Origin of the sequence: Pseudofulvibacter geojedonensis (assembly GCF_042675745.1) — a bacterium.
Lineage (GTDB): Bacteria > Bacteroidota > Bacteroidia > Flavobacteriales > Flavobacteriaceae > Pseudofulvibacter > Pseudofulvibacter geojedonensis.
Genome location: NZ_JBHTJM010000010.1, coordinates 346,029 through 390,335, shown reverse-complemented (window position 1 = coordinate 390,335; position 44,307 = coordinate 346,029). Strand labels below are relative to the sequence as shown.

The following is a 44,307-nucleotide window of genomic DNA, read 5'->3' as shown; positions in this document are numbered from 1 at the left end:
ATCGTCGGTATCTGTACATCCATTAGATGTATCGGTAATCGTTAGCGTATAAGTAGTTGTTGTTCCTACCGTTGATGTTGGATTCGAGATCGTAGCATCATCTAATCCTGTTGCTGGCGACCATGAATAGGTAAACCCTGCAGCGGAAGCAGCTCCTATCTGCACACTGGTATTGGTACAAGTAATGGTTCCATCTGTTCCTGCATTGGCTGTTGGAACAGTGTTGTTTACTGTTACTGTTACATCATCAGTAGCGGTACAACCAGTTGCTGTTTCAGTAATTGTTAATGTATAAGTAGTTGTTGCTCCTACCGTTGATGTCGGATTCGAGATCGTAGCATCATCTAACCCTGTTGCTGGTGACCATGAATACGTAAATCCTGCAACAGAAGCAGCTCCTATCTGTACACTTGTTGTTGTACAAGTAATGGTTCCATCTGTTCCTGCATTGGCTGTTGGTAAACCACTATCTACTGTTACTGTTACATCATCAGTATCTGTACAACCAGTTGCTGTTTCAGTAATTGTTAGCGTATAAGTAGTTGTTGTTCCTACCGTTGATGTTGGATTCGAAATCGTAGCATCATCTAATCCTGTTGCTGGTGACCATGAATACGTAAACCCTGCAGCAGCTGCAGCTCCTATCTGTACACTAGTAGTTACACAAGTAATGGTTCCATCTGCTCCTGCATTGGCTGTTGGTAAATCATTATCTACTGTTACCGTTACATCGTCAGTATCTGTACATCCATTAGAAGTATCAGTAATCGTTACCGTATAAGTAGTTGTTGTTCCTACGGTTGATGTTGGATTCGAAATCGTAGCATCATCTAATCCTGTTGCTGGTGACCATGAATAGGTAAATCCTGCAGCAGAAGCAACTCCTATCTGCACACTGGTATTGGTACAAGTAATGGTTCCATCTGTTCCTGCATTGGCTGTTGGAACAGTGTTGTTTACTGTTACTGTTACATCATCAGTAGCGGTACAACCAGTTGCTGTTTCAGTAATTGTTAATGTATAAGTAGTTGTTGCTCCTACCGTTGATGTCGGATTCGAGATCGTAGCATCATCTAACCCTGTTGCTGGTGACCATGAATAAGTGAATCCTGCAACAGAAGCAGCTCCTATTTGTACACTGGTATTGGTACAAGTAATCGTTCCATCTGCTCCTGCATTGGCTGTTGGTAAACCAGCAATTACTGTTACTGTTACATCATCGGTATCTATACAACCTGTTGCTGTTTCAGTAATTGTTAATGTATAAGTAGTTGTTGTTCCTACCGTTGATGTTGGATTCGAGATCGTAGCATCATCTAAACCTGTTGCTGGCGACCATGAATAAGTGAACCCTGCAACAGAAGCAGCTCCTATCTGTACACTAGTAGTTACACAAGTAATGGTTCCATCTGCTCCTGCATTGGCTGTTGGTAAATCATTATCTACTGTTACCGTTACATCGTCCGTATCTGTACATCCATTAGATGTATCAGTAATTGTTAATGTATAAGTAGTTGTTGTTCCTACGGTTGATGTTGGATTCGAGATCGTAGCATCATCTAATCCTGTTGCTGGTGACCATGAATAGGTAAATCCTGCAACAGAAGCAGTTCCTATCTGTACACTGGTATTGGTACAAGTAATGGTTCCATCTGTTCCTGCATTGGCTGTTGGAACAGTGTTGTTTACTGTTACCGTTACATCATCGGTAGCGGTACAACCAGTTGCTGTTTCAGTAATAGTTAATGTATAAGTAGTTGTTGTTCCTACGGTTGATGTTGGATTCGAAATCGTAGCATCATCTAACCCTGTTGCTGGTGACCATGAATAAGTAAACCCTGCAACAGAAGCAGCTCCTATTTGTACACTGGTGTTGGTACAAGTAATGGTTCCATCTGCTCCTGCATTGGCTGTTGGTGAACTTACAACAACAGTTTCAGAATCTGTTAATGGCACAGTACAAGTAGTAGTAGCTATAGTATACTCAACACCGTCAACCCAAACAGACCCTCCTGTCCTATTTATTGTAATTGTATTTGTTGCAACACCTGTAGTAAAAGTAATTTGCTGAGAAACATCATTTGGTCCTGCATTAAAAGCCTGTGTATTTGTTCCATCTGTTATGTTTACTGCTCCTGCTCCAGTGTTTCTAGCAATACTAATAGTTACAGTTGTTCCTGCAGGAACAACATCTCCTAATGTAATTACTAAACTAGAATTTGCTCCTCCAGCTACTAAAGCAGAGTTTGTGTTATCTAAAGTAGTTCCAACAGCGACCATAGTTCCTACTGCATTAGCTGAATCAGTAGCACCTGTAGCAGACACACCATTTCCTACTGTCGGTGCTGCGGAAGTAACAACCGATATTAAATTTATAGTTTGATCTGTAGTAATACCAGATATAGTAGGTATTGTTGCATTACCAGAACCATCTAAAGTAATGGTTTGATCTGTCCCTCCGTTTATATTATAAGTAACTTCTGCATTAGGCGTACCTGAAATTGTAAAATTTGCGTCTCCTCCAGAACAAACAGGTGATGCTACTACGGAAGCATCTGCTGTAGCGCCTGCATTAACATCGATACAAACTTGATGATCATAAGAACATCCAAAACCATCTACCACTGTATAAGTATAACATCTTGTTCCTGTTGCTGTTGGCTGAACTGTAATAGTACTTCCTGATGTAGCAATTATATTTCCATTTCCATCATTAGCAGCCCATGAAGAAGAAGCTATCGTTTGCGTAAATGTTAAATTAGGATCTACAGGCGGTATCGATGAATCAAAATTAACATTCCATGAAAAAATATGCCCGTCATCAGATAATAAACTATCCTCTATAGTTAAGCACCAGTCTCCATTTAAAGGAGAACCAATAAATGCTGCAAAAGAATTATCTGAATCGTATGAACCTGGTTGCAATGAATTATTTCCAGTTCCATTAACCATTGTTGGTCCATTTTCCCAGTCTACACCAGTTGTACCTGTTTCAACAAAATAGTAATCCCATCCTGTACCTGGCCCTGTTCCATCGTTTTGATCTGGATCTCCAAGGTTTGTCGCTCCTCCAAATCCATCAGTATGTAATATAGCAGAACTACCATTTGGAGCAGTTAAGGTTAATTGCAAATCCCCCATATAACTATGCTCCATATTAAGAAATACACTTAATATATCTGAGGCATTACTTATTGTCTCAGAAGGTCCATAACAATCTACGGTAATACAAGTAGAATATGTTGCAGTATTACTATCTGGTAAAAAAGTAGTTTCTACCAATGGAGGGGCACATGTACCAGAAACAGTTTGTGGCGTTACCACTCCAGTTATATCGGTAGTTTCTCCTAAACAAATAGAACTAGAATTTGCGGCAGTACCTGTAAAATCTGGTGTTGGAGATACTTGAACTACTTGATTTAATTTATTTGTACTCTGACATAAACCGTTAGTAATTTCTAAATTAACTAGAAAAACTCCCACAGTATTGAAAGTATGTGACACATTTGTTCCTGAAGCAACAGCTCCACCATCTCCAAAATTCCAATCGTAAGAAGCTCCTGCACTACTTCCAGAAAAAGTACCACTACCTACAAAATCAACTGTATCTCCTTGACATATTTGAATAGCTCCTGATCCATTAGCTACTGGGTTTGTAGAATCTAAATTAGCAACAATAGTATCTGTACAAGGCGTTTGACACGATATAGCTGCTTCCCATCCAGCATATTCAAAAGAACCATCAGATTGAAATGATATTGTTAAACACCCAGATGAATGACTAGAAGAAATAACTCCAGGATTTCCTGTGAAAGTACCATATAATGGATCTCCCGTATCATCTCCGTTATAAACAGTTAAAAAATCAAAAGTACTACCCTCAATATTAAAAGTACCAGCATTAAAATCTAATACTATTTGATCTCCTGGTGTGTCAGGACAAAAAGTAACCGTATAATTTTCACTACTTGAATAATTACCTCCTGTTCCTCCTGAATCTACAAAAACTCCAGAACAATCATTTATAGTATTACCATTCTCAGTTGCAATATTGTACGTTTGTGAAAAACCTACAAAAGCAAACAATATTAAAAAATAAAATATATTCTTTTTCATAATTACTTATTTCTGCTAGGTTTAATTATTATTACATAATTACTATTATCCACTTTATACATTACAGTATTACTAGGAAAAATATCTAATTGATATTTTAAAGGATTGAATGTTGACGGATTAAAACTAGCGTCTCTAGCTAATCCACTATTATATTTATTAACTAAACCAACAGAAGATAGTTTAGTTAACCCTTTACTTTCATAAGCTTGTTTGTAAGTATCTATTTTAAACCTGTTATTAAATAAATCTTTAATAACACTAAGCCTTTTAGAATTAGAATTAAAAACAAATTCATCAGCTTTATTTTTGTACACTTCTCGAATGCAATTTTCAATAAACGCATCTGAATAAGTATTGCTTTGTGCAATACCCTTGTAAGAGCCAAATAAAACTAATAGGAATAACAAGCAACAAAACAGTTGCTTACTATCACGGGGAGATAGTAATTTTTTCATTTGTGTAATTATTAGGTTTAAATCTTTAACGCAGTCAAGCGTTTCTTTAAAAGAAACGCTTGACTGATTGCTTTACCCTACCCCCAAAATTTAATCTATATATAATTGTGTGTGATTTCTTAACAAATAAGGTTATCATTTTTAATTAGATTGGGTTTAATTTTGGATTTTGTGTAAAAACGAAGTGAAATTAACAAATGTTTAACTGTTTCAAAACATTCTAGTTAAATGGTAGATTTATTCGTCAAGAAACATTTTACAACAAAAAAATCTTGTTTCGCAACAAACCATAATCTTAAAAAACCACTAATTTTCTTTGCAATTGAATAAATTATAGTTTGTAAGTTTTACCTATCTTTGCTGTCTTAATTTATTAAAGGATAACCCCTTTATAATTATTGTTATGAACAAAGAACAAATTACTGTGGACGATTTTGATGAAATAGGTGAAAACCACATAGGAACATCGTACGATACTCCTTTACGTAAAGATGCTTTTGATATGGATAATAATGATAAAATTGAATCCATTAAAAAAGATGTTGAAAGCATTATGCATACACTTGGTTTAGACCTAACTGACGACAGCTTGAAAGGAACTCCTAAAAGAGTTGCTAAAATGTTTGTAAAAGAAATATTTGGGGGGCTACACCCAGACAACAAACCTAAAGCCTCTACATTTGACAATAAATACAAATATGGAGAAATGCTAGTTGAAAAAAACATCACTCTATATTCAACCTGCGAACACCATTTATTACCTATAGTTGGTAGAGCTCATGTTGCCTATATCTCTACCGGAAAAGTAATAGGTCTTTCTAAAATGAATAGAATTGTAGATTACTATGCTAAAAGACCACAAGTTCAGGAGCGTTTAACCATACAAGTAGTAAAAGAACTTCAAGAAGCTTTAGGCACAGAAGATGTTGCTTGTGTTATTGATGCTAAACATTTATGCGTAAATTCAAGAGGAATTAGAGATATTGAAAGTAGCACTGTTACTTCTGAATTTGGAGGACAATTTAAAAATGAAAACGTTAGACGTGAATTTTTAGACTACATAAAACTAGACACTGATTTTTAAAAATCAATAAAATGAAATTATATCAAACTCAAAAATTAAAAATATATAACTCTCTAAGCGGAGAAAAAGAAGTTTTTAAACCTATTACTGAAGGATTTGTTGGGATGTATGTGTGCGGACCAACAGTATACAGTAATGTACATATGGGGAACGTAAGAACCTTTATGAGTTTTGATACTATTTACAGATATCTTTTACATTTAGGCTACAAAGTAAGGTACGTTAGAAATATAACAGACGCTGGCCATTTAACAGATGATAATTCTGAAGATAAAATATCTACCAAAGCTCGTTTAGAAAAATTAGAGCCTATGGAAATTGTACAAAAATACACTGTAGATTTTCATGATATTTTGAAAGAATATAATTTCTTACCTCCTAGCGTTGAACCAACTGCTACAGGACATATTCTTGAGCAAATTGAAGCAACTCAAAAAATACTAGATAATGGATTGGCTTATGTATCTAACGGCTCTGTCTATTTTGACGTTCTAAAATACAATGAAACAAAAAATTACGGTATACTTTCCAAAAGAGTTATAGAAGACGCTATTGAAAATACCAGAACATTAGATGGACAGTCGGATAAAAAGAACCCACAAGACTTTGCTTTATGGAAAAAAGCAGAACCAGAACACATACAGCGATGGAACTCTCCTTGGTCTGTTGGTTTTCCTGGATGGCATCTAGAATGTACCGTAATGAGCACCAAGTATTTAGGAGAGCAATTCGATATCCACGGAGGAGGAATGGACTTAAAGTTCCCTCATCATGAATGTGAAATTGCACAAGCAGAAGCATGCAACCACAAAGCCCCTGTAAAATACTGGATGCATACCAACATGCTAAATTTAAACGGTAAAAAAATGTCTAAATCTACAGGAAACCATGTTTTACCGCAAGAAATTTATACTGGAAACAACAACGTACTATCTAAAGCTTTTTCACCAAGTGTAACACGCTTCTTTAGCATGCAAGCACACTACTCAAGCATTTTAGATTTATCTAATGAAGCGCTATTGGCGTCAGAAAAAGGCTTTAATAAATTAATGGATGCTATTAATCTTTTAAATTCTTTAGAAATAAGCAAAGAGTCTAGCTTTGGTATACAGTCATGGAAACAGAAGTGTTATGATGCTATGAATGATGATTTCAACACTCCTATCTTAATAGCTCATTTATTTGAAGCTGTAAAATTTATCAATCAGATTAATGATAAAACAGCTCATATAACTAAAGATGACCTTGACATCTTATCTAACACAATGAATGCTTTCGTTTTTGATATTTTAGGATTAGTAAACGAAAGTAAAAACAGTAATAATTCAGACAAACTATCTGGTACAATTGAATTATTAATTAAACTGCGTGCAGAAGCAAAGGCGAATAAAGATTATGCATTATCAGATCAAATAAGAGATGAATTAAAAGAACTTGGAGTTCAATTAAAAGACGGAAGAGAAGGAACAACTTTTTCTTTAAACTAACGAAATACTAGCGAAGCTTATAAGCTAGCTTCGCTTTTTTATTAATGAAAAAGCTATTTACATATCCATTTATTTTTATTATTCGCTTTTACCAAGTAGCTATTTCACCTTATACCCCAGCAACTTGTAGATATACACCAACATGCTCCAGTTACAGTCTAGAAGCTTTACAAAAACATGGTTTGCTAAAGGGAGGATGGCTAAGTATTAAGCGCATTGGTAGTTGTCATCCATGGGGGGGATCTGGTTACGATCCTGTTCCTTAAATTAACCATATTAACATCTTGTTAATTTAATTTTATAATCTATTGCATATTTCTATCTTTACGCAATACGTTATAGATTATAAAACATGACTACATTTTTACACATTAATTGGAACCCGAGCGACACTTTAATCAACCTAGGACCAATACCGATAAAATATTATAGTTTAATGTTTGTAATTGCCTTTTTAGTAGGATTACAACTCATGAAAAAAATCTATAAACACGAAAGTATCGACCTAGAAAAACTAGACACTTTATTTGTATATGGAGTTGTTTCAATTTTATTAGGAGCTCGATTGGGTCATGTATTTTTCTATGATTGGGCTTATTATAAAAACAACCTGCTAGAAATTATTCTTCCCTTCAATACTACCACAGGTAAATTTACTGGTATTGCAGGGTTAGCTAGTCATGGAGCTGCAATAGGTATGATTGTAGCCATGTATTTATACCATAAAAAATACCCAGATGTTAAGCTATCTTGGGTACTAGATAGAGTTGTTATCCCTGTAGCTTTTGGAGCCATATTTGTTAGACTAGGAAATCTAATGAACTCAGAAATCATTGGTAAACCAACAGGATCTGATTACGGCTTTAAATTTATTCAAAGACATATTAATCCCAGAACAGCAATTAAAGAAACAGGTATAAACGATGTTAACAAAGCATATGATGCCATAGTAAACAACCCTAAATTCAGTCATTTATTAGAGGCTGTTCCTAATACTCATCCAGCCCAATTATATGAGTCAATAGGGTATATTTTTGTATTCATAATATTGTATTTAACCTACTGGAAAACCAATAAATCGCAAAAACCTTTCTATATTTTTGGCTTGTTTTTAGTTCTATTGTGGTCGGTTCGTTTTTTAGTTGAATTTGTTAAAAATTCTCAAGGTGGATTTGAAGAATCTTTAGGACTTTTATCTACTGGACAATGGCTTAGCATCCCTTTTATAATTCTTGGCCTATATTGCATGCTTCGACCAGTTAAAACCGCTTAACATGAACTACAAATCTATTCTAATTAGCCTATTAACCGTAGGAACAATTTCGTGTAAAAAAGACACTACTACAAAAAACAATGTAAAACCACCAGAAATTGTTTTTAAACACGAAGCAAATCTATCTATACTTGACAGTCTAAAAACAACTAAAATAGACTTAGAAATTGAAATAGCCGATAATGATTTTGAACATCAAACCGGATTGATGTACAGAAAAAAAATGGAGCTTAACCGAGGTATGTTATTTGTATTTGATAAAAGTGAAATGAAGAGTTTTTATATGAAAAACACCCTAATACCTTTAGATATTATTTTTATTGACTATAACAAACAAATCATCAATATTGTTAAAGAAGCAAAACCATTAAAAGAAGAATCTATTTACTCAGAATCTCCAGCTTATTATGTATTAGAAGTTAATGCAGGAATGAGTGATAAATGGAACTTAAATAAAGGTGATTACATTAGCTTTACAAAGCTATAGATTTCACCTTATTGATAAAACCACTTATCGACATAAACCAATATTTCATCTATACCAATGCTCATATCAAAGATAAAGCTTTCAAGAAAAACATACTTCTCCTTAAATTTGATACTAACGATACGTATTGCACTTTATGTGTAAATTATTAGCAGTTTCAAATCGACTTAATATAGAGTAAGTGATTAGTTATTCCTGATAATGTATGCAAAATATAAACCAGTGATTTTAAATACTGTTATTATATTTTAATAAAAAAATGCTTTGGAATATATCCAAAAAAAGGCTCCGATTTCTCGGAGCCTTTTTAATATATATAAAAGTAAAAACTTATATAACTAACACTTACATTTAAGCTTCTTGAACTTCTAATTCTTCTTCCTCTTCTTCTACTTTTTCTCTCTTTAATTCCTTTTTCCCTACCGTATCAAACATTACAGGGGTTGCAATGAATAAAGAAGAATAGGTACCTACTAAAACACCAATAATTAAAGCAAAGATAAATCCTCTAATTGACTCACTACCTAGTGCAAATATAATTACCAATACTATTAACGTAGTTACAGATGTATTTAACGTCCTACTTAATGTAGAGTTTAAGGCACTATTTACAGTTTTTCCGAATGGCCACTCTTCATGGTTTCTATAATACTCTCTAATTCTATCAAATACAACAACCGTATCATTTAACGAATAACCTATTACTGTTAAGATAGCCGCAATAAATGCTTGATCAATCTCCATGTTAAATGGCATTAGGTTATATGTTAAAGAGAATATCCCTAATACAATAATAACATCATGAAAGACAGCTGCTACTGCTCCTGCACTAAATTGCCACCACTTAAATCTTCCTAAGATATATAAGAATACTATTAATAAAGAACCTATTACCGCAAAGTAAGAAGCTTTCTTTATATCATCAGCAATAGTAGGACCTACCTTCATTGCCTCTAAAATTCCGTACTCTTTATCATCTCCACCAGACATAAATTGCTCTAAAGTTATCTCTTTAGCAAAATATGGCTTTAACACTTCATATAATTTTCCTTGAATATCATTATCTACTGCTTCTCCACTTTCAGCAACTCTATATTTAGTACTTATCTTTAATTGATCATCACCTCCAAAAGTCTTTGCTTCTGCACTTCCTAAAACTTTTACTAAATTATCTGTTGCTTCTGTTGCGTTTACAGATTGATCAAACCTTACTTGATACGTTCTACCTCCAGAGAAATCAATACCTGGATTTAAACCTTTAGTAAAAATTGATCCTAAGCTTGCTATAATTAATACTCCAGAAATAATGTAAGCCATTTTTCTCTTTCCTAAGAAATTAACCTTCATATTCTTGAACCAGTTCTTAGTTACGTTTGTAGAGAATGGTAACGAACCTCCATTTTCAACATCTCTATCTACCAACAACCTTGTTATAAATATAGCTGTAAATAAAGATGTTCCAATACCTATCATTAAAGTAGTTGCAAAACCTTGAATTGGACCTGTACCAAATAAAAATAATATCAATGCAGTTAAAAAGGTAGTAACATTTGCATCTAATATAGAAGATAAGGCATTACTAAAACCATCTTTAACAGCTTCTAATTGCGTTTTCCCTGCTGCTAACTCCTCTCTAATACGTTCGAAAATAAGTACATTAGCATCTACAGACATACCAATAGTTAATACGATACCTGCAATACCTGGTAAAGTTAACACCATTCCTGGCAAACCAGTTAAGAATCCGAATATTAATAAGATATTTAATAATAAAGCGATATCTGCATACAAACCTGCTTTACCATAATAAAACACCATCCAGATTAATACAATTAATAAAGCAATACCAAATGACATAATTCCTTTATCTATAGCTTCCTGGCCTAATGAAGGTCCTATCTCTGCCGATGAAATAATATCTGCTGAAGCAGGTAATTTACCTGCACGTAATACGTTTGCTAAATCTTTTGCTTCTGTAATTGTAAAGTTTCCAGAAATAGAAGTTTGTCCACCATCGATAGGACCATTACTACACATTGGATCTGAATAAACAATTCCATCTAGCACGATAGCAATTGTATTTTTAGCCTTAAACACCTCATCTGTTACCTTATACCACTGTTTTGCTCCTGTTGCATTCATAGCAACTCCAACAGAAATTTCTCCCGCATTTGTAAAATCCTGACGTGCATCTGTAACCACATCTCCTAACATTGCTGGATTACGATCCTTATCTGATTTCAATGCTAATAATCTTACATAATCATTAACATCTGTTTCTGCTAATCCGTAACGATCTTTTCTATCTTTATCAGAAACTGGTAAACTCCACGCAAACTTAGCGTATTTCAATTCTCCTTTTCTTAATGAAGCTGTCGATTTTAATATTGAGTTCACTGCAGAAGTATCTGCTGTTTTCACAATACCAATTGTCGCCATACTTGGCTGAATTTTAATTAAATCTAATAATGGATTTACTTCTTTTTCAGCATCCTCTCCACCTAATAACTCATCTACATTCTCATCTTGATTTACTTCAGTTGAGTCTACAGCAACTTCTTTCTCTTCTGTAGGCTTCTTAGCTTCTTTTAATTTATTGTTAGCATCAGCTAAATATTGAAAAACTTCATTTGCTAAGTGTGTTTGATAAAACTCCAATTGAGCAGTACCTGAGACTAACTTCTTAATACGAGCAACATCTTTAGCCCCTGGCATTTCAATTAAAATACGAGCTGAATTACCTAATCTTTGGATGTTAGGCTGAGTTACCCCAAACTTATCGATACGTTTTCTTAATACTTCGAAAGCCGATTCAATAGATTCATCTAATTTTCTTTCTAATACTTTTTGAACATCTTTGTCATCCATTCCTACTTTCACCTCTCCCTCTAAAGAACGGTTTACAAATAAACCTGGAGTAGCTAAAGGTGTTGGAGTAATTCCTTCATTAGCTTGATCAAAAGCTTTAAAGAAAGATTCTAAATAAGTATCATCTGAATTGGTTTGCATTTCATCTGCCAATTCTAATGCTTTTAAAAATGTAGGGTTTTTAGATTCGTTAGATAGTCCCTTTAAGATATCTTTAGTAGAAATCTGTAAAATTACGTTTACTCCCCCTTTTAAATCTAAACCTTTATTTAAAGCCTTTTTAGAAGCATGGTCGTAAGTAATTCCTGCAAAAACTGGGTTATTTCTTACCGAATCTAAATATTTAAATTCAACTTCATCTTGTGTCTTTCCATCCACCGGATTTGCCTTAGCAAATGCCTTTGCATCATCTTCTACTTTATCGGCTATAAATGTAAACGACAATTGGTATATGCTCACTGCTATAAACAGAAAAGCAAGTAATTTAAATAGTCCTTTGTTTTGCATTATAATTAATTTAGTTAATCTACATTTGTTTAAAAACGAGCAAATATAATTTTTCTCTATAGATTAAACAATATATTTAACTAGTTTATTAGCCTTTTAAACAAAAAAGTCAGCTAAAAATAACTGACCATAATTTCTTCTTTTAAAGGTAATATTACATTCCCGCCGAAACTTCTTGTTTTTCGTATCCAGCTGGAGGAGTCATATCAAATTTATCATCTGAAACTGCCTCTTTTTTTATCTCTGTCACTTCTGCTTTAACTATAATTTCTTTTCCAGCTTGCATTACTTTTGTTTCTGAAAACAAAGGAAAACCTTTAATTTTATTTCCCATCTGAGCTGCAGACTTACCCATACTCGGTAATTGATCTGTAGCATAAATAACAACATTGGCATCTACTCCTTGAACCTTCATTTTTACAATGTATTTTTTGCAGTTATAACCTAAAAACTCTTTGGTCTCTTTGGTCTCTTCTACAGATACATCTTTTAGTTTCTCTTCTGAGTTATCAATTTTCTGTAAAATATATTTTTTACCTACCATTGGATTATCCATAATTACCAACATCTCTTTTGTACCCATATTTAAAATAGATGTAGTATTTCCTGCCATTGGACTTTTTAACTCTGCCCTAGATTTTCCCTCCTTAAAATATGTAGTTGTAATCATTTCACCAACCATAGCCAATTGCATATTCATTTGCGCATCAGGACTAGACATAGTTTGTTTAGATATTATTTTTCCTTCTGTTATTTTTTCTTGAGCAATACCTAATGTACTTACTAATATGGTAGCTAATAATATTAATTTCTTCATTTTAATTTTGGTTTAAATTTTAATTTCAGCTTGTTAGACTCAACCTAGAACTATTTGTTACATTATTAAATAAAAAAAGTCATCTTTTTTAAAAAAGATGACTTTTACTTTATATATAAAATCTTATAAATCTAATAATCCGTTTGTTTTCTGCACACCTTCTGCAGATTCAGCTAATTTAGCCTTTTCAGCGTCTGTTAAACTAATTTCAACAATTTTTTCGATTCCATTAGCTCCTAAAACACAAGGAACACCAATAGACAAATCGTTTAAACCAAACTCGCCATCTAATAATGCCGAACAAGGGAATATTTTTTTAGTATCACAAGCAATTGCTTGCACCATAGCAGATACAGCTGCTCCTGGTGCATACCATGCAGAAGTACCTAACAGACCTGTTAAGGTAGCTCCACCAACTTTAGTATCCTGAACAACTTGATCCATTCTCTCTTCTGATAAAAACTCTGAAACTTTAACTGAATTTCTAGCAGCTTTACCAATTAACGGAACCATTCCTTTATCTGAATGCCCTCCTATCACCATTCCATCTACATCAGAAATAGGTGCTCCTAAAGCCTCAGCTAAACGATATTTAAAACGTGCAGAATCTAATGCTCCCCCCATTCCAATAATTCTATTCTTAGGTAAATTAGTAGCCTTATGAACTAAATAGGTCATCGTATCCATTGGGTTAGACACCACTATGATAATAGTATTAGGAGAATGCTCTATCAAACTAGCTGAAACTGTTTTAACAATACCAGCATTAATCCCTATTAATTCTTCACGAGTCATTCCTGGTTTACGAGGAATACCAGAAGTAATTACACACACATCACTACCTGCAGTTTTAGAATAATCGTTAGTAGAACCAACAATTTTAGTATCAAAACCATTTAAAGAAGCTGTTTGCATTAAGTCCATTGCCTTCCCCTCAGCATACCCTTCTTTGATATCTAATAATACTACTTCTGATGCAAAATCTTTAATGGCAATATATTCAGCACAACTTGCACCTACTGCTCCAGCTCCAACTACTGTTACTTTCATTTTTGTTAATTTATTATATTAATTTATTAATTGTGTTCTAATTTATCTTATAATGAAACGCCAGATTTACATTCGGGAATTCCCCAATTGTAAACATAGATGAGATATAGTATTTATTACCTATGTGATAATTTAAACCCACATCTCCTTTAAAATTAGTTGTTGTTTCTTCTAACTCTTCTAGACTAAGATTGAACAAGCTCAAAATTAAACTATCTTTCCCTCCTAACTCATAATTAAACTGATTTCTAGAAAGACCCAAAGAACTGTGTAACTCAAACTTACCAAACTCTTTAGACGCTATAAATTGAAACAACCATGAACTTGCGTCTACAATCACCGAATCTACTGTAGCAATTGGCTCTTCTCCTGGTTGAGGATTTGAAGATTCTAACCTAAATTCGTTAAAAAATAAGTCTAAATCGAATTTTGAATATGACAATAAAACGGCCACTTCTACACTATTTTCTTTCCTGTTATATTGAGTAAGATTATGTTTTAAAGCCAAACCAAAAATTTGATAATCTGACACGTCAATTTTTACTTTAGGTGAGTAACGAACTGTTAAATCTGTTTCTTTCCATAACCCTACAGAAGCTTGTAAAAAAGGGTGCGCTAAAACCTCTTGATCAACCCCTTCAAAAGCCTGCATTTCATAATCTTCTCCGTCTAAAGTAAAATCAAAAAAGGTACTATTTCCTCCTCCTAAAGCAGTTGGTATTACAACCGAATCATCTCCTCCTCTTATCTCAAAACTTGAAAAATCTGAATTAGAAATTGTATAACTTTTTTTATTGTTCGGAATGTATAAAGCATTTGCATGCACTGATACTTCAACTTGGAATTTATCTAAACTTTTAGCTGTAGAATACCAAGATGAAGTTGCCTGGTACATAGACGCATCTGCAGCTGGAGACACATATTCTCCAGAAAGAAAAATTAAATCATCTAACGTTCTTCCTAAATCCGCATTAAAAGTTTGAGAAAACGAAAAACTTCCAACAAAAAACAGTAAAAGAGAATAGTACTTAGGCATCAATATTTGCATATTTAGCGTTCTTCTCTATAAACTCTCTACGTGGTGGAACCTCATCTCCCATTAGCATAGAAAATATTCTATCTGCCTCGGTTAAACTCTCTATTGTTACTTGACGCATTGTTCTGAACTCAGGATCCATTGTTGTTTCCCACAATTGCTCAGCATTCATCTCTCCAAGACCCTTATAACGTTGAATTTTTGCACCATCACCATATTTCATCATTATCATATCTCGCTGATCATCATTCCAGGCATATTCACTCTTAGTTCCTTTTTTAACCATATATAATGGTGGAGTAGCTATGTAAATATGTCCATTTTCTATTAACTCTTTCATATATCTAAAGAAAAAAGTCAATATTAAAGTAGAAATGTGAGAACCATCAACATCGGCATCACACATAATAACTATTTTATGATAACGTAGTTTTGATAAATTTAAAGCTTTGCTATCTTCTTCAGTACCTATAGTAACACCTAATGCTGTAAAAATGTTACGAATTTCTTCATTTTCAAACACTTTATGTTGCATTGCTTTCTCTACATTCAATATTTTACCTCTTAATGGTAGAATAGCTTGGAAGTTTCTGTCGCGACCTTGCTTGGCTGTACCACCTGCCGAATCTCCCTCTACAAGGAACACTTCACATTTTGCAGGGTCTTGTTCAGAACAATCAGATAATTTCCCAGGTAAACCACCTATGCTCATTACTGTTTTACGCTGAACCATTTCGCGTGCCTTTGCAGCGGCATGACGCGCCTGAGCAGCTAAAATAACTTTCTGAACAATTGTTTTAGCATCGTCTGGGTGTTCTTCTAAATAATCGGTTAACATCTCAGAAACTGCTTGACTAACAGCAGCTGACACCTCTCTATTTCCTAGCTTCGTTTTAGTTTGCCCCTCGAACTGTGGCTCAGCAACTTTAACAGAAACAATCGCTGTTAATCCTTCACGGAAATCATCTCCTGAAATATCAAACTTAAGTTTAGTTAACATTCCTGAAGTCTCTGCATACTTCTTTAAGGTATGAGTTAAACCTCTTCTAAAACCGCTTAAATGTGTACCTCCTTCGTGTGTATTGATGTTATTTACATATGAATGTAAATTCTCAGAATAAGAAGTATTATATACCATGGCTACTTCTACAGGGATTCCATTCTTTTCTCCCTCCATGGCAATCACTCCAGCAGTTAACTGCTCTCGAGTTGCATCTAAATATTTTACAAACTCAGAAAGTCCTTCTGTAGACTGAAAAGTTTCCGATATAAAATTACCTTCTTCGTCTTTTTCTCGTTTATCTGTAATAGAAACTGTTATACCTTTATTTAAAAAAGAAAGTTCTCTTAATCTTGCCGCTAGAGTATCGTAGTTATAAACTGTAGTTTCTTTAAAAATAGAATCGTCTGGTCTAAAAGTAACCATTGTTCCATTTCTATCTGTTTCGCCAATTGACTTTACAGGATATAAAGCCTTTCCTCTTTCATATTCTTGTTCCCAAATTCTACCTTCTTTGTAAACAGTAGCTTTTAAATGATTCGATAATGCATTAACACAAGAGACACCTACACCGTGTAACCCTCCTGATACCTTATACGAATCTTTATCAAACTTACCACCGGCTCCAATTTTAGTCATTACAACCTGTAGTGCAGAAACTCCTTCTTTTTTATGAATTCCTACCGGAATACCACGCCCGTTATCTAAAACAGATATAGAATTATCTTCGTTAATCCAAACATCAATCTTATCACAGTGCCCAGCCATAGCCTCATCTATAGAGTTATCTACCACCTCGTAAACCAAGTGGTGTAAACCTCTAACCCCTACATCTCCAATATACATCGAAGGACGCATTCTAACATGCTCCATTCCTTCTAACGCCTGAATACTATCTGCCGAATAATTGTGATTTTTAGTCTCTTCGCTCATATATAAATCTTGATATTTTATTCTAAATTTTCTGAAACAGACAAATATAAAAAAAGAGTCGGTAATTATCACTAATCAACCCCCGCAAATACAAGAAGTTATCAACAACAATTAGTTAAAAAGGATTTCTGAAGTCACACTTTTTTAAGTTGTTGATTATTTCTACTGAACTTACAAAAAATCACATTATTTTAAAAATCGAACTTGTACTGCAAACCACCTAATACTTGGATTTGCTGAGTTGGGTAACTTAACCATCTTTGGTATTCTTGACTAGCTACATTATTAGCCTTTATAAAAGCTGTAAAACGATTAGACACATGATAACCTACATTTACATTAGCATCAAAGAAACCCTTTAAGGTTATTTCTTTACTAGCTAAACCAACTACGTTAGATTGCAACCTAGCATTTCTCTCTCCTATATAAAAGAAATTTAAACCTGCAAACCATTTATCATTAAACTTAAAATCTCCAAATAAACTAGCTTCTAATTGGGGGATATTGTACACCTTATCTAACTCATCTGTATTAAAACTACTATAAGCCACATCTAAACCTATAGAATAATTTTTATTTACCTGAGCTTTTAATTGAAATTCTGTTCTAAAAGTGCTTACATCATCATATACAACACCAAAAGAATTTGCCTTTTGGTAGTTTTCTGTTGCTACATTTACATCGTTAACAGCGTTCATTACGAACATATACTTATTCTTTTCTGCTCCATAAGCACCTTTAAGCGTATAATTTACTTTACCAGATAATTTTCCTTTTACTCCCAAATACGCTTCATATTGCCTATCTGTTGGAGCTACTCCTATTAATGGGGCTATATATTTATTCTCTTGAGCAAAACTATAATATGAGTTTTGTTGCAAGTCTCCATTTAACCCACCAATAGCTATCACCCTATCACCTAACAACCTATAAGAAGCCGCAACTTTTGGGTAAATAAAGAAATCTGACTCACTATTTTCTGCATCTAAGCCAAATACAAATTGTGCTCCTAAATTAAGCGTTAAATCATCTCTCAATAATTCTAAACTTGGCTGAACACCCGTTTTTAAATAACTATACTTTAAAACTGCTGATGATTGATCGAACTCTCCTCCTACATAATCTAACACCCCTTTAATATTCACCAATTTATCAGCAACATTTATTTCAAACTCTGGCATTAAAACTATGTTGTTTTCGGCTGCATTATAATCATCCCAAAATCGTCTATAACTTATATCTCCTCCTTTAAAAAAGGAATCATCAACTTCTACATGACCACCCAACAAACCAGTCATATAAGTATGAGAAGCATCGATATCTGCACGTTGAGCATCTGTTAACTCATAAGAGGTACCATACCAATTATAAAGCTGATGTTTAAAACCTCCTTCTATCTGATAAGACAATCCTTTATCTCTTTTTGCATATACTAAACTTAAATCTGTATCATAAAATTTATCATCTAACTGTACTCCATCAATTTCTCCTTGAGTTGAATGATGATTCAAACCAACCGTAAAGTTATCTGTATTATTAACTGGCAAGGTTGCATAAAACTCGCCTAAAACATTTAAATAGTTACCCACTGCTAATGAAGCATAATTATTATATAACTTTTTAGGAGCTTGCTTTTCTACGTTAGCTGCTTTTCCTTTAGCTGGTGTAAATGTTGAAGCTACTGGCACCGACTCTATCTTGTACTCTACATTCTTTTTAGTTAATTCTGTACTATCATTTACAGCTGGAACCTCTTTCACTTTAAAAGCGTCTGATACAGAAGGAGTATATGGCTTAACAACATTAATAACCTCTGTACCTATGTTTTCATCTTCTTGAGCAAAACCATTTGTTCCGACCAACACAAAAACGATATATATAATATATTTTGTCATACTTTCTTTTCTTGAATCAAAAATTATTCTTGGTTTTTATTATCTTCAAGAGGCTCAACATTAATAGATGAATTCCTTTTAGCCTCTAACTGCTTAATCCTTTGTAATTCTATTTGCGCCTCTTCTACAACATCTTCATATTGAGTGAAGTTTTCAATTACTCTTTCTAAAATATATGTTGCCTGATAAGAATCTTCCAGCTCATAAAAATTCTTAGCCATTAACACTAAACTCTTAGCCGCATAATACTTATAACCCGAATAGTTTTTAGTTAACTCTTGAATTGTCTTATTAGATTCCTCATAATTTGAATCTTTATTTTCGAAATAAGCCTCATAGTACAATGCTTCTGCAGCTAAAGAACCCTTAGCTATTTTTTGCACTTCTTCATAAGCTATTTTTGCCTTGTTCTCATCTCCAACTTTTATAGCAGAACGAGCTATAATTACTTGCGAATCGCTAATAATAGCATCGCTGTTTTTAGGGTTTTTCAACACTTTTTCTGCATAAACAACAGCCTGATCATACTGTGCTAATTCATAATTAACTCTCATTAAGTTAGACTGAGCAAATACTACATTTTGCGGAAAATCTGCCTCTGCTTCTAAACGCACTAATACTGGCTTAACCTCTTGCCAATTATTGTTTTCTAAGTACAACTGAGACAACCTTACCAAAGCCTGTTCTGTAAATTCATTTCGAGACTGATCTATTACAAATTTATAATGCGGAATAGCTTTCTCTTTATCATCTTTTTTATAAAGCATTTGTCCTAAATAAAAATGTGCTTGAGTAGCATGTAATCCGTTAGGAAAACTTTGCAAATAGCTTCTAAAACTAGCTATAGCCTGATCTGTTTTTTGTTGCAAAAATTGTTTCTCTGCTGCTTCATAAGTAGTGTTATCTAAATCTGCATCAGACACTTCAACAAAGTCCAATGTTTTTACCCAAGTAGCATATTCGTCTACCCTATTTAAATCAACATAAATTAATCTTGCGGTAGCTACTGCCTGATTTGCCTCTGCAGAACCTGGGTAATTGACAGCAACTTGTTTAAATTTATTTAAAGCCTGTTCATTACTGTCATTATTATAATGAACCAAACCTTGTTTAAGCATACCTCTGGAAACATATGAACTATTTGGATGTTTATACACTAGATCATCATATGTTTTTAATGCTTTTTCACTCTCATTAACTATTACATAAGTATTCCCTAATTCAAACAAAGCATCGTCTCTATATTGCGAATTAGCAAAATCATTTAAAAACAACTTTAGGTCGTTAATTTTCTCTTGATTTTTACCCACAAAACCATACGAAATAGCTTTTTGAAAGTGCGCATAATCTGCATCGATATTATTTAACTTTTTAGCTTCATTGTAAGCCTCCATAGCCTTCCAATAATCTGTAGTCACAAAATAACTATCACCTAAACGCAAGTAAGAATCGTTTAATCGTTGTATATCGTCTTTGCTTTTTTCTATATGATTTTTAAAACCATCTACAGCTTGAGCATATTCCTTTTGTTTAAAATAAGCATAAGCTATCTGATAATCTAAATTTTTAGCTTCAGCATATTTAGTCAAACTATCTTTCTGCTGAAATTGCTTAAAACCAATTAAAGCCTCTTGGTAATTATCTAACAAGTAATCGCATTCCGCTTTCCAGAATTGTGATCGGGCTGTTATGTTTTTTGTTCTAGGCTCTTTTAATGATTTGTCAAAATGATTCTTAGCCTCATTAAACATTCCTTCGTTAAATAACTCTACACCTCTATAAAACGCTACTTTTTGATATGCTACTTTGTAATTATAACCTCCCTTTCCCTCTAATAAGACCAAGGCTTCCTTGTAATTTTTTGAAGTGATATATGAATCTATCAATAAGTTTTCTAATTCTTCATTATTTAGATCATTTGGATAAGCTTTCATATAAGAAGCTAATACTTCAGGAACTGGCTGATAAGGATTTCCTATTTCGTAACTTAACTTGGCGTAATTCAACCAAGCATCTTGTTTCATTTCAACACTAAAATCCATCTCCGATGCATTTTTAAATGCGTTTAAAGCCTGTTGCTTCTTACCTGTTTTAACATAACATTCTGCCAAATGATAATAAGCGTTTTGTGCTACTGAATTCTTTCCGTCAATTATTTTATTAAACTCAGATATAGCAGCTTCATATTCATGTCGTTGATAATAAACATATCCTAATTGATAATGATCTGTATTTGTCCACTTTCCTTTTTTTCCTTTGTACTCTTTTAAATACGGTAATGCTTTATTGTATTCCTTTAAGTTGAAATAACTCTCACCTACAATCTTGTTTAACTGAGATCTCTCTTCTGCATCTGAAGCCAAAGGAAGTCTTTGGCTAGCTAAATCTATCGCTTGTTGAAATTTACCTAGCTTGAAATTCATATCAGCCTGAAAATAAGCCATTTTCTCTTGGTATTTCTCTTGATCTTTTACTTGATCGAATAAAGTATTAGCCTCTTGGTAATCATCTCCTTCATAAGCAATGTACCCTAGATAATATTTAGCTTGTGAACCATAAACCTTAGAGTCTTCAACTAAATTAAAATACTTTTTAGAGGCTTTTTTCTGATTGGTATGAAACAACGCATAGCCCTTTTTAAAATAAAAAGGCTCTTTTTCTTTTTGAGTTAAATTAGATTCATCAACCTGATCGTACCATTTTAAAGCATGAGCATACTTACTATTTCCATAATAGTAATCTGCAACATCATTAAAAGCTGCATTTTTCTTAGTACTAGTTGGATATTCCTCAACAAAAGAAGTTATCAATTCATCAGCTCCTGATTGATTTAACCTTACTGCACAATTAGCTATATAATAGGTGCAATCTGCATCTATCAACTCATCTTCTGAATTATTTTTTATTTTCTGAAACAAAGCCTGAGAGGCCAAGTATTGTTCTGCTTTATAAAGCGACAAAGCCTTTAAGTACGGTGCAGAATCATGGGTGTAAATTTTAGTTTGTTGCCCCCAACTTAAGGCAAAAGCCCCAAAAACGAACAAACCTAATAAGGAATTCTTATGAATCATATAATGCTTTTTTAAACATTCATTGCATTGCTTTGTAAACACTAGTATAAAAATACATATTCACAGTTGTTATAACGCGCAATCTAAAAAGAAATTATGGCAACTTATTAAATATTTTGTTAACAGTACAAATCTAAAAACAGATAATTTATTTTAAGAATAATTCTTCTCTTATAATTCTTTGTACTTAACACTTAATGCTTATTTTTACTTTCAAAATTACCATTTTTATGTCTGAAACTGTTTTATCCTTAAAGGAGGCTGCTATATACCAAAAAGATAATTTAGTATTATCTGATGTTACCCTTAACATTAACAAGGGTGAATTTATTTATCTTATTGGTAAAACTGGAGCTGGAAAAAGTAGTTTTATGAAAACTCTTTATGCTGATTTACCATTAAAAGAAGGTGATGGCTCTATTGTGGGATATAACCTAGCTACTCTTAAAAATAAAGAAATACCACATTTAAGACGCAAGTTAGGGGTTGTTTTTCAAGATTTCAAACTACTATCAGACAGAACTATTTTCAATAATCTAGAGTTTGTATTAAAAGCCACAGGATGGAAAAACAAAGCAGAAATGAAAATGCGTATAGATGAGGTTTTAACCAAAGTAGGTATGAATTCTAAAGGTTTCAAATTTCCTCATGAATTATCTGGTGGAGAACAACAACGTATTGCTATTGCCAGGGCTTTATTAAATGACCCCGAACTAATTATTGCAGATGAACCAACAGGTAACCTAGACCCTCAAACCAGTATAGAAGTAATGGGTATTTTAAGAGAAATTAACCAAAACGGAAATACTATTTTAATGGCTACTCATGATTATGCTTTAATTTTAAAATACCCTTCTAAAACTTTAAAACTACAGGACGGGAAAATTTTTGAAGTTGTACAGAAAAAGGTTTAATCATTATCAGCCCTTAAAATGACCACATTTAAATCTACCAAAAGAATATTTAAACAAATATTTAATGAAATTATAAATGAATCTAGCATTAGTGATATTGACGAGGCTGCATTTCCGGCTTATGCTCATAAAAACATTTTAATTGATTATTTATTTTGGAAAAGAATTGAAGTTGCTTTTGATTATGCACAAAGAAACAATAACCCTAAAAAAATATTAGATTTTGGTTGTGGTTCTGGAGTATTAACTTATTTATTAGCCAACAACAAACATGAAGTAACTAGTACCGATATTGAATTTTCTCCTTTGAATCTAGTAAAAGAAAAAATAGACTTCCCTTCTGAGGTGCGTTTTATTGAAGGAGATATTATTTCCAACGAATTAAATCATAATTATTTTGATATTATTTATGCTCTAGATGTTTTAGAACACGTTGACAACATAGAAGAATATATAAAGCTATTTGAAAAACTTTTAACTCCAAATGGTGTTATTATTGTTTCAGGACCTACAGAAAACATATTTTACAAAGTAGGAAGAATATTTGCCGGAAAAAGATTTACCGGTGACTACCATCTTACAAATATTGCTAAAATTAAACAGGATTTTAAGCAATTTCTTAATGTTAATACTTTAAAAAAACTTTTCCCCCCAATTACTTTATTCGAGTTATTTACAGCAAGTAAACATTAACTTTTGTTCCTTTTACTAACAAAATTATTTATTCCTAAAAACAATAAAAATACAGCTATCCAATGGGTATAAAAAAAGTATCGGGTTAAGCCATGAACAGATACACTTATAAGCACCCTATTTACCAATACAACCAATAGTAAGAAAAAAGCCCATAAAACTAACTTATTCTGATTCTTGACATATTCTAGGAATAACAGAATTAGAGACAATACATATACTAAGACTATTGGCATACCACCTATTCCGGTTTTAAAACTTTGAAAAACTAACTTGAACCATTTCTTAAAAACATGTGGTAACAACTCAAAAAATAATTCTTTATGTGTTTTTTCAAGTTTAAAATGTGCCTCTAAAACATTAGGTAGGCTTTTCTCCTTATCTAATAAATAATAATCTAACACATCTCTTTTAACAGTCTGGTTACAAAGTGTTGGCAATTCATAATGATAAAAAAAGTAATTATAATCTATTGGTTCTTCATAATATTTATGAGAGGAATTATCTACCCCTTTAGCTTTAAACTTTGATTTAACTAAGTTAAATATTTCTTTTTGGTTTTCAGTTTCTAAATATTCTACATCAGTATCATCTGCAACAAATAAAACAGGAGTAACAAAGGCTGTCCAAACAAATGGTGTTGAAAAATATTGCTTATGAATTATTTTATGGTATACATTATCAATTACAAAGACAGACAAAGGAATCATTAAAAACACAATAATGTATTTTAATTTTAACTTTTTTGCGTAGAAACTTAAAACAAGTTCAGTTAACAAAAAGACTAAAATTAAAAATTGAAACTGCCCTCTAATAGTTATTAATATCACTACAAAAAGACACAATAACACAGCTGACTTAAACTTCCTTTGGATAAAGACTCTATAACTCAAATGAATTACTTGCAAGAACAAAGCAAAAGATACTCCTTCGGTTGAAACACTTGTTACCGTATAAACATTACTATCAAAAACAGGATAAAACAGTAATAATAGTATTGTTATATATTGATATATTTTTAAATGAAAGTGCTTTAAAAAACAAAAGACAAATACATATATGGATATGATTATAGCTATAAACTGAATACCAACAACAGCGTTTAAATAATTTTCTTTAAAAATAAAATGTAAACTTCTTAAGAAAAAAGGATAACCTGCAGAAACATAAGGCCTAAGACCAAAATAAGCATTTGTATCTAAATAAGTTATTGGCCCTTGTATTAACAAAAAAACAAAGGACATCAAGGTCAAAATCACAAAAACGCCTAGAACTAATTTGTTTTTAACTAGTATATTATTTTTAATGAAATTATTCACCATCCTTTTTTTTCGACAACTCTTTTTTTAATAAGCCTATTTCTTGGGTTAATGTTTTTATATTTTCTTTCAATAAAGATACTACTACCGACATTTGAATTAGTATTAACAATAATATTACAAAAGCTAAAATAAAAAGTAATGAAGGTGCATAATGTACTTCAAAAAAATCTGCAAGAAACCCTATACTATCTCTAAAAAAAGAGAAAAATATCATTACTCCAGATAACACTATCCACAAAATAGCATATTGCTCTTTTAACTTCCCTTTATAAATTAAAAAGAAAACCAAAAAACAAAATAATACTGAAAAAAATATACTAAAAACTGTTATCATTTTTTTGCCCGATTTTTAAACGAATATACAAAAATAAGGACCCTATACTTACTTTAAACATATAAAACAAAGCCTTTAACCCACTTATAGAAGACACTCCACCAGTTCTAGCTCTCATTAAAACCGGAACTTCTAATAATTTAAATTTATTATTTACAAAAAGAACTATTACCTCAGGTTCTGGGTAATTTTCTGGGTAATACTTACAAACTTCTTCTATAGCTTTAGAATCTAATGCCCTGAAACCAGATGTAGTATCTAAGATTTTTGTTTTAACTAGTATATTATTTAACAATGAAAAATACCGAATTCCTAGCCTCCTTAAAAAACTAGACTGAAAACCTTCTTTATTTAAAAAACGAGAACCAATTACCACATTAGCTTTTCTTTCTATAATTGGTTGTACTATTTTTGATATATAAACTGGATCATGTTGTCCATCTCCATCAAACTGTACCGCTATATCAAAATTATTTTTTTGAGCATATAAATAACCGGTCTGAACAGTTCCTCCAATTCCCAAATTTATAGGTAAATCTATATAGTTAACTTTTGCTTGTTTTATTATATCTAAAGAATTGTCTGTAGAACAATCGTTAACAACAAGTATTTCGTATTTTAGTTCTGAAGTATTGTTTAACACTTCTTTTAACTCAAAAAGTGTTGAAGCAATAGTTTCTGCTTCATTATAACAAGGAATAACAATTAATACTGAATAACTCATGTTACAAAGAACGTAAAAACAAAAACATTATCACCTCCTTATTTTTCATTATCCTTTTTATAAATATGTGGGTTTTTGCGAATCCCTTTTTTAAACAGTTTTCTTATTCCCATTCGCAATTTACCATCTATAGATAGCACAAAGTTTCTTAATTTTTGATTTGGTCTTCCTTTAAAAGAAGTAACATGAAAATTTGTATGCCTATCTAAAGGAACTTTAGAAAAGTAATAATTAGAAATACATTTTCTACCTACATCATTTTTTACTTTATTTACAGAATGCCAAGATTGATTGTGTGTAGCCATAACAACCAATCTGTTAAACTTACTAACTATTTCAATACTTTCTTTCTTTGGCCCTTTTGGCCATAATTCTAAGTTACCTCCGTATTGTTTTTCCCAATTATTAGTAACATAATATAATAAATTTAACACCCTCCATGACTCTCTATTACTATCATGTGAATTATCTAAATGTGGATTTAAAAAACAATCTTCTCTCATTAACGACAAACCTCCTGCGTACAGGCTACTGTCTGGCAGTATATTAGTTTCTATCTTACAAATAGACGCTATAAACTTCACTATTCTTTCATCTTGAAAAGCAAATAAAACCTCTTCTAAAAGAGGATCGTGTTTGTTCATTTGTGCAGATACATATTTGTACTCTTTCAAGCTTTTCTTTAGTACCATATCTTTTTCTAAAGGAAAGTATTTTTCGAGCTCTAAGGCAATTTCTTTAGGTAGTAAATCATCTACATAAAAGTATCCTATTTCCTTAAAAGAATTGGAAAACATATGCAAAAGCGACTGTTCATTTCTTTGTAATTTCTCTAAAATAATATTGGCTATTTCTGTACGTTGCACTATTTATATAAAAAATGATATATTGAACAAAAATAGTTATAAAATTGCACTATTGAATTTATTTTATGGTTTCTATTCTTATTCCTACATATAATTACGATATCACTGCATTAGTTAACAACATATTAATGCAAGCAAAAGGATTAAAAGAAGCTTATGAAATAATTGTCTGTGATGATTGTTCCAACAACAATATAAGCTTACTAAAAAACAAGTCTTTTTGTATTAAAAACCAACTCGTATTTTTAGAGAACCCCAACAACTTAGGCAGAACAAAAACTAGGCAAATTTTAGCTCAAAAAGCCAAATACAACTGGTTGCTCTTTTTAGATTCAGATGTATTACCTAAAAGCAATACTTACTTGTTAAATTATATTAAGCATATAACTCCAGAATTAGACTTAATATATGGAGGTTTTACTTATGAAAAACAAAAACCTGAACCGGACTATTACTTACGTTGGTACTATGGGAAGGAAAAAGAAGATATTGAAGCAAAATTAAGAAGCAAAAAACCATATAAAACTATTATTTCTGCAAATATCTTAATACGAAAAGAAGCCTTTTTAAATGTCAACTCTCATTTAACTGATAATAGGTACGGTTACGACAATTACTTTTCAATACAATTAAAACAACACAATTACAAGGTTTTACATATTAACAATGAAGTATTTCATTTAGGATTAGAAAAAAACGAAGTTTATCTAAAGAAAAAAGAGCAAGCTGCCGAAACTATATATCATTTATACCAACTAAACAAGTTTAAAGACCCACATATTAACGGGTTATTACACTCTTTCTTGACTTTAAAAAAATATCATTTAAAAAACATTTACCTGTTTCTTTTTAAATTGGTTAAACCTATTTTTACAAAGAATTTATTGAGTAAAACACCTTCTATACTTATATTAAATTTATATAGGCTTGGTTATTTTTGCTCTTTAACAAAACAAAAAAATGCCTAATTTCTCTATAGTCATAACCGTTTACAATAAAGAGTTACACATTGCAAATACTATAAATAGTGTACTAAGTCAAACTGTTAAAAGTTTTGAAATTATTATTGTTGATGATGGCTCTACTGATAATAGCAAAAAGGTATTGAACTCTTTTAAAGACCCGAGAATTACCATTTATAGCATCCAAAATAGCGGTGCTGCTGCTGCAAGAAATTTTGGGATAAAAAAAGCTACAAACAAATTAATAGCGCTGTTAGACGGAGATGACTATTGGCACCCGTTTTATTTAGAAGAAATTAGTTTGCTACACAAACTTTTTCCGAATGAAAAAATATATGCAACTGCTTTAGCTTTTAGAACCAAACACCATACCTATAATGCTAAATATGCAATTCCAGATAAAAGACACCAGATCATAAACTACTTTAAAGGCTCAAAAATAAGAACACTTTTAAGCTCATCAAGTGTTGTTATTCACCAAGAAGTTTTTGACAAAGTTGGTTATTTTGATGAAAAAATATATAGCGGACAAGATACTGATTTATGGATTAGAATTGGTTTACATTATCCTATTTCATTCTCTAAACGAGTTTGTGTTGACTATATTGATATTAACAATAGCCTTTCTAACACAACTGTAGACGTAAACAAAAAATGCAGATTTGATAAATTTGAAAAAGAAGAGAAACAGAATCCTGATTTAAAACAAATACTAGATTTCAATCGCTTTTCATTAGCTATTCTCAGCAAATTAAATAACGATTCAAAAAACTATCAATATTTTAAATCTAAAATAGATGTAACTAATTTAAATTGGAAACAAAGACTGTTATTAAAACTACCTTCTATACTTTTAGTTTATTTAACTCATATTAAAGAATACTTAAAGAAAAATAAAATTATACTAAGAGTTCTTGATTGATTTAAATTTTGCGAAATCTCTAATATAATCTTCTTCATCAAACATTTCTGAAGCTAACACTAAACAAACCGAACCAGAAGAAAAATTTGTTAGCTCTCTCCATATCCCCGGTACTATTAACAAGCCCTTATTAGGTTTGTTTAAAGTAATTATTTTCCCTTGACCAAAACCATCTTTCAACACTACATCAAAACTACCTGATAAAGGAACCAAAAACTGAAATAATTTTTTATGTGCGTGCCCTCCTCTGTAAGCATCTGAAGGAACATCATATAAATAATAAACCCTATTAATAGAAAAAGGAATGGTTCCATTTTCTATTACCGAAAGATTCCCTCTTGGATCTTGAATTTTAGGCAATTCAATTAGGTTTATATCTTCTAAGGTTGTTGTCTTTAAATTGTGTTGATCAATTCCTCCCATTGCTTAGCTATATTATTTAAACTTAAATGCTCAACACTAATTTTAGCATTCTTTTTGCATTTAATGTATAAGTCTTCCTCAAAAATAAACGAATTCATAGCATCTGCAAATGATTGGGACTCATAATTTTCTACTAAAAGCCCGTTTTCTTTGTGTTTGATAACTTCTTTTGGCCCTGATTTGCAATTTACACTAACTACTGGAGTACCGCATGCTAAAGATTCTGGAATAACCATCGGGAAACCTTCATATCTACTTGTTAAAACCGTAAATAAAGCCTTTCTGATATATGGATAAGGATTAGACTTAAACCCTTTAAAGATTACATATTTTTCCAACCCTATTTTTTTTGATAAGACTATTAGTTTTTCCTTATCTGGTCCATCTCCTAAAATAATTAACTTGATATTATTTTTGATTAAATCTGACTTAGAATATGCGTCTAATAAAAAGCTGATATTTTTATGATCATCATCTAACCTTCCAAAAAATAATATATACCTATCTTCTATTTCACACTTTTGATTAAATAGCAATTCTATCTCTTTTAAATCAAAAGGGTTATAAATAGTTTTTGCTTTAATTTTACTATATTCTTCATTTACTCTTAAAGCAATGCTTTTACTAACAGCAACCATTGCATGCGCCTTACTATAGTTGTAATTTACTAAACTCTTAAATTTAAAAAAAACATTCTTTAAATTATAGTTATGTAGCATATATACAACTTTTTCTTTCCTGTAAATTATTTGAGTAATAAGCAATTCTCTTACAGTTGCTACTCTTGCTCTATGATCTATTATACAGTCAAAATTGTTTGCTTTTAAATAATTATTAAATCTTATCAACCTATTAAGTCTACCTTTAACAGTGTTATCTTGATCTTTTAAAGCACCTAAATTCAACAACTTTCCCTTATAGGGGTATTTTATATGATTTAAAACTGTAACCACATGTACTTCATAACCCAAATTAGAAAACATTATAGAGTGGTTTGCCGCCACCTTCTCTGCCCCACCCCTACCTAATGAAGATGCTATTATGCAAATCTTTTTTTTATTAGTACTTTGCAAACTTTGATTATTTAAATTGTTTCAAAGATAATAAATGAGAGTCTTATTAATAGGAGAATATAATAGATCGCACTTTTTTTTAAAAGAAGGATTACAAGAACTTGGCCACGAAGTAACCGTTATTGGTTTAAATGATGGGTTTAAAAAGGTTGCTGTTGATATATCTCTAGACCAAAATTATACTTCTGGAATTAAAAAAAAAATAAAGGTCCTACTTCACAAACTATTTAATATTGATTTACATTCGAAAAGTATTAAAAAACAAATATTAAAAAATCAGAGTCAATTAAAAGGGTATGATATCGTTCAGTTTATAAATGAAAGTTCTTTTTTATGCACTCCAAAAATTGAATGTGAAATTTTTGACTTAATTAAGTCATGGAACAATAAGGTATTTTTATTATCATGTGGTACAGATTACATAAGCATAAAATATGCTTACGATAAAATTCCTAAATACTCTTTATTAACTCCATACTTTGAAGGAAAAGGAAGCAAAAATAACTATCAAGCTCCTTTAAAATACTTGCAAGAAGACTTTAAAAAATTGCATAAACATATCTATAAAAATATTGCTGGTGTAATTGCTTCTGATTTAGATTACCACTTACCATTAAAAAACCATCCTAAATATTTAGGTTTGGCACCTAATCCGGTTAAAATATTACCACCTAATCCTATAAAAGAAATAAAAGGAAAAATAATTATATTTCATGGTATCAACCTGTATAATTATTACAAAAAAGGAAATGATATTTTTGAAAAAGCACTTGAAATTCTTCAGAAGAAACACAAAAACAACATATCTATAATTACTGTAAAAAACATTCCTTACAATGAATATATAAAGAGTTTTGACGCTGCACACATTTTACTAGATCAGGTTTATTCTTATGACCAAGGATTTAATGCTTTAGAGGCCATGGCAAAAGGAAAAGTTGTATTTACTGGTGCAGAAACAGAATGGTTAAGTTTACATAATTTAAAAGAAGATACCGTAGCAATAAATGCAATTCCTGATCCACAACAAATTGCAAAAAAACTAGAATGGCTAATCTTAAACCCCGATAAAATAATTGCTATTTCAAACAAAGCTCAAGAGCATGTTATAAAAAACCATAACTATATAAAATCTGCTCATAAATATATCGATTTATGGAACTCTGCTAACTAATTTTAGGAAAACGCAACTCCAATGCTACTCTAGTTATATCTAGATTTTGATTAACTGCTGAACCGTGTATTAAAAACGGACTAAACAATAATGCCTCTCCTTGTTTAGGGTTTGGTCTAGTCATTTGAAAATCTCCTTCAGATGATTCTAATATACAAGGCACATTATACACATTACCATTTATTTTGGCCCCCTTAGCACTTGTTCTTAATATTTTGTTTTCTGGCAACATATGGCTACCTGACACTATTGGTAGTGATGACTTTTCGTTACATCCACTAATTGGAACCCATATATTAATAATATCTTCCCAGAAACTTAAATAACCATCTCTATGTGGTGGATTAATATCTAAAGAATTAGGTCTGCTTATTCTAACTTGTACATGGCTTTTTTGTAATTCTTCTACCCATGATGTTAATTTACAACCAAGAACAGCACCAAATTTTTGAGTGAGACTTTCAATATCAAAATCTAGATCAGATACGGTCAATTCCCTTGTTTTACTAATTACTTGAAAGTGCTCTTCATCTGTTTTTACAACTTCATGATATTTCTCTAACTCAAAACATTCTTCATTAAAAAAAATGCTTGAATCCTTTAATGCTCGAATAACGTTTTCTTTTATCGATTTTTGAAGACTTAAAAACTCATCAGCTCCAAAAGCTTTTACTATAGAGTACCCCTTATCTATCCATTTAACTTTAGATATAACATTGTTTTCTTTTTGAAACAGAGTTTCATCTTTCCCCCAAAAGAAATCTCCTTCAACCTCAAATTCAAAAGGTTCTTTATCTATATAAACTCTACATTTTTTTCTCTCCATATATCACAAAATCTTTTATACAACGACTCTGCTAACCTTTTATTGCATGATTCCCAAACAAATGTTTTTTTAACATAACAACCACTAATAAAAAATACAAAACAAACCTAATAAAATGAGCAAGTACAACTCCCTCTGCTCCTAAACTCTCAATAAAAAAAGAAGCTAAAAAGTAAAAAATTATTAGTGAAAAAAGTTCAGTAACAACAAACTGAATCACCATTTTTTTAGCAAAAAATTGATGGGCAATAATAACTGATGCTATCTTTATAAAATCACCTAACAATTGCCATTTAAACAACGGTTTCATTCCTAAAAATTCATCTGATTTTGCTATTAAAATAACCCATTCTCTACAAAAGAAAATAAGTAACATCCCTAAGGCAAAAAGCGGTAATACTGTTTTGTATATATTGAGAACTTCTTTCCTAAATGCAATGCTATTTTTTATTGTTGAAAACTTAGGCAAAACATATAATGTTAATATTGCCGAAATAAACATAATGTATTGTTTAGAAATATTGGTCATTCCAGTCCAATTTCCCGCATCATGAATTCCGATTTTATTTGTTAACTCGCCCCTTAGATACATCTCAACAAAATTTCCTAAAAATGTAGACACTAAAGACATTATTGTAAATGCAAATAATTCATTCTTATAAGGAATGGAAAAAGATAAATCTTTAAACTTTACATAATCTTTTATTACTTTAATATAAAAATAAGCTACAAGAGTAAATTGAACTATAGGAGATATAGCAATAGCTATTAATGCTCCGTTAATGTTTTTATAAAGTACCATTACTATTAACAACAAGATACTGCACACATAACTTATTAAATTAATAGTCACAAAAGACTTATAAGCAGACAGCCCGTTTACAACACCATTAAATATTCTTACTAAAGCTATAAAAGGTACCGAAATAGCTACTATTTTGAATACAAATGAAAACTCTTGATTAGGGAATATGTAATCATTTAATATTTCTGCACCAAAAAAAAGTACAAAGAAAGCGAACAAACTAGCACAAAGAATATATACAAAAGCTGTAGAAAACAATTTTTGCAATTCTTTTTCCTCTTCTCTATGTTCTGATACATATTTTACAATCCCGTTAAAAACCCCAAGAGTAGAAAAAGACTCTATCATGGGCAGGATGTTTCTAATATTTCCCAACTGAGCTACTCCAGAAGGACCCAATAATTCTGCAATTACTTTTTGAGATACGAATGCTAATACCAACCTAATTGAAACTCCCATAGAGTTAAAGGACGTTATCTTTAACAACAAGTTGTTTTTTATAAATGCTGGTACCTTCAATTCTAAAATTGATTAATGATATTAATTATTTTTTGAGTAACTCCCATACTCTGAACTGGACTTATTGGCAAACTTAACACTTGATTATGTAAAGTTTCCGACACTGGTAATTTTAATATATTAAGCTCTTCTAAGGCTTTTTGCTTATGAGGTGGTATTGGATAGTGAATAGCTGTTTGTACACCATTTTCAAATAAAAATTGCTGTAAATTATCCCGTTCAACACACCTAATTACAAAAGCATAAAACACATGAGAATTATCATTTTTGGGTAACTGTATTTTAGAATTTTTAATACCATCTAAATACTTTTTCGCTATTATCTTTCTCTTTTCATTATCAGCTTGCAGATATGGTAACTTGATTGACAAAAATGCAGCTTGTATTTCATCTAACCTAGAATTAACACCTATGTGTTCATACTTGTATTTGATGTTGCCACCATAATTACGGAGCTTACTAGCTACGGTATACAAGTCATAATCATTAGTTGTTATGGCCCCACCATCTCCTAATGCTCCTAAATTTTTAGTTGGATAAAAACTAAAAGCAGCAGCATTAGATAAATTACCGGCTCTTACTCCATATTTATCTGAAGAACCATGAGCTTGAGCAGCGTCTTCAATAACTAACAAATTATAATCTTGTGCTATTCTGTTTACTTGCTCCATATCAGATAATTGTCCATATAAATGAACTGGTAATACTGCCTTAGTTTTCTTTCCTATTTTAGATTTAAAATCTGAAATAGAAATGTTATATGTTTCAGTACAAGGCTCAACTAAAATTGGAACTAAGTTTACCTGCTTAATAGCTAAAATAGAGGCTATGTAAGTATTTGCTTGCACTAGAACTTCATCACCTTCCTTTAATTTACCCAAAACTATATAAGCCTTTAAAATAAGTGTTAAAGCATCTAGTCCGTTCCCCACACCTAAACAAAATTTTGTACCACAAAAATCTGCAAATTCCTTTTCAAATTGTTCTAACTTATCTCCAAGAATGAATTGCCCAGAATTTAAAAAAGATTTCAATGCTTCACTGTAATCCTTTTCAAAACGGGAGTTAATCTTTTTAACATCTAAAAAAGGAATCATATTAAAATAGAATTTAAAAAATCTTTATTTGCCACCGTTATTTTATATTGCTTGTAAACTTTTGTTCTAGCTCCAAATCCTTCTTTCCAATACAATAAACCTTCATTAATATTCTCTCCAAAATTTTCGTTTGATATTCCAAAATCAAAAATCTTTTTATCAGATAATACTTGTGTAAATAGATAATTATGCAAAAAATCTAGGCTTCCTAAAACATTTTTATTTTTATCAGCCGACATATATTGAGAATGCACTAAATGCTTATTCATAAACAATGTCGTTCCTGCTACAATCTTTCCATCTTTATAAACATTAAATTGCCTAATGTTATCAGGGAATCTTTTTTTTAACAAAGAAATTTCTTCACAAGAATGAGTTGGTTTTACTTGGTGTCTAAATGATAAATTTGGAATTAAAATATCATTCCAAAATTCTTCAAAATCATGTACCTCTCTTACTTCTAATTTATTTTTAATTCCTTTTTTTATTCCCGCGATACGATCTTTAGAAAAATTCATTTCTTCGGTTAATAAAAGACTAGAAGAAACATCTACTTTAACTAAATGAGACTTTAATATAAAATGCAAGTATTCTAACTCCTCATTAGGAAACAGCGAATACATCTCTGGCAACTGCTTAATGTACAAATGTTTTACATTCAAAAAATCACAAAAATCCAACACAGACTTTAGTGTTTTTAAAAAAGTTGTAAACTTGAGCTTTTCTGTTACTAACAAGCCTCCATATGTTAAACCTTGGTGAGAATACACATTGCCTTTATAAATATTTGCTGGTAAAACACCAATCAATTTATCTTCCTTAAAGCATAAAAGAGAAAAATCTTCAAATCTATCTTTATGGTAATCCATAAAGTCTCTCATAAATAAAAACGTAGCATTTTTACACTCTTTCACAAAAGTATCCCACAGTAATTTATCTTTTGGCTTGTATTTTCTAACTTTAAACAAAAATCATGTGTAATTTAGGTTAAAAATAGTACTTTTTAACCTAAAAAGATTCTCTTATAACAAGTATATCTTCTAGTATACATTTTTTTGTATATTAACCACCCTAAAATAAATACGAAATGAAAAAAATCATACTTTGCTTAAGCCTTATGTTTATTTTTAGCTTAAGTTTCTCTCAAAACTTACCCGTTGACCCAAAATCAAAAAAAATAACCTTTATGAAAACAGTAGATGCTACTGGTTTATCTGCTCAACAAATATATGATGTTGCTAAAGAATGGGGAAACGAACAGGCATTTATGGTTGAAGAAAACAAATCGGGATCTAAAATTGTTTTTAAAGGATCTTGTAAAGTTACATATCCAGCTACTAAAAGTGCTGAAAAGTTAGACGGAAACGTATCTTTTAAATTTCAAATTGGAGCTAAAGAAGGTAAGTACCGTTATATTGCTATAAATTTTTCTCATTCTGGAGCTCCAGATGATGGTGGAGCACTAGAAGATCGCGTACCTGACTGCGAGTTTACAAATATTTCTGCTAGATCTTGGACTGTTATAAAGCAACAGACATATAAAGAAATGAATAAACTCATTAAAAGTTTAACAGATAAAATAACTGCTGTACAAAACGACCCTACTAAATCTGACGATTGGTAAAAGAATGTAATTACAACCAAAACTAAGAAGTTTCGCTTCTAATTAGACCAACACAAAAGCCTTGACTCTCAAGGCTTTTTATTTTCTACACATTATGGGAGAATACCAAAGAAAAACTATACTAAAAAATGATTGTTCTATTGAAAAAACAATAAATGTAATTTCGGGAAAATGGAAACCTGCCATATTAAATGAACTTTTAAAAACAAATCTTAGGTTAAAAGATATACAGAAAGGATTACCAGAAGCCTCAAAAAGAGCATTAACTCAGCAATTAAAAGAATTAACAAAAGATGGTCTTATTAAGAAGAAAGACTTTAATCAATACCCTAAAAAAACAGAATATTCTCTCACTAGTTTAGGAACTCAACTGCGTACTGTTTTTACCGAACTTTCTAAATTTGGAGATAATTTATAATAGGGTAAAATTCACCCCTTATTTGATTCTTTTTTTAAACTCAGTAATTTTGTTGCATAACTAAAAACAACTATGAATAAAAAAGGTGTAATTATATTAGGTAGCTCAAGAAATAATGGTAATACAAATAAAGTTGTAAGCTTTGTAAAAGATAAAACTGGTTTTGATGTTATCGATTTAAGTTTAAAAAACATCAACCCTTTTGATTATAATTTTAGACATAAAGATGATGATTTTATTCCTTTAATGAACAAAATTGTTAGCAATTATAACACTATTATATTTGCAACTCCTGTATATTGGTATGCTATGAGCGCCACTTTAAAAATGTTTTTCGACAGAATTACCGATTGTCTAATTATTGAAAAAGAAATTGGGAGGAAATTACGTGGGAAAGAAATGGGAATGATTAGCTGTGGCTCAGATTCTGAATTAAAAAAAGGGTTTAAAATGCCATTTGTAGAAAGTGCCAATTACTTAGGTATGAATTATATTGGCGATGTTCATACTTGGATAGAAGATGATTGTATACCCGATTCATTAAAGAAAGAATTAACAATTTTTTCAGAAAAAATAATTGATTAAAAAAACCGGATTAAAATTTTAATCCGGTTTTTAACTAAACACCAATGCTGTTATTCCTTATAAATTAGCAACTTCTTTTTTGGCTATATCATACTCTTCCAACATTTCTTTTACAATTTCTGCTGCTGGTTTGATATCTTTTATTAGACCTGCAATTTGACCAATTTCTAATTCTCCTTCTTCTAAATCTCCTTCAAACATTCCTCGTTTAGCCCTTGCTCTACCCAATAACTTTTTAATTTCTTCTACTGTTGGTGTTGTTTTATACAACTCTTGTACGTCGTTGTAAAACTTATTTTTGATGAGCCTTACAGGAGCAAGTTCTTTTAATGTTAAATGAGTATCTCCATCTTGAGCATTAACCACTACTTCTTTAAATTTTTGATGAGCTGAAGACTCTTCACTAGCCACGAACCTACTGCCCACCTGTACAGCATCTGCCCCTAATACTCTAGCTGCAAGCATTCCTCTTCCGGTTGCTATACCTCCTGCTGCTATTAATGGCACACTTATTTTTTCTTTAACCATTGGTATTAAAGTTAAAGTTGTAGTTTCTTCTCGACCATTATGCCCACCAGCTTCAAACCCTTCAGCAACAACAGCATCAACACCAGCAGCCTCAGCTTTAAGAGCAAACTTTACATTACTAACCACATGTACAACAGTAACACCTCTTTCCTTTAACCAAGTGGTCCACGTCTTTGGATTTCCTGCTGAAGTAAACACTATTTTTACTCCTTCAGCAATAATTATATCCATAATTTCTGTAATATTAGGATATAACATAGGAACATTAACCCCGAAAGGCTTATTGGTTGCTTTTTTGCATTTTTGAATGTGTTCTAATAACACATCTGGATACATAGATCCTGCTCCTATTAAACCTAAACCTCCAGCATTACTAACTGCCGAAGCTAATCTCCACCCAGAATTCCAAATCATTCCTGCTTGAATTATTGGATATTCTATTTGAAATAAATCACATATTTTATTTGACATTTCTATCTATATTTTAAACTAAAAAACCTCCCTGCAAGATACAGAAAGGTTTTGTTTTTTTATTGATTCTTTTTTGTATTATACAAAGAATACTATCTATTACTCCTTTACGATTTTAAAAGTTTGAGTAGATTTTTCTGATTTTATTTTCACAAAATAAATACCTGAAGATAAATTATTAAACGTAACAGTATTCTTTTGTGCATGTATATTTTTACTGAATATTTTTTTTCCTAATATATCGTAACAATCCATTTCTGCTGTATATATTCCTGTTGGAAAATTTAGATATAGTAAATCTTGGACTGGATTTGGATAAACAGAAAATGTATTCTTTTGAAATTCAGATACAGTCAAGGCATTATTTAGAGCCAGTTCTAAATTTGGAATTCCATAACCCAATTCATAGTTAGGAGAAGAATATATAGAAGCTGATTCTTTTACCAATTGCATTATTTGAGCACTTGTTAAACTAGGTAACGCTTGCCACAAACACGCTACACCTCCTGCCAATATAGGCGATGAAAATGATGTTCCGTTAGATGTTGCTACAGCTCCAGAAGTATTGATTATATACGCAGCCTGCCCTTGAACTGAAACGTCTGGTTTTATTCTATTATCAGATGTTGGCCCTTTAGAACTAAAACTTGCATAGTTACCGCTTGCATTTACAGCTCCAATAGACAAAACTGTTTCTACATCTGCAGGCATACTAACTCTACCTCCCCATGCAGCATATGATCCATAATTTCCAGCAGAATTTACTACAATCATACCTTTAGATGCTGCCAATGTAGCCCCTCTAGATATAAAAGAATTAGCTCCTGTTAAATCTATATTATAATCGTAATTATATGCTGTGTTATCATAAAATGTGTAACCCAAAGACGAATTTACAATATCTACACCAAGCCTATCTGCCTCTTCAATTGCTTCTACCCAATAGCTTTCCTCGGCAGGTGTTTCACTAGCAACATCTTCTGTTATAAATAAATAAAAATCTGCATCTGGAGCAGTTCCAACAAATTGCCCCTCTAAGTAACCAGCTATATCAGACAATACATGAGCTCCGTGACTATTACTTACATAAAAGTTACTATTTCTATTAACAAAATCATAACCTCCTTTAATTTGATTATTATCTCTTATACGTTGAAAACCTGGATTGATATCTACATTAGGAAAACCTGCATCTAAAACGGCTATTAACATTCCAGATCCTGTAAAATTTTGCTCATGGAGTTTGTGTCCATTAAACATTTGTATTTGATTTACAGCACTGCCATAATCAAACACAGTATTCACCGCTTGCTCTGAAGCAAACTTATTTGTTATTCGATTACTTGCGCTATTTGCCCCTGAAAATCTACCTCCTGTGTTTAAATCATCATTGGCATATTCTATATGATCTACAAAAGACAAAGACAATAAAGAATTGATATCCGACTGTATACCGGTAACATGCAAGGCATTTAGCCATTTAGATTTTGCTTTAACAGTAATACCGGTTGCCGATTCTATTTCTGTAATATTACTTGGTGTAATTGGCACATCTGTATAGTCTAGAGATATTCCTTGGTTAGTTCTTCTATCAATAGCTCTTTGAGTTAACATTGTTAAAGGGTTGGCTAAATAGGTATCTACATTCTCTTTATTATTAAAAAACACCCATGCATGTTCCTCTTGAGAAAAACCTACAATAGAGAAAAACAATATATATACTAAAAGTAATTTTTTTATCATAATTAAGGGATTATAAATGCAATTTACGAAATTACTCCCGAACCAACTAACTCATCTTCAATATAAAAGGCTACAAACTGTCCTTCTGTAATAGCACTTTGAGCTTCTTCAAACAAAACATACATTCCTTTTTTTGTTTGATGCAAAGTTGCTTTTTGCAATGGTTGGCGATAACGAATTCTAGCATCTACTTCCATAGTTTCTCCTACAGATAACTGCAAATCTTCTCTAACCCAGTGTATCTCATCATTTGAAACCAATAGAGCTTTTCTAAACAAACCAGGGTGATTGCTTCCCTGACCTGTATAAATTACATTCTCTTTAACATCAGTATCTATAACAAATAATGGTTCTGGTGTACCTCCTACTGCTAAACCTTTGCGCTGACCTTTAGTAAAATAATGTGCTCCCTGATGTTTACCTACTTCTTTTCCGTCAGCTAAAGAATATTCAAATTTTGTTGAATAATAAGCTAACTCATCTTCTTTATTGGCGAAATCTGGAGTAGACATTTGGTATCCAACATGATCTTTAGCCACCTCAACAATAACCCCTTCCTTAGGAGCTAATTGCTGTTGTAAAAACTCTGGCAACCTTACTTTACCAATAAAGCATAAGCCCTGAGAATCTTTTTTATCAGCTGTTACTAAATCTTGTTCTGAAGCTATTTTTCTAACTTCTGGCTTTGTTAACTCTCCCACAGGGAACAAAGCTTTTGCTAATTGCTCTTGAGATAATTGACATAAAAAATAAGATTGATCTTTATTACTATCTACCCCAGCCTTTAATTGGTAAACAGTTTCACCATCTTTCTCTATACTATCTTTTCTACAATAATGTCCTGTAGCTACATAATCAGCTCCTAAGTCTAATGCTATTTTCATAAACACATCAAACTTAATTTCTCTATTACATAAAACATCTGGATTAGGAGTTCTTCCACGTTCATATTCATTAAACATATAATCCACTATACGTTCTTTGTATTGAACTGATAAATCTACTGTTTGAAAAGGAATTCCTAATTTTTCAGCAACTAGCATAGCATCATTACTATCGTCTAGCCATGGGCATTCATTAGATATAGTAACCGTATCATCATGCCAGTTCTTCATAAACAAGCCTATTACCTCATAGCCTTGCTCTTTAAGTAAATATGCTGTAACACTAGAATCTACACCTCCCGATAAACCTACAACAACTCTCTTCATTTTTTTATCCTTTCTTTTGGAGGCGCAAAGATAGGAATAAATGACATATTTATAAATAACAAAAGACTATACCGTTTAAGTATAGTCTCTTATTATTTTATACTTGAATTATTTTGCCTTTTTCTTCTTCGGATTATTTGACTTTGTATAATCTTTAGTCTCAATTAACTTTCCGTCTTTATAGTATTTCCAAACTCCTCTAGGCTTCCCCATAGCATACTTTCCTTCTAGAATTTTTTTACCTGCTCTATACTCTGTAAAATATCCATCTATACGCCCGTTTACATAATTCATATCTTTTACCAATACACCCTCATTTGTAAACATTTGCTTTTTACCATTTAACTTACCATTAGTATAGTTCTCTACCTGTAAAATTTTTCCGTTCTTATAATAAGAGGTTTTTTTTCCATTTAGCCTACCTTTCTCATAAAACTCGATTTCACTAATTTCTTTACTATTCTTATGGTAAAACTTCCATTCACCAACTCTTATCTTTCCGTTTAAAAAACCTTCGTTCAAAAGCACTCCGGTAGACGTATAATATTTTACTTCTGCTAAATCAGAATTTGGTTGAAACGTTTTTATTAAAGATGGATGTTTAGCTTTGGCTTCTTTATGATAGAACTTAAAAACTCCAACTTCTTTTCCATGTTCAAACTGACCAGTATATCTAACTTTCTCGGTTCCTGGAAAAAATTTTCTCCATTTACCATGTCTCTCCCCTTGTTTATCAAATTGATTGTATTCTTGCGCAGAAACAAAACCTACAATTAACAAACAAATCAATACTATTAAATTTCTCATAACTAATTAGGTGCTTTACTATTTAACGAATGTACTATAATTTTAGTATAACAAAAAAAATGCCTAACCATATTGATTAGACATCTTTTTATTTATACATATTTCTGATGTATCATTGCTCAGAAGTTATTTCTTCTTACTAGCTTTTTGTTGCTGCTCTGCTTGCTCCATCATTTCTTGCATTTTCTTCTGGAACTTATTTTGCTTTTTAGGCTTCTTTTTATGTGCTTTAATTTTAGCTAATACTTTTTCTTCATCTATTAAGAATTTCTTAATAGCTAACATAATACCTATGGTTAGTAAGTTAGAAACAAAATAGTATAAACTTAATCCACTAGCATAATTGTTAAAGAAAACCAACATCATTAATGGAGAGAAGTACAACATATACTTCATCATTTTTTGCATATCTGGCATTCCTTCTTGTACTGGCGCTTGCATATTAGCTTGTTGCGCCTGACTCATACGCATGTAAAAGAATATAGCAATAGAAGCTAATATTGGAAATAGACTTACGTGATCTCCGTAAAAAGGAATATCGAAAGGTAATTTGTACACACTATCATAAGCCGATAAATCTTCTGCCCACAAGAAGTTCTTCTGTCTTAAACCAATTTCTTTCGGAAAGAATTTAAACAAGGCAAAGAAAATAGGCATTTGTAATAATGCTGGTATACAACCCGACATCATACTTACACCAGATTCACGTTGAATACGCATGGTTTCTTGCTGGCGTTTCATAGCATCTTTTTTATCTGGGTACTTCTCATTCACCTTTTGCAGTTCTGGACGAATTACTTTCATCTTTGCACTAGACATATACGACTTGTACACTAATGGCGACATGATTAACCTAACAACAATCGTCATTAAAATAATGATCAATCCATAGCTACCTATAAATCCACTTAAGAGCTTAAATACAGGAATAAACAAGTACTTGTTTAAGAATCCAAAAACCCCCCATCCTAAATTGATATTCTCTTCTAGGTCTAAACCTTCGTAAGACTTTAAGATTTGATAATCGTTTGGACCATAATACCACGCAAAGTTGTTATTAATTTCTCCTCCAGCTATAGCAAGTGGTGTTTGTACTTCGAAACCTTTTAAGAACTCTGTTTCTTTAGTATCGCGCTCTACATAGTTTTCTTGCTTTAAATCTAATTTCTTGAACCCACTTTCCGCAATTAAAATAGATGAGAAAAAATGTTGCTTAAAGCTTACCCAAGTAGCCTCTTCTACAACATCATCGTTCTCTTGCATACCTAAACACTCCATATCACCATCTTCTAAATAGTGAATAGCCGTATTTTGATTTTCATAACTTAAAGCCTTTTCATTTGGAAACGCCTTTAACTTCCAGTCTAAATTGACAGGATTAGATGTATTAACAACTGAAGCTAATCCTTGAGAGCGTATAGTAAAATCTATTAAATAATCATTCTCTTTGATTTCATACCTATATTCTAAAAACTGAGTAGGAGAAGCTTGCAACTTCATTGAAACAACTTGATTGTTTCCGTTTTTTGTTACAGTTGGAGTAAAGTACAAATCTTTGGTGTTAAGTATTCTATTATCTGTAGTACTTAAAACTATATTTAAAGATGCATTATTGTCTTTTACTAAATAAACAGGTTTCCCGTCGTGAGTTTTATAGTCTTTTAACTTAGCTTCGTTTAAATAACCTCCCTTATTATTAAAACTTAATTCTATTACTTTATTACTAATAGTTGTACTTGCATCTACTGCAGATGGCAAACTTGCACTATAAGCAAACTTTCCTAGTTTGTTTTGTAACTCAATGTTAGCAAGAGAATCATTAACTGGTTCTACTGCTTCTACAACTGCTGTATCTTCTTTAGGCTCTTTATCTTTTTTAGCTGCTTCTACTTGCTCTGCTTTGACTTTTTCTGCTGCTATTTCTGCTTCAGTAGGTTTGTTCATATAGAACATCCAAGTCATTAAACCCGCTATAAGAATATAGCCTATTAACTTTTTAGCATCAAACTTTTTTTCTTCCATTTACTTTTGTCTTTACATAGAAAACACACTACTAAGAGTGTGTACTTTTCTACGTTCTTTTATTTATCAAAAAAAACACCAATTCTTCTTTACTGACGAATTGGCATTTTACTATTTCTACACTAAGCCATTACTGCTTTTTTAGCAACAGCTGCTTTTACT

General features: G+C 31.7%; 38 protein-coding genes (1 of these 38 cut by a window edge). 13 read left to right on the top strand and 25 right to left on the bottom strand.

The features are described 5' to 3' along the window. Together ACFQ1O_RS13775 and ACFQ1O_RS13770 are read right to left on the bottom strand one after the other, a co-directional pair. A partial coding sequence (locus ACFQ1O_RS13775) for a beta strand repeat-containing protein (protein WP_377716872.1) occupies nt 1-4,116 on the bottom strand: 4,116 nt, incomplete at its 3' end. 2 nt (nt 4,117-4,118) lie between these two features. Then, nucleotides 4,119-4,574: a hypothetical protein gene (locus tag ACFQ1O_RS13770; RefSeq protein ID WP_377716869.1), complete on the bottom strand. Its 456-nt coding sequence runs from the start codon at nt 4,572-4,574 to the stop codon at nt 4,119-4,121. A gap of 403 nt (nt 4,575-4,977) precedes the next feature. On the opposite strand from ACFQ1O_RS13770, the gene folE reads away from it, so the two are divergent. From folE to ACFQ1O_RS13745, 5 genes are all read left to right on the top strand, one after another. Next, complete coding sequence (gene folE, locus ACFQ1O_RS13765) at nt 4,978-5,658, top strand: GTP cyclohydrolase I FolE (RefSeq protein ID WP_377716866.1); 681 nt, start codon at nt 4,978-4,980, stop codon at nt 5,656-5,658. Between the two features lie 11 nt (nt 5,659-5,669). Continuing rightward, nucleotides 5,670-7,145 (top strand): cysteine--tRNA ligase, encoded by a 1,476-nt coding sequence (cysS, locus tag ACFQ1O_RS13760; RefSeq protein WP_377716864.1) that lies wholly within the window; start codon nt 5,670-5,672, stop codon nt 7,143-7,145. A gap of 44 nt (nt 7,146-7,189) precedes the next feature. Further along, the gene (yidD, locus tag ACFQ1O_RS13755; protein ID WP_377716861.1) at nt 7,190-7,411 is read left to right on the top strand and encodes a membrane protein insertion efficiency factor YidD; all 222 of its coding nucleotides are present in this window, start codon (nt 7,190-7,192) and stop codon (nt 7,409-7,411) included. Nucleotides 7,412-7,497: 86 nt separating this feature from the next. Further along, the gene (gene lgt, locus ACFQ1O_RS13750; RefSeq protein ID WP_377716859.1) at nt 7,498-8,418 is read left to right on the top strand and encodes a prolipoprotein diacylglyceryl transferase; all 921 of its coding nucleotides are present in this window, start codon (nt 7,498-7,500) and stop codon (nt 8,416-8,418) included. 1 nt (nt 8,419) lies between these two features. Then, nucleotides 8,420-8,905, top strand: coding sequence for a DUF192 domain-containing protein (locus ACFQ1O_RS13745; protein ID WP_377716857.1), 486 nt, complete (start codon nt 8,420-8,422; stop codon nt 8,903-8,905). A gap of 351 nt (nt 8,906-9,256) precedes the next feature. Here ACFQ1O_RS13745 and secDF read toward each other — a convergent pair whose 3' ends face one another. The 7 genes from secDF to ACFQ1O_RS13710 form a co-directional block, all read right to left on the bottom strand. Beyond that, nucleotides 9,257-12,280: a protein translocase subunit SecDF gene (gene secDF / locus ACFQ1O_RS13740; protein WP_377716855.1), complete on the bottom strand. Its 3,024-nt coding sequence runs from the start codon at nt 12,278-12,280 to the stop codon at nt 9,257-9,259. A 154-nt stretch (nt 12,281-12,434) separates the two neighbouring features. Then, the gene (locus ACFQ1O_RS13735; RefSeq protein ID WP_377716853.1) at nt 12,435-13,097 is read right to left on the bottom strand and encodes a hypothetical protein; all 663 of its coding nucleotides are present in this window, start codon (nt 13,095-13,097) and stop codon (nt 12,435-12,437) included. Between the two features lie 123 nt (nt 13,098-13,220). Then, nucleotides 13,221-14,147 (bottom strand): malate dehydrogenase, encoded by a 927-nt coding sequence (locus ACFQ1O_RS13730; RefSeq protein WP_377716852.1) that lies wholly within the window; start codon nt 14,145-14,147, stop codon nt 13,221-13,223. Between the two features lie 37 nt (nt 14,148-14,184). Next, nucleotides 14,185-15,183: a DUF6588 family protein gene (locus ACFQ1O_RS13725; RefSeq protein WP_377716850.1), complete on the bottom strand. Its 999-nt coding sequence runs from the start codon at nt 15,181-15,183 to the stop codon at nt 14,185-14,187. Continuing rightward, nucleotides 15,176-17,116 carry a DNA topoisomerase (ATP-hydrolyzing) subunit B gene (gyrB, locus tag ACFQ1O_RS13720; protein WP_377716848.1) on the bottom strand — a complete coding sequence of 647 codons (1,941 nt, stop codon included), beginning with the start codon at nt 17,114-17,116 and terminating at the stop codon, nt 15,176-15,178. Before gyrB ends, ACFQ1O_RS13725 begins: the two co-directional genes overlap by 8 nt. A gap of 191 nt (nt 17,117-17,307) precedes the next feature. Beyond that, entirely contained in the window at nt 17,308-19,011 is a 1,704-nt protein-coding gene (locus ACFQ1O_RS13715) for a TonB-dependent receptor (RefSeq protein ID WP_377716846.1), read from the bottom strand. A gap of 23 nt (nt 19,012-19,034) precedes the next feature. Beyond that, entirely contained in the window at nt 19,035-22,082 is a 3,048-nt protein-coding gene (locus ACFQ1O_RS13710) for a tetratricopeptide repeat protein (protein WP_377716844.1), read from the bottom strand. 230 nt (nt 22,083-22,312) lie between these two features. On the opposite strand from ACFQ1O_RS13710, the gene ACFQ1O_RS13705 reads away from it, so the two are divergent. Both ACFQ1O_RS13705 and ACFQ1O_RS13700 read left to right on the top strand, forming a co-directional pair. Beyond that, the gene (locus ACFQ1O_RS13705) at nt 22,313-22,996 is read left to right on the top strand and encodes a cell division ATP-binding protein FtsE (protein ID WP_377716842.1); all 684 of its coding nucleotides are present in this window, start codon (nt 22,313-22,315) and stop codon (nt 22,994-22,996) included. An 18-nt stretch (nt 22,997-23,014) separates the two neighbouring features. Then, a complete protein-coding gene (locus ACFQ1O_RS13700; RefSeq protein ID WP_377716840.1) occupies nt 23,015-23,689 on the top strand; it encodes a class I SAM-dependent methyltransferase in 675 nt (224 codons plus the stop codon). On the opposite strand, the gene ACFQ1O_RS13695 is transcribed toward ACFQ1O_RS13700, so the two are convergent. The 4 genes from ACFQ1O_RS13695 to ACFQ1O_RS13680 form a co-directional block, all read right to left on the bottom strand. After that, complete coding sequence (locus ACFQ1O_RS13695; protein WP_377716838.1) at nt 23,686-24,933, bottom strand: hypothetical protein; 1,248 nt, start codon at nt 24,931-24,933, stop codon at nt 23,686-23,688. The genes ACFQ1O_RS13700 and ACFQ1O_RS13695 overlap by 4 nt on opposite strands. Before the next feature lie 67 nt (nt 24,934-25,000). After that, on the bottom strand, nt 25,001-25,345 hold the full coding sequence (locus tag ACFQ1O_RS13690) for a DUF2304 domain-containing protein (RefSeq protein WP_377716836.1): 345 nt from the start codon (nt 25,343-25,345) through the stop codon (nt 25,001-25,003). Continuing rightward, a complete protein-coding gene (locus ACFQ1O_RS13685; protein ID WP_377716834.1) occupies nt 25,329-26,069 on the bottom strand; it encodes a glycosyltransferase family 2 protein in 741 nt (246 codons plus the stop codon). The genes ACFQ1O_RS13690 and ACFQ1O_RS13685 overlap by 17 nt, the downstream gene beginning before the upstream one ends. 38 nt (nt 26,070-26,107) lie before the next feature. Next, nucleotides 26,108-26,935 (bottom strand): 2OG-Fe(II) oxygenase, encoded by an 828-nt coding sequence (locus tag ACFQ1O_RS13680; RefSeq protein WP_377716833.1) that lies wholly within the window; start codon nt 26,933-26,935, stop codon nt 26,108-26,110. Between the two features lie 65 nt (nt 26,936-27,000). On the opposite strand from ACFQ1O_RS13680, the gene ACFQ1O_RS13675 reads away from it, so the two are divergent. Then, nucleotides 27,001-27,903, top strand: coding sequence for a glycosyltransferase family 2 protein (locus tag ACFQ1O_RS13675; protein WP_377716831.1), 903 nt, complete (start codon nt 27,001-27,003; stop codon nt 27,901-27,903). Beyond that, entirely contained in the window at nt 27,896-28,819 is a 924-nt protein-coding gene (locus ACFQ1O_RS13670; RefSeq protein WP_377716829.1) for a glycosyltransferase family 2 protein, read from the top strand. The genes ACFQ1O_RS13675 and ACFQ1O_RS13670 overlap by 8 nt, the downstream gene beginning before the upstream one ends. Here the strand turns inward: ACFQ1O_RS13670 and ACFQ1O_RS13665 are convergent. Beyond that, complete coding sequence (locus ACFQ1O_RS13665; RefSeq protein WP_377716827.1) at nt 28,802-29,242, bottom strand: sugar 3,4-ketoisomerase; 441 nt, start codon at nt 29,240-29,242, stop codon at nt 28,802-28,804. The genes ACFQ1O_RS13670 and ACFQ1O_RS13665 overlap by 18 nt on opposite strands. Continuing rightward, on the bottom strand, nt 29,215-30,315 hold the full coding sequence (locus tag ACFQ1O_RS13660; RefSeq protein WP_377716825.1) for a glycosyltransferase: 1,101 nt from the start codon (nt 30,313-30,315) through the stop codon (nt 29,215-29,217). Before ACFQ1O_RS13660 ends, ACFQ1O_RS13665 begins: the two co-directional genes overlap by 28 nt. Nucleotides 30,316-30,349: 34 nt before the next feature. Between ACFQ1O_RS13660 and ACFQ1O_RS13655 the strand changes: the two genes are divergently transcribed. Next, complete coding sequence (locus ACFQ1O_RS13655; RefSeq protein WP_377716823.1) at nt 30,350-31,489, top strand: glycosyltransferase; 1,140 nt, start codon at nt 30,350-30,352, stop codon at nt 31,487-31,489. Here the strand turns inward: ACFQ1O_RS13655 and ACFQ1O_RS13650 are convergent. From ACFQ1O_RS13650 to ACFQ1O_RS13635, 4 genes are read right to left on the bottom strand one after another with little or no spacing between them, the layout of a single operon-like run. Further along, entirely contained in the window at nt 31,482-32,315 is an 834-nt protein-coding gene (locus tag ACFQ1O_RS13650; protein WP_377716821.1) for a phytanoyl-CoA dioxygenase family protein, read from the bottom strand. The two genes, ACFQ1O_RS13655 and ACFQ1O_RS13650, sit on opposite strands and share 8 nt — an antisense overlap. A gap of 31 nt (nt 32,316-32,346) precedes the next feature. Further along, entirely contained in the window at nt 32,347-33,606 is a 1,260-nt protein-coding gene (locus tag ACFQ1O_RS13645; RefSeq protein WP_377716893.1) for an O-antigen translocase, read from the bottom strand. 35 nt (nt 33,607-33,641) lie between these two features. Further along, the gene (locus ACFQ1O_RS13640; protein WP_377716819.1) at nt 33,642-34,736 is read right to left on the bottom strand and encodes a DegT/DnrJ/EryC1/StrS family aminotransferase; all 1,095 of its coding nucleotides are present in this window, start codon (nt 34,734-34,736) and stop codon (nt 33,642-33,644) included. Beyond that, nucleotides 34,733-35,704, bottom strand: a complete 972-nt coding sequence (locus ACFQ1O_RS13635; RefSeq protein WP_377716817.1) for a GNAT family N-acetyltransferase — start codon at nt 35,702-35,704, stop codon at nt 34,733-34,735. Before ACFQ1O_RS13635 ends, ACFQ1O_RS13640 begins: the two co-directional genes overlap by 4 nt. A 119-nt stretch (nt 35,705-35,823) precedes the next feature. Between ACFQ1O_RS13635 and ACFQ1O_RS13630 the strand changes: the two genes are divergently transcribed. The 3 genes from ACFQ1O_RS13630 (at nt 35,824) to ACFQ1O_RS13620 (ending at nt 37,363) form a co-directional block, all read left to right on the top strand. Then, on the top strand, nt 35,824-36,360 hold the full coding sequence (locus ACFQ1O_RS13630; RefSeq protein ID WP_377716815.1) for a DUF4468 domain-containing protein: 537 nt from the start codon (nt 35,824-35,826) through the stop codon (nt 36,358-36,360). Nucleotides 36,361-36,454: 94 nt separating this feature from the next. Continuing rightward, nucleotides 36,455-36,778, top strand: coding sequence for a winged helix-turn-helix transcriptional regulator (locus tag ACFQ1O_RS13625; RefSeq protein ID WP_377716813.1), 324 nt, complete (start codon nt 36,455-36,457; stop codon nt 36,776-36,778). 72 nt (nt 36,779-36,850) lie between these two features. Next, nucleotides 36,851-37,363 carry a flavodoxin family protein gene (locus ACFQ1O_RS13620; protein WP_377716811.1) on the top strand — a complete coding sequence of 171 codons (513 nt, stop codon included), beginning with the start codon at nt 36,851-36,853 and terminating at the stop codon, nt 37,361-37,363. Between the two features lie 57 nt (nt 37,364-37,420). Here ACFQ1O_RS13620 and ACFQ1O_RS13615 read toward each other — a convergent pair whose 3' ends face one another. From ACFQ1O_RS13615 to ACFQ1O_RS13590, 6 genes are all read right to left on the bottom strand, one after another. Beyond that, nucleotides 37,421-38,362 carry an NAD(P)H-dependent flavin oxidoreductase gene (locus ACFQ1O_RS13615; RefSeq protein WP_377716809.1) on the bottom strand — a complete coding sequence of 314 codons (942 nt, stop codon included), beginning with the start codon at nt 38,360-38,362 and terminating at the stop codon, nt 37,421-37,423. A 99-nt stretch (nt 38,363-38,461) separates the two neighbouring features. Continuing rightward, entirely contained in the window at nt 38,462-40,105 is a 1,644-nt protein-coding gene (locus tag ACFQ1O_RS13610) for a S8 family serine peptidase (protein WP_377716807.1), read from the bottom strand. 23 nt (nt 40,106-40,128) lie between these two features. Next, nucleotides 40,129-41,316 (bottom strand): tRNA 2-thiouridine(34) synthase MnmA, encoded by a 1,188-nt coding sequence (gene mnmA, locus ACFQ1O_RS13605; RefSeq protein ID WP_377716805.1) that lies wholly within the window; start codon nt 41,314-41,316, stop codon nt 40,129-40,131. Nucleotides 41,317-41,424: 108 nt separating this feature from the next. Continuing rightward, nucleotides 41,425-42,123, bottom strand: a complete 699-nt coding sequence (locus tag ACFQ1O_RS13600) for a toxin-antitoxin system YwqK family antitoxin (protein ID WP_377716803.1) — start codon at nt 42,121-42,123, stop codon at nt 41,425-41,427. Nucleotides 42,124-42,249: 126 nt separating this feature from the next. Beyond that, the gene (yidC, locus tag ACFQ1O_RS13595; protein ID WP_377716801.1) at nt 42,250-44,145 is read right to left on the bottom strand and encodes a membrane protein insertase YidC; all 1,896 of its coding nucleotides are present in this window, start codon (nt 44,143-44,145) and stop codon (nt 42,250-42,252) included. Between the two features lie 122 nt (nt 44,146-44,267). Then, on the bottom strand, nt 44,268-44,307 hold the end of the coding sequence (locus tag ACFQ1O_RS13590) for a CTP synthase (protein ID WP_377716799.1). 1,568 nt of this gene lie beyond the right edge of the window; only the last 40 of its 1,608 coding nucleotides appear in the window; the start codon falls outside the window, past its right edge — the gene reads right to left on this strand; it ends in the stop codon at nt 44,268-44,270.

Bases quoted from the DNA above. Each gene is read 5' to 3' on its own strand.
- ACFQ1O_RS13725 (WP_377716850.1), bottom strand. From the start codon at position 15,183: ATGCCTAAGTACTATTCTCTTTTACTGTTTTTTGTTGGAAGTTTTTCG.
- mnmA (WP_377716805.1), bottom strand. From the start codon at position 41,316: ATGAAGAGAGTTGTTGTAGGTTTATCGGGAGGTGTAGATTCTAGTGTT.
- gyrB (WP_377716848.1), bottom strand. From the start codon at position 17,116: ATGAGCGAAGAGACTAAAAATCACAATTATTCGGCAGATAGTATTCAG.
- ACFQ1O_RS13705 (WP_377716842.1), top strand. From the start codon at position 22,313: ATGTCTGAAACTGTTTTATCCTTAAAGGAGGCTGCTATATACCAAAAA.
- ACFQ1O_RS13685 (WP_377716834.1), bottom strand. From the start codon at position 26,069: ATGAGTTATTCAGTATTAATTGTTATTCCTTGTTATAATGAAGCAGAA.
- ACFQ1O_RS13675 (WP_377716831.1), top strand. From the start codon at position 27,001: ATGGTTTCTATTCTTATTCCTACATATAATTACGATATCACTGCATTA.
- ACFQ1O_RS13770 (WP_377716869.1), bottom strand. From the start codon at position 4,574: ATGAAAAAATTACTATCTCCCCGTGATAGTAAGCAACTGTTTTGTTGC.
- cysS (WP_377716864.1), top strand. From the start codon at position 5,670: ATGAAATTATATCAAACTCAAAAATTAAAAATATATAACTCTCTAAGC.
- ACFQ1O_RS13615 (WP_377716809.1), bottom strand. From the start codon at position 38,362: ATGTCAAATAAAATATGTGATTTATTTCAAATAGAATATCCAATAATT.
- secDF (WP_377716855.1), bottom strand. From the start codon at position 12,280: ATGCAAAACAAAGGACTATTTAAATTACTTGCTTTTCTGTTTATAGCA.
- ACFQ1O_RS13630 (WP_377716815.1), top strand. From the start codon at position 35,824: ATGAAAAAAATCATACTTTGCTTAAGCCTTATGTTTATTTTTAGCTTA.
- lgt (WP_377716859.1), top strand. From the start codon at position 7,498: ATGACTACATTTTTACACATTAATTGGAACCCGAGCGACACTTTAATC.
- ACFQ1O_RS13610 (WP_377716807.1), bottom strand. From the start codon at position 40,105: ATGATAAAAAAATTACTTTTAGTATATATATTGTTTTTCTCTATTGTA.
- ACFQ1O_RS13710 (WP_377716844.1), bottom strand. From the start codon at position 22,082: ATGATTCATAAGAATTCCTTATTAGGTTTGTTCGTTTTTGGGGCTTTT.
- ACFQ1O_RS13715 (WP_377716846.1), bottom strand. From the start codon at position 19,011: ATGACAAAATATATTATATATATCGTTTTTGTGTTGGTCGGAACAAAT.
- yidC (WP_377716801.1), bottom strand. From the start codon at position 44,145: ATGGAAGAAAAAAAGTTTGATGCTAAAAAGTTAATAGGCTATATTCTT.
- ACFQ1O_RS13690 (WP_377716836.1), bottom strand. From the start codon at position 25,345: ATGATAACAGTTTTTAGTATATTTTTTTCAGTATTATTTTGTTTTTTG.
- yidD (WP_377716861.1), top strand. From the start codon at position 7,190: ATGAAAAAGCTATTTACATATCCATTTATTTTTATTATTCGCTTTTAC.
- ACFQ1O_RS13600 (WP_377716803.1), bottom strand. From the start codon at position 42,123: ATGAGAAATTTAATAGTATTGATTTGTTTGTTAATTGTAGGTTTTGTT.
- ACFQ1O_RS13640 (WP_377716819.1), bottom strand. From the start codon at position 34,736: ATGATTCCTTTTTTAGATGTTAAAAAGATTAACTCCCGTTTTGAAAAG.
- ACFQ1O_RS13700 (WP_377716840.1), top strand. From the start codon at position 23,015: ATGACCACATTTAAATCTACCAAAAGAATATTTAAACAAATATTTAAT.
- ACFQ1O_RS13625 (WP_377716813.1), top strand. From the start codon at position 36,455: ATGGGAGAATACCAAAGAAAAACTATACTAAAAAATGATTGTTCTATT.
- ACFQ1O_RS13655 (WP_377716823.1), top strand. From the start codon at position 30,350: ATGAGAGTCTTATTAATAGGAGAATATAATAGATCGCACTTTTTTTTA.
- ACFQ1O_RS13620 (WP_377716811.1), top strand. From the start codon at position 36,851: ATGAATAAAAAAGGTGTAATTATATTAGGTAGCTCAAGAAATAATGGT.
- ACFQ1O_RS13745 (WP_377716857.1), top strand. From the start codon at position 8,420: ATGAACTACAAATCTATTCTAATTAGCCTATTAACCGTAGGAACAATT.
- ACFQ1O_RS13650 (WP_377716821.1), bottom strand. From the start codon at position 32,315: ATGGAGAGAAAAAAATGTAGAGTTTATATAGATAAAGAACCTTTTGAA.
- ACFQ1O_RS13670 (WP_377716829.1), top strand. From the start codon at position 27,896: ATGCCTAATTTCTCTATAGTCATAACCGTTTACAATAAAGAGTTACAC.
- ACFQ1O_RS13730 (WP_377716852.1), bottom strand. From the start codon at position 14,147: ATGAAAGTAACAGTAGTTGGAGCTGGAGCAGTAGGTGCAAGTTGTGCT.
- ACFQ1O_RS13665 (WP_377716827.1), bottom strand. From the start codon at position 29,242: ATGGGAGGAATTGATCAACACAATTTAAAGACAACAACCTTAGAAGAT.
- ACFQ1O_RS13695 (WP_377716838.1), bottom strand. From the start codon at position 24,933: ATGTCCTTTGTTTTTTTGTTAATACAAGGGCCAATAACTTATTTAGAT.
- folE (WP_377716866.1), top strand. From the start codon at position 4,978: ATGAACAAAGAACAAATTACTGTGGACGATTTTGATGAAATAGGTGAA.
- ACFQ1O_RS13735 (WP_377716853.1), bottom strand. From the start codon at position 13,097: ATGAAGAAATTAATATTATTAGCTACCATATTAGTAAGTACATTAGGT.